Genomic DNA, 55,537 nt, shown 5'->3' on the forward strand with positions numbered 1-55,537 from the left:
GATGTTCGTGGATCAGTGGCGCCAGTAGCCGCGATGATAGTAATATCCAGGACCGCCAACGACGATGGTTGGACCCCAGAAGAAATCATCGTTGCTTTCCATGAAAGCTCGCTGATCCGCGCGTCGGCTAAGATCCTGATTCATCAGGCAATTGGCAAAATTCTGACTGCCTGGCTTGAAGCCATAGCCACTGCATCTGGACTCGTCGGCTGCTCGAATTTGCTCGGCCGTCTGGCAGGAGGAAAGCGCAAGCATGATGGCGAGGAGAGATAGTACGGAAGCTGCGATACGCATGACATGCTATCCTGAATGCGGATTTACAGGCAAAAACTATAGCGCCGCGCGTGGTGGCGCGAAAGGCGTATTCCGCCGCAGGCAGGGTTGCTTACGCCGCTTCCCTCGGCTTTGCCGGCATCCGCTGCAAGAGATCGACGAAGGCATCGGCGAAGCGCAGCAGGTGCTCGGTCTCCCCGTCGGGTTGCAGGAGGCGGATTTCCGCGCCATCTTCGTCCAGCGCGGCAAAGAGGGTGCGCATCGTCGCGTCTCCTTCCGGAATTCGCAGCACCGCCAATCTGCGGCAATCCGGTATCAGCCCTTCAGCCGGCAGATCGAACAGGAAATCGCCCTGTACGGCCGAAGCTGCCTTGCGCACGGCTTCGCAGAAGCCGGGCTCGCCACCGGAAAAACCCTCGAGCGAAAGCTCCAGTTCCAGCAGTTCCAGCGGCAGAAACGGGTCGCTCGCGTCGGCTCCGGTAATCGTTGCTCCCGGCAGCGACTGGGCCGCGACGTCTTGAGAAAGCATCGGTTCCATCTCATCAAGTCCTTTCACAGCCTCGATAAAACGCTAAAGAATGGCCTTTTTTAGGAATTTAAGCAAGTGCTCACGTTTTTGGTCTAGGCGTTACTGGTTTGAGCTTCGACAAAACATTGGACGACGATGCCGTGACATTCGATTTATTTTCGGCATTTCTTGATCTAAACATAAGTCGCTTTCCGGGATTCGGTGCATCCGGCTTCCGATCCGACGCGCCGACGAGCCCTTGATGACCATTCGTTTCGACCGTCCTGTTTCACATGCCGCCCGTGCCGCGCGTTTGATCGCTTCATTTGCATTGGTGCTCTGTGGCGTGACGCTGATCGGCCACCGTTTTGCGCCGCTGGAAACGCCTTATTTCGTCCTGCTGCTACTGATTTCTGCCGGCTGCGCGATCCTGGCGGTGCTACTGGCGCTGGTCGGTTTGGCCCAACTATGGCAGAGCGCTGCCATTGGCGGCGTCTCCGCCGTCAAGGCGGTTGTCTATGCCGCTCTGCCGCTCGCCATTCTAGGCCTCGGCACCGAGCGCTACTGGACGCGCCCGCATATCTACGAGATTTCGACCGACCTCAACGATCCGCCTGACTGGCTGGCGACCCCGGATACGCGGCAACTGTGGCTGCCGCCGCGCCATCTAGTGACGCAGCAGGAACGCGAGGCGCAGTTCGAGGCCTATCCCGCCTTGATCAGCCGTCGTTACGAGGGTGCGTCCGACCGCGTGTTGGAAGCGGTGCGCAAGGTCGCGCATGATCGCCACATCACCATCATCAAGGCTGAAGGCGCCGATGTCGCGGATCCGAACGGCAACGTGAAGCCGAAACGCCGTACACGCCCGCAGACCGCCAATCCGGCGCAGGACGGCAGCGCCGCCGGTGATGTGCCCGCCATTGTTCCCGTGCCGACCCCGCGTCCCTTCCGCGATGGAGTTGCGGAACTCATCCGCCAGAATACCGACGTCATCCTGCAGGGTGAAACGCGAACCCGCATTTTCGGCCTGCCATGCGATATATTGATCCGCATTCGCGAGGAGGCGGAAACGACGCTCGTCGATATTCGCGTCGCCTCCCGCTACGGCCAGGATGATCTCGGCGTCAGCGCCGATCTGGCCGATGACTATTTAAAGGCACTGGATGCGGAACTGCTCGGCATTGCCGGAAGCTGAGTTTCCCAATCTCTCCTTCTCCCCTCGGGCAGAAGGTGGCCCGAAGGGTCGGATGAGGGGGCTTGCCGCTTTGGATGCGGGAATTTCGTGCTCTTGACACCTCCTCACCCTGCCCTCTCCCCGAGGGGAGAGGGGGAACCGTGCCCGCCATCAAACTTCTGAAATCGCCGATAATCACCCGTCTCAGCTCACACAGGACGATAGGCGCCCAGGAGCGCCGGCGGTCCATCGGTTTCCACCTGACCCTTCTCGACCAGGTCTTCCAGATGTGCCAGCACCGAAAGGGCGGCTGCGCCATGCAGGCGCGGGTCCGTATCGCGATAGATGGCTTTCACCATGTCCGGGATCAGCCGGTCACCGGCTTTGATGCGCTCCAGCACGGCGCGCTCGCGCATGCGGCGGTGGGTTCTGAGGCCGCGCATGAAGGAGGCTGGCTCCTTTACCGGACCGCCGTGACCGGGCAGAAACAACCGGTCGTCGCGGGCAAGAAGACGTTCCAGCGAGGTCATATAGTCCGCCATCGAACCATCCGGCGGCGCGACGATCGAGGTCGCCCAGGCCATAACATGGTCGGCCGAAAAGACGATGCCGGTGCCGTCGAGTGCGAAGCAGGCGTGGTTGGCCGTATGGCCCGGCGTCAGCAGCGCCGTCAGCTGCCAGCCGTCTCCGGCGACGCTTTGACCATCGGCAAGCACGATGTCAGGCCGAAACTCCGTGTCGGAGCTTTCGGCAAAAGGATTAACCTCGCCCTGATGGAGCGGGCGCGCAGCACGGTGCGGCCCTTCGCCGACGGTCAGCGCCCCCGTTGCCTCCTTCAATCGCTTGGCCAGCGGCGAGTGATCGCGATGGGTGTGGCTGACGAAGATATGCGTGACCTCGCGCCCCTTCAGCGCCGCCATCAGGGCAGCGAAATGCTCGTCATTCTCCGGACCGGGATCGATGACGGCGACGGAAGGGCCGCCGACGATGTAGCTGTTGGTGCCGTGGAACGTGAAGGCGCTGGGATTGTTGACCGTCATCCGCTCGATACCGGGCGCAATGGGAACGGCCCGGCCATAGGCGGGTTCGAAGGCGAGGTCGAAGTCAGGCGTACTCATGATTGTTTGTATTCGATTTCGATAAAGGACATCGGCTCGGTGCCGGCATTGACGACATTGTGCTCGGCGCCTGCCTCACGCCGATAGGCGGCACCCTTGGCGATATCGACCCGCCTGTCGCCGCCCGGCTCCTCCAGAAGAAACTGGCAATCGGTCATCGGCACCACGACATAGCCGAGGCCATGGACATGATGCCCGGTATCGGCACCCGGCTCGAAATCCCAGCGCGTGATGCGGCAAACCGCGTCATCGAGAAGCACGGTAGGCACAGCCGAAAGGCGGGCGCGAAACTGGCTCATCAAGCCTCCTTATTTCGAATGCAGTGCAACAAGACCTATCATAGCCGCCTGGAAAGCACACAGAAATATGCGTCCGTGCATCACTTAGTCATTGTAGCGCGATGCGACCTTTGCTAATCAGACGCCGGTTTGGCTGGCATGACAGCCATTTCCCATGTTGGGGCGTCGCCAAGCGGTAAGGCACCGGTTTTTGGTACCGGCATTCCCAGGTTCGAATCCTGGCGCCCCAGCCACATCCTATCCTCTTTGTACTGAGACAGTGGTCGCTAGGTGCGCGACTCCAAACGCAACGGGCGACCTTTCAGGCCGCCCGCTTATATTGTCTCGGGATGAAGCTTTTGGCTTCAGTCCGCTTGGTCAGCTTTTGCAGTCTTTTCCGGCGGCGCCAGGAGCTCGGCGCAATAGGACGAACCGCTGACACCCGGCTGGTCGCCGAGAATCTTGACCGAGCGGATTTCGTAGCTCTGGTTGGTGACGATGTCGGCCTTGCAGCTGAGGGAGCGCTTGCCGGCTTTCTTGCCTTCCTTGTTGACGACGGTGACGTTCTTGTAGCCGCCACGCCAAGTGTAGACGCGATTGCCGCCTTCGTCGCGATCGGAGAGCGGCGGTCCGTAAGCCGCGAAGAAGCGGCCTGCAGACTGGCCCTGCCAGCGATCCTGAACGGGGTTCTTCGCAAGCAGCGGCAGGGCTGCTGTCGTTGTTGTCGTCGTGGTGCTGCAACCGGCCAGCGCCAGCAACAGTCCAGCCGCGGTGATCATGCGGATATTCATCGTGTCGTCCTTGAGCTTCTGTCACGCAAAGGTCGCGGAAAAGCCGCGCTGTCCCACGACATTTCCACCTGTCCCGCTTAGGGCTTTAGCGCCAAAGCCGGCAAAAGAAAATTCCTATCATTGTGTACAAACGGGATTTTACTTGATCTGTTGCGTCTTTTGCACGCCGGCATTTTCGGCCGTTGTTTCCTGCCACTTTTCTAGGCAGATGCGGGTGTAATTTTTTCGTCAAAAATCAAAAGGTTTTTGAGATTGGTGCTTGTGCATCAAAAATGGCTGGTCTATAGAAGCGCCGCTGGTCACGGAGTGTAGCGCAGTCTGGTAGCGCACCACGTTCGGGACGTGGGGGTCGAGTGTTCGAATCACTCCACTCCGACCAGCTTAAAATACTGATCCTGTTCCCGAAAAATCCCCCGTTTAAGAATACTGTCTGGCTGGCTTGCGCAAGGCCGGAGTGGTTCCGCCAATATCGTCGCGGCATTTCTATTACGCCGTCCCGCTCCCCGCTGCGGGCCGTATGGAGTTTTGCTACAATTCTTCTGGTGCCCGTCGGCCGTTTCCCCACTCCATCGGCTCACATCCAAACCACGTCTTAGATATGCTTTTGCAAAACCGGCTCTTTTTGTCGCCCGAAGCACCATGTACAAGGAAGAGGGACGTGCATCCGACTCAGGGCGAGAGTTCGGCTGGCAGGTGTTGGAGCGGAGTAACGGAATGGATCTTGTGGACGGGGTGGCCAGATTGGTTGGGGAGACGATCATGGGGTGGCGCCGGCGTAACGATGCTTTGCGCGGTGATGCTGTCGGGAAGAGATCGGGAATCGCAACCTTCTTTGGGGTGCTGGCGTTGAGCGCCGCATTTCTTCTGGGTTCCGGCGGTACTGCCCTGCGCGCCGGCGATTGCGGCAATGTCGCCGGGCCGGGACTGGATTGGAGTGGCTGCAGCAAGGCCAATATCATGCTGCAGAGCAGCGACCTGAAAGGCGCCAATCTGGCCGGCGCGCATTTCGACAGCACTGATCTCAGCGACACCAACCTGACCTCGGCCAATCTCGAAAAGGCTACCCTCGTGCGTGCCTGGCTGAAGAATGCCAAGGCCGATGGCGCCAACTTCGCCAAGATCGAGGCATACCGCTCCGATTTCAGCAACGCTACCGCTAACGGCGCGTCCTTTGCCAATGCCGAATTGCAGCGGGCCGAATTTGCCGGCGCACAGCTGAAGAACGCTGATTTTCAGAAAGCGGAGCTCGGCCGCGCCGATTTCGACAAGGCCGTACTGACGGGGGCGAATTTCTCCTTCGCCAATCTCTCGCGCGCGACCTTGAACGGTGCGGTGATGGACGGATCGACCTCCTTCAGCGGCGCCTTCATGTATCTGACGCGCATCGAGGGTCTCGATCTGTCGAACGCAAGCGGTCTGCAGCAGGCCCAGATCAATCTGGCTTGCGGGGACAATACGACCATATTGCCGTCTTGGCTGAAGGCGCCGTCCAGCTGGCCTTGCCCTCCCGACGATAAGGACTGATAGTCTCTCCAGGACGGAACTTTGAAAGACCAAGTCAATGTTTGCAGAAAAAGCGGTCCAGCACGACAGCAAATCCGAATTCTATCGAGAACTTGCGGATCAGCTGAAGGCCTTGCTTGACGGTGAGCACGATTGGATTGCTAACGCGGCCAATACTTCTGCATTGATCTACCAGATGCTGCCGGACCTCAATTGGGCGGGCTTCTATTTCCTTCAGCGGGAAGACGAGCTTGTGCTGGGGCCGTTCCAGGGCAAGCCAGCCTGCGTCCGCATTGCCGTCGGTCGCGGCGTCTGCGGTACGGCGGTCGAAAGGGCGCAGTCGATCCTCGTCGAGGACGTGCATGCCTTTCCCGGTCACATTGCCTGCGATGCGGCCTCGCGCTCGGAGCTGGTCGTGCCTCTCCTTCGCAATGGAAAGGTCTTCGGCGTCATCGATCTCGACAGCCCGCTTCCCGGCCGCTTTGATGGTGACGATCAGGCCGGCATCGAGGCGCTTGCCGCGATTTATGCTGCCTCAAGCGAAGCGAATAGGTAAAGCGCGGGAAGGGTGAGGCGTCACGCCGTCGTGATCGATATGGCAAATAGATCATGCGATGCCTATATTGGCTCTGCAACCACTCCCTTAGCGCTGATCGAGCTTATTCCGGCCTTCTCCAGTCCTCATTGAGGGCGTCAGGCCAAGCTCGGAAGGCGTGCTAAGGGGCAAGGAGAACAACAATGGGCAAATACAGCAAGACGGCAGAGGCCATCGCCAAGCTTACCCCTGAGCAGTATCGCGTGACGCAGCAGAGCGGCACGGAACGTCCTGGCTCCGGTGAATATCTCTACAACAAGCAGCCGGGCATTTACGTTGACATCGTCTCGGGCGAGCCGCTTTTTGCCTCGGCCGACAAGTTCGATTCCGGCTGCGGCTGGCCGAGCTTTACCAAACCGATCGAACCCGCCAATGTCAGCGAATTGACCGACAAGTCGCATGGCATGATCCGCGTCGAAGTACGCTCGGCCAATGGCGATAGCCACCTGGGCCATGTTTTCCCGGATGGGCCGATCGATCGCGGCGGCCTGCGCTATTGCATCAATTCCGCCTCGCTCCGCTTCGTGCCGCGTGACCGCATGGAGGCAGAGGGCTATGGTGCCTATATCGATCAAGTGGAGGATGTAAGATGACAACGGAACGTGCAGTTCTCGCCGGCGGTTGCTTCTGGGGTATGCAGGATCTCATCCGCCGTTACAATGGCGTCATCTCGACGCGCGTCGGCTACAGCGGCGGCGATGTCCGCAACGCCACCTATCGCAACCATGGCACCCATGCCGAGGCGATCGAGATCATTTTCGATCCGCAGAAGATCAGCTATCGCGATCTGCTGGAGTTCTTCTTCCAGATCCATGATCCCTCCACGCGCAACCGCCAGGGCAACGATGTCGGCTTGAGTTACCGCTCGGCGATCTTCTACACCAGCGAAGAGCAGAAGCATGTTGCGCTGGATACTATCGCTGATGTCGACGCTTCCGGCCTGTGGCCTGGCAAGGTCGTCACCGAGGTCGCACCAGTCGGCGACTTTTGGCAGGCAGAGCCGGAGCACCAGGATTATCTGGAGCGCTATCCGAACGGCTATACCTGCCATTTTGTCCGGCCTGGCTGGAAACTGCCACGCCGGCAGGCCGACGCAGCACAGCGCGCGGCCTCATGATGAAAGGATCGGCCGGTACTGACCGGCTGAACCTCTATCTCGGCACATGGGAGGTGAAGCGGCGAATCCTCGATCGCTTCAACTGCTCAGTGCTCACATTCGAAGGGCAGGCGTTTGTCACGCCTGTCCAGTTCGAGGAGCACGGTGAGACGCGAAGCGATCACGCAACACTGAGAAGTAGCCGCACCTATCGGCTCGATGACGCGTACGACCATCTCGTCGTGCGCTTCCCCAATCTTTCGGAATTCATTCGCATCGGAGACAGTGCCTCTCAGCGCGTCACCCATCATTGCGGTCCCGATCTCTATCGGGGCCATCTGTTCTTTCGCTCGCCGGATGCTTGGGCGGAGGTGTGGCATGTGCGCGGGCCTAGAAAAAACTATCTGAGCCTCGCGCACTACCGGCGCGTTTAACCTGAACCTGTCTCCCGAATGAGAGACGGCGTTAGCGTGCCTGGCGCCGTGCTCGAACGGCCTTTGCCAGGTCTTCCAGCGTACGAACCGAGGTCGGCCAGTCGATACAGCCATCGGTGATACTCTGGCCATAGACCAGCGGCTTGCCCGGCACGAGATCCTGGCGGCCGGCCACCAGATTGCTCTCCATCATCATGCCCTTGATCCGCCGGTCGCCGGCTGCAACCTGCTCGGCGACTGACGTGACGACGAGCGGCTGGTTTTCCGGATTCTTGCTGCTGTTGGCATGGCTGGCATCGATGATGATGCGCGGCTCGAGCCCGACCTTGAGGGATTGTTCCGCCGTTGCCTGCACGCTTGCGGCATCATAATTGGGCTCTTTGCCGCCGCGCAAGATGATATGGCAGTCCTCATTGCCGCGGGTCGAGGCGATCGCAGCAAGACCTTCCTTGGTCACGGCGGGGAAGTGATGCGGCTGTGATGCCGCGACGATCGCGTCGAGCGCGATGCGCACATCGCCATTCGTGCCATTCTTGAAACCGACGGGGCAGGAGAGGCCGGATGCCAGCTGACGATGCACCTGGCTCTCCGTTGTCCTCGCGCCGATCGCCCCCCAGCTCACCAGATCGGAAATATATTGCGGCGTGATCGTATCGAGATATTCGCAGCCTGCCGGCAAGCCGATCTCGTTGACATCGAACAGCAGCTTGCGGGCAATGCGCAGACCTTCTTCGATGCGATAGCTGCCGTCGAGATGCGGGTCGTTGATCAGGCCCTTCCAGCCCACCGTCGTGCGCGGTTTCTCGAAATAGACGCGCATGATGATTTCGAGATCGTCGGCGAAGCGATCCCGCTGTTCTTTCAGTCGCGCCGCGTAATCGAGCGCTGCGGCCGGATCGTGGATGGAGCAGGGGCCGATGACGACGATCAGCCGGTCGTCTTCATCACGCAGAATGTTGTGAACGGCGTTGCGCGCGCCGGTAACGGTCGCCGTCACGGCTTCGTCGCGAGGGATTTCGTCAATGATCCGAGAGGGCGGCGTCAGCGCCGTGATCTCGACAATGCGCAAGTCGTCGGTGGAATTCAACACGGTATCGGTTCCTTTTGGGGTCATACCGTGGCGACAAAAAAGCCGCCAGGTAGACTAGCGGCTGGTTCGGGTCTTTTGCTGTCGTGTCTCTTCTAACTACGCACAGGCCCGCCTCCGCTGAGAGCAGCGGTACGAATAAAATCGCGAGGCATATGCGAAGGTCAAAGACATGGGTCGTCTCTACGATAAAAAATGCCTGATGTCGATGAGGGAGAATGAGAATTGAGAGGGCAGCGTCAAGACGCCTTCATTCGGGAACGAAATGCCCATCTGCCCGCTCCCGCTCCCTTCGCGCTGAAGCCCCCGGTAAGCTAATCCCTAGCCTGCCCGAGAGAAATAACGAACCCCTGGCTCGGAAGGACCGGCCCCACTTCGCTGGAAGTAAGGCCGATCCCCATCCGATCAGGGGTCAAGTCAGATCAGATCTCGTAAACGAGCTATTAGAAGCTGCGCTGGAAGCGAAGAACGCCAGCCCACTGGTCCTGATTGATGGAGTCCCAGTTGGTGTAGGAAACTTCCGGCGTGATCTGGAGGTTCTTGACCGGGTTCCACTTGACGTTTGCCGTCGCTGCGAAGATCTTCGAGTCGGTGTAGGCAACCTGAGCGTTAGCCTGCAGCTTTTCGTTGATCGGAACGGTGACGCCGCCCCAAACAGCCCAGTCGCCCCAGCCGATATTCTTGGCAGGGCCGGCACCGTTGGCGTTTGCGTACTTGTTCAGCTTGTCGCCATCGGTGTTCCAGCCGCCCATCAAGAAGGCCTTGAAGACGCCGAAGTCGGCATCGACGCGAGCCTTGATGGCGCCTTCTTCGACGATCGAGTCGTAACCGCCGACGATCTTGAAGCCGAAGTTGCCAGCCTTGTAACCAGCACCGGCAACAACGTCAGGGATGTAGTGGTTGGTGCTGTCTTCGCCGTTGACGCCCTTAGCGCCCGAACCGGAATTGCTGTCTTCAACCGAGACCACAGCCGTGAAGCCGTTGCCGGCGTCGTAGTTGTAGGTCAACTGGTTGAGTTCGTACGGGCCGTCATTGACCACGTCGTCGTTGATGACGCCGCCAGCGTAACCGATGTACGAGTTGTACTGGGAGTCAGCCTTACCGACGAGGAAACCGCCGAGGCTGATGTTTGCGAACAGCAGCTTCGTGGTGGTCGCGCCGCCATCCTGCCAGTCGAAGCGGATGACCGTGTTGGTCTTCAGCGGACCGTATTCAGTGTCGGTTGCCGTGTCGAGGCTCAGATGAGCACGCGTGTGCCACAGCGTACCGTTATGGCTGTCCGGGTTGTAGGCATCGTACCACTTGCCTTCGGTACGGACATAACCGCCGATCTTGAGGCAGGTTTCCGAGCCCGGGATGAAGAAGTAGCCAGCGCCATATGCGTCGCAGATGCGGACGTATTCGAGCGGTTCCGGCTCGGCAGCAACGATAGCGTCGGCTGCGTGAGCGCCAGAAACTGCTGCCAGGGCAGCAGCGGAGCCGAGAAGAAGGCTCTTGATGTTCATAAAAACTCCAATCCAATATAGATTGGGCATAGGCTATCGCGCTGAAAATCGACGTGCCCTTACCCTATCCCTGTTTAAAACCCCGACTCGGGAGAAACGGGCCCCACCCGCTTCTGGTCGCTATTAAAAGCGATTTCCTGCAAAGTTATATGATATATTTTTCTCGGGATGACTTTTTCGTGAAATTTAAGTTTCAGTTGCAAGAAAGCAACATTCAAGCACAAACATAATAAGAGCAGCATAATATTGGCTGCGTAATAGTCACTTCGAGGTACGATAGAAGGCTGCGTCCTCTTCGAATATTATTTTATGATAACATTATTTGATAATATTGCCGGCGTCCGGATATTCGAGCGCAATTGTCAATTTGACCGCCGGAGCATTACCGCCACGAAGGCATATGCTCGCGATTGATATTGCGTTTCCCGTGCCGGTAGTATCAGGCGGGTCGCTTCGAAGCTGAGGTAAGGATCTTGCTCAGCATTGAGCCGATCATGATGCCCCAAAGCCCGCTGGTCATGCCAACGATAATGTCTAGCGTCGAACCAAAATTCCCGTTCGCCAGGAGATGCGAAACGGAAAGCGCCAGTACGCTACCGATCATCAAAAGGCAGGTGAAAGAGGGGGATTGCGGATAAGCGAGGCGCGCAAGCATGCCTGCGACACAGAGTGCGGCGGCGCGAAAAATGTCGAACGGATTGCCGAATGCGGCCTGCCAATTGAGATGTGCGAGCGTCACGCCGACGAGCGCCGCTATATAGGTCCAGGCAATAATCTTCAAAAACCGGTCTGATATCATGGGGATATGATATAGCAGCGGTGGATATAAACGCCAGCCTGACACTGCTTTGTAGAGCGTTCGCGCATGGATCCGACGCGCACATTTTATGTGGCCTCGAAACATTCTGTTGCAGCGTGGCAGGTTTTTCGGCCTTCGATCGGCCTTCTTGTTATGCCGGGTTGGGGCGGACTGACCGAGTAATTTTCCGGTCAGCCGCCAACATTGCTTAGGCGTTCGATACGCGCATCGTATCCTCTTCCTCTCCCGGTTGTTCGGCATCTTCTGTGACGGCGCTTGCTGACGATCGGCCGAGGAAGGAAAAGACGACGGCTGCCGTCAGTACAGTGATGCCGGTCAGTAGCCAGAGCAGTGTGCTGAAGGCGTCGCCATAGCTCTGGATAAGAGCATCGTGACCGATCGCGGGCACATTCGATGCTGCGGCGGCCAGATTGCCGGTTACGAGCTGCTGTGCAGCCATAGCGGCGTGCTCACCGAGCTCCGACTGGATGAAGGCAGAGAGAACGGCGCTGACGATTGCAAGCGCGACCCCTTCGCCGGCGACGCGGGTAGTGCTGAAGATGCCGGTTGCCATGCCGGCTCGCTCCTTGGGAACAACGCTGACGGCGAGCCCATCCATCAAGCCCCAGGGCAGGCTGATGCCGACGCCGATCGTCAGCAGCGGGCCGATGAGGACAAACGGAGCCGAGCCTGCTGCAAAATGGCTGAGCCAGAAAAGGCCTGCCGCCGAGATGATGAGGCCGGTGCCGCAGATCGTTGCGGGGCTGAACCAGCGGGTGAGAAGTCCTGCAACGATCGGCAGGATGAGCAGCGGTGCCGACAGCGCGACCATCATCCGCCCGGCGGCGATCTCGCTCATGCCTTCGATGCCGACGAACCGCACGGGCAGCAGGATCAGCAAAACGACGAAGGCATAGGCGGGCGCTGCCGCCAGAAGCTGTACGCCGACGAAGCGCGGATAGCGAAAGAGGCTGAGATCCAGCATGGGCCGTTTCACGACGCGCTCGACGATGCCGAAAGCAAGGAAGAACAATGCTGCGCCGGCCAGCAGGGCGAGGACGAGCGGATCGCTCCAGCCGGTTTCCGGCGCGCGCAGCACGCCATAGGTGAAGAGCGTCAAGGCAAGCGTGAAGCTCAGTGCGCCCGGCCAATCCAGCCTCGCCGCGTCGGGATCTTTGGATTCGCGCAGGAAGCAGGCGCCGAGGCCAAGTGCGAACAACGCCAGGGCGACCACGAGAATGAAGATGGACGGCCAGCCGAAGGCATCGATCATCAAGCCGGACGCGATTGGCCCGAAGGCGAGACCGACGCCGAAGCTGGAGCCGACGATGCTGAAAGCACGCATCCGCGCCGTGGCGTCGAACTCCTGCGCCAGCGAGGCCATGCCGCCGGAAAAAGCGGCGGCTGCGCCAAGGCCCTGCAGTGCCCGCAATATGTCGAACCAGACGATGTTGCCGGCTAGCGCCAAGCCGGCTGAGAAGAGCGCGAAGCAGCCGACGCCAGCCAGGAAGATACGCCGTCGGCCAAAGCTGTCTGCCAGCGCGCCGGATGCCATCAGGCAGCTGCCGAAGGTCAGCATAAAGGCGTTGGTGACCCAATTGAGTGCGATCGGGCTGCCGCCGAGCGTGCGGCTGATGGCCGGTAAGGCAACAGCGGGGCCGGTGAATGTCAGCGGCATCGCCGCTGCAGCGCAGCAGACGGCGACAAGGACGAAGAATTTCTCGGTCGGACTTGCGACCTTTGTCTGGGGAGAAGTCATCGGATTACCGTGAGGTTTGAGCAAAGGGGAAGTGGCGGGCAATCCTGGGAGTGGTGCTGGCCAAAGGCCGGTGCCCGCGCGCTTCAAATGACTCAGGCAGGATATATTTGCTGTAATCGGATGATAATTGCGCTAGTTTTCCATATATACCGGAATAAAACTCTCGAATGGAATGCGCGCATGGATCGTTTGAGCGGCCTGACGGCCTTTGTTCGCACTGCGGATCTCGGCAGCTTTGCCGCTGCTGGACGCGTGCTCGGCCTTTCGGCATCCGCCGTCGGCAAGGCGGTTAGCAATCTGGAGCATCAGCTTGGCGTCCGGCTGCTGCAGCGTTCCACACGCAGCATCCGGCTGACGGAGGAGGGGCGTCTCTTTCACGAACGCTGCCGGCGGGTGCTCGACGATCTCGAGGATGCGCAGGCCTCGCTTGCGCAGGCGGTTGCCGTGCCACGCGGGCGTTTGCGCGTCAGTGTGCCGATCGTCAGCTATCACTTCCTCTTGCCCGTCGTGCCGGAATTCGTGGCCCGTTATCCCGAGGTTGAGCTCGACATCGATTTCAACGACCGTATCGTCGATATGATCGAGGAGGGGGTTGATGTTGCGATCCGCAGCGGCGACCTGCCGGATTCCCGGCTGATATCGCGCACCTTGCGTCCGTTTCAGATGTTGCTCTGCGCCGCGCCCAGCTATCTCGAACGCTTCGGTATTCCCGGTTGCCCGCGTGATCTCAACGAGCATCTGGCTGTCAGGTTTCGCTTTCCCAACAGCGGCAAGCTGCAGGATTGGCCGCTGACGATGCCCGAAGGCGAGCCGGATCTGCGCATGCGAACGGCCTTCTCCTGCAACAATATGGAGGCGGTGCGCGGCGCGACCGTTGCCGGCCTCGGCATCGGCTGCATGCCGGATTTCCTCGTGCGCAGTACGCTTGCGGAAGGAAAGCTCAGAACCGTTCTCGATGATTTTATCGACGAACCCGGCCACTTCCATCTGCTTTGGCCGTCCAATCGCCATATGTCGCCCAAGGTTCGGGTTTTTGTCGATTTTCTGAGCGAGCGGTTGTTTGCAAAGAGCTGTGATGTTTTGCCGGCGACGACCGCTGCCTGAGACACAGATCATCGTATCGGCTTGAGGTCCGCTTGCCTGCCAAGCGAGATAATTTCAGAATTGCTCGGGAGGCAGTTGTCGCGGGAGCTGGAGTTTGCGACGGTGTTTGCTCATATGCAGACTTGCCGCACGATCGGTCTGCAATCGCTAACTTTGGAAATCACGATGAGCCACTTCTGGAGCCCTATTGTTCATTCCTTGATCCCCTATGTCGCCGGCGAGCAGCCGGCCACGGGCGGAATAATCAAGCTCAACACCAATGAGAGCCCTTACGGTCCTTCACCGCTTGCCCTGGAGGCGATCTCGAAGGCTACATCCGACACACTGCGGCTCTATCCGGATCCGACGGCGCGGGAGTTGCGTGTTACAATCGCCGAGAGTTTCGGGCTCGACAAGGACGAGGTCTTCGTCGGCAATGGATCGGACGAGGTTTTGGCCCACACGTTCCAGGCGCTGCTGAACCATGATGAGCCCTTGCTTTTCCCCGACATCAGCTACAGCTTCTATCCGACCTATTGCCGCCTCTTCGGCGTGGCGTACCGGCAAGTTCCGGTCGATGCCGAAATGCGGGTCCGCCTCGAGGATTATCGCCAGCCCTGCGGTGCAATCATTCTGCCCAATCCCAATGCGCCGACAGGCATCGGCCTACCTCTGACTGATATTGAAACTCTTCTTAGGGATCATCCCGATCAGGTCGTCGTCATCGACGAGGCCTATGTCGATTTCGGCGGCGAGAGTGCGGTTCCACTTGTCCGGACATATCCGAACCTCTTGGTAATTCAGACCCTGTCGAAGTCGCGCGGGCTCGCCGGCCTGCGTGTCGGCTTCGCTGTCGGGCAACGGCCGCTGATCGAGGCACTGGAAAGGGTCAAGGACAGCTTCAACTCCTATCCTCTCGATCGACTTGCTCAGGCAGGTGCGGTAGCGGCCTGGAAGGATCGGGACTGGTTCGAACGCCATCGCGCCATGATCATCGCCAGCCGGGAACGGCTGGCCGCCGAACTCGGAGATCTGGGCTTTCACGTTCTGCCCTCATCCGCCAATTTTCTGTTCGCGCGGCATCCGAGCAGGCCGGGTGTGGAACTGGCGGCAGAGCTTCGGAGCAGGAACATTCTGGTAAGACGGTTTTCCGCCGAGCGTATCGACGACTTCCTGCGCATCACGATTGGAACGGATGAGGAGTGCGACCGCCTGGTGGCGGCTCTCGGCGAAATATTGCAGTGACACTGGCAGCTCGAAGGATTGCTTCAAGACTGTCAAAAAAGAACGAGTGGCCTCTACCGTGGCCGCAATGGTGCCACTAAGCAGCAAATGAAAAAGGCGGCGGAGCCGAGCCCGCCGCCTTTCTTTTCAGACGCAATAGCGATCAGATGTCGCTTGCGGCATTCGCCCAGATTTCCGCGGCCTGTGCTGCGGTCACCCGACGCACATCCGTTTCATCGCGGCGGCTGGCGAAGAGTTCGCTTGCCATGATCTGCTCGGCGAGATCGGCGGGCAGGGACAGGAGAACGCGCTGGCCATCCTTGTGAATGCCGCCGACATCGGAACGTTTGCCGGTGATCATGCCGCCCGCAACCGTGTTGTTGCTTTCCGGGTCGATCAGGATGAAGGAGCCGGTCGAGCGGTTCTGCTCATAGGGATCGAAGATGGCGCTCTCATCAAAGGTCAGGCGAACCTTGCCGATCGCGTTCATCCACAGCGCCTGCGCCGGAGCCCATGCGCCGGTCTTCAGCTCAAGCTGGGCGATCGGCTGCACCTGCACGCGCTGGCGGCGGCTGCCGCTCTTCAGCCAGTAGCGCTTGCCGGGCTCGATGCCTTCCGGCTGCAGCGCGACGATCTGCGCGTCGAAGGAGAGGCCTGTCTGCGGCTGGCTGTCGATGGCGACGATCATATCGCCGCGCGACACGTCGACCTGGCGGTCGAGAACGAGCGTGATGGCATCGCCGGCGACCGCCGCGTTGCGCACGAGATCGAAGGTAACGATCTTCGAGACATTGGCGACCATGCCCGACGGCAGGATCATGACGCTGTCGCCCGGCTTCACCGAGCCGCCAGCGACCGTGCCCTGATAACCGCGGAAGCTTTCGCCGGGCCGGGAGACGCGCTGCACCGAAAGGCGGAAGCCGACCGTCTGCGCCGAGCGAACGGTCGCCAGTTCCAGCGTCTCGACCAGAGTCGGGCCGGTGTACCAAGGCATGGCAGCCTGGGCGGAATAGACGACATTTTCACCCTTCAGCGCCGACATCGGAATGGCGGTGATCTGCTTGACGCCGAGCGACAGGGCGAATTCGCGGAAGTCGTTGGAAATCTTCTCGAAGCCGGCGCGGTCGTAGTTCGTCAGATCGATCTTGTTGACGGCGAGCACGAACTGCTTGATGCCGAGCAGCGACGCGATCGTCGCATGGCGGCGGGTCTGCTCGAGGATGCCCATGCGCGCATCGACCAGCAGCACGGCGAGATCGGCCGTTGAAGCGCCGGTTGCCATGTTGCGCGTATATTGCTCGTGGCCGGGCGTATCCGCGACGATGAAGGAGCGCTTGTCGGTCGAGAAATAGCGATAGGCGACATCGATGGTGATGCCCTGTTCGCGCTCGGCCTGCAGACCGTCGAGCAGCAGTGCAAAGTCGGGGAGGCCGAGATCGTTCTGCTTGCCGGTGGAATCGCGCTGAAGGGTGGCCGCCTGGTCTTCCTTGACCGCCTTGGTATCCCAGAGGAGACGGCCGATCAGCGTCGATTTGCCGTCATCGACGCTGCCGCAGGTAATCAGGCGAAGCGGGCGCGAGTCGCGAAGGGCTTTGGCCGGTTCGGCGGCAGGCCCGACGGCAGGAATTGTGACGACGTTTGCGTTTACGGTCATCTCAGAAATATCCTTCGCGCTTCTTCTTTTCCATGGAGCCGGACTGGTCGCGATCGATAGCGCGGCCCTGACGTTCGGAAACCGTGGCGATTTCCAGCTCTGCAATGATCTCTTCAAGGGTCGTGGCGGTGGAGCGGATGGCTCCCGTCAGCGGGAAGCAGCCGAGCGTGCGGAAACGGATGAGTTCCTCGCGCTTGGTCTCGCCCGGCAGCAGCTCGAGCCGCGGATCGGCCGCCATGATCATCATGCCGTCACGCTCGACGATTGGGCGCTTCGCCGCGAAATAAAGCGGCACGATCGGAATTTCCTCGGCCTGGATGTAGCGCCAGATATCGACTTCCGTCCAATTGGAGAGCGGGAAGACGCGAACGCTTTCGCCCTTGCGGATCTGGCCGTTGTAGACGTTCCACAGTTCCGGGCGCTGGTTGCGCGGATCCCAGCGATGGTCCGGCGTGCGGAAGGAATAGATGCGCTCCTTGGCGCGCGAGGCTTCCTCGTCGCGGCGGGCGCCGCCGAAAGCGGCGTCGAACTGGCCGGCATCGAGCGCATGACGCAGCGCTTCCGTCTTCATGATATCGGTGTAGCGGGCCGAGCCATAGGTGAAGGGGGTGATGTTCTCCGCCTTGCCACGCGGATTGATGTGCTCGATCAGGTCGAGATCATACTTCTTCACGATCTCGTCGCGGAAGGTGATCATCTCGGCGAATTTCCAGCCGGTGTTCACGTGCAGCAGCGGGAAGGGGACGCGGCCGGGATAGAAGGCCTTGCGTGCCAGATGCAGCAGCACTGACGAGTCCTTGCCGATCGAATAGAGCATCACGGGACGCTCGAATTCGGCGGCGACCTCGCGGAAAATATGGATCGCCTCGTTTTCCAGCGCTTTCAGATGCGGATCGAGCGGCGGCTTGACGCTTTGCGGATTGGAGATTTCCGTATCCGGACGGCTATCGGGCATTGATGACTCCAGAACTTTCAAATGTCCCGACCGGAATTTGGTCGGAAAGAATAGATGCGTTGGTTCCCAGTTGATCGGCGGCGTAGGGGACGCGCTTGGGATCGATGCCGGGATCCGGCGGGTGGTTCATTGTGTTGCGGCAGCGCCTTCTTCGTGGACATGCAGGCCGCATTCGCGCTTTTCGTCGTTTTCCCACCACCAGCGGCCGGCGCGTTCAGGCTCGCCGGGCTTGATGGCGCGGGTGCAGGGCTCGCAGCCGATCGAGGGATAGCCTCGTGCATGCAGCGGGTTTACCGGCACGCTGTTGTTGGCGACGTAAGCGCGGATCACATCGATATCCCAATCGGCAAGCGGATTGATCTTGATCAGGTTGCGCTCAGGATCGAATTCGGCGAAGGGCGTATCGGCGCGGTTGGCGGACTGGCCGCGGCGCAGGCCGGTGATCCAGATGCTGGCGCCCGAAAGTACCCTTGCAAGCGGCTTCAGCTTGCGCACGCCACAACAGGCATGCCTGGCTTCGACGCTCTCATAGAAACCGTTCAGACCGTATTTTTCCGCATAGGCGTCGATATCGGCCTGTTCCGGCTCGTAGCGGACGATCTTGATATCATATTGGCTTTCCGTCTCGTCGATCAGAGCGAGCGTTTCCGGGAAGAGGCGACCGGTCTGCAGGGTCGCCACCTCGATCGGCAGGCGGTGATTGCCGATCTCCGCCGTGATCACCTGATCCTCGATCCCGAGCGACGTCGTGAACACGGCACGGCCACCGAGGCCGGCCACGAGAGATAGACGGCCGGCAAGATCGAGTGATGCAAGCTGGCTGTTGAGCGTCGCGGCATCTTCAATAAGGGTAATGGCAGTCATGGGGGATCCTGTCCTAATGTTGCCGGGAGTATCGCAGTTCGCAACGGCAGCGGACAGAAAAATAGATTTCGAAACGGAGCGGCTGGAGAGTAAATATCTCCATGAAGCAGCGCCGATAAGGAAAAGCGACCGCCTCGGCTCCTAACCAAGGCGATTTGCCACCGATGGCGGCCCTTCGGAAGCACTTGATATGGCTCGCCATGTTTAAGTGCTTGCTTTAATGTCTATAGAAATAGTAGAGTTACACATAGCTTGTCAAATGGAAATCGGAAGTGATGCCCAAAATGATGCGTTGCGGCGGATTTTGTGCTAAACCATGGGCATAGCGATGAAGAATGATAACAAGTCTGGGTTGCTAACGTTTCCTGGCCGTGCGCCAAGGGTGTGAGTGCTTCGAAATTGCCTCGGGGACGAGGGCTGAGGAGTTCTGTAGCGGACCGGCCGAATCGCTCGACCGGACGTATCGCATGTGTGTGTGAAGCGGTTCGAAATGATTACTCAGAAAGCAAAATACGCGCTGCGGGCGCTGTCTGCCTTGGCCCAATCCGAGGCGGGCGAGCCGATGATGATTTCCGACATCGCCGCCCAGCAGAAGATCCCGAAGAAATTCCTGGAACAGATCCTTCTCGACCTGAAGCATCAGGGTATCGTCATCAGCCGCCGCGGCAAGCAGGGCGGCTACCTCCTGCGCAAGCCGGCAAACGAAATCACTTTCGGCGAAATCCTGCGGGTCATCGACGGGCCGCTGGCGCCGCTGCCCTGTCTGTCACTGACAGCCTATCGTCGCTGCGACGATTGCGACGGCGAGCAGACCTGCGAAATCCGCCACGTCTTTGCTCGGGTGGCGGACGCGACCCGAAAGGTGTTGTTCTCGACGACCATCGCCGATGCTATCGCTCAGCCGGAGGATGCGGAAGTTGCCAGGCTGATGGCCTAACTGATCAGGTCCAAGGGAGCTAACGGGTCTTCCTCGCAGCGCTTCGACAATCAGTGGGCGGCGTGTTCCTCGCCGCTTTCCTTGTCCATGGCGCGCCGGGCGCGGATTGCTGCGGCGATGAAGACGCGGGACAGCCCATGATACAAGGGCTCGCGCGAGAGCAGCCGCGACGTCACATAGCCGATCATCGATACAGCCATGATCGGGATGACGGCCTGATGATCGCCGGTCATTTCGAGGATGATGACGAAGGCGGTCATCGGTGCCTGAACCACGCCCGCGAAATAGCCGGCCATGCCGAGGATAGCCGCAAGTGCGATGCTGCCGCCGATCAGCGTGCCGACCGTGCTGCCGAAGCCGGCGCCGACGGCAAGCGAAGGCGCGAAGATACCGCCGGGAATGCCTGATATCATCGACAGGAAGCTTGCCAGTAGCTTCTCGACGAAGAAGAGCAGGGGCAGGGCATGTCCTTCCACTGCGCCGCGGGCTTGCTCGTAACCGGTGCCGAAGGTTTGGCCGCCGGAGAGCACGCCGATGGCAGCCACGACGAGACCGCAGAGGCCGGCAAGGATCAGCATGCGTTTCAACGGCTGAGGCTGCGCCCAGCGGCGGATGCGGATGCCGGCATAGAGCGCCAATCCGCTGAAAGTGGCGCCGAGCGCGCCGCCGCCCACGCCGCAGATCAGCATGACGATCCAGTCCCGAAACATCGTCGGCGCGGCGTCGGCCGTGCCGAAATAATTGTAGCTGCCGGAAAGGCCGAGTGCTGCAAGGCCGGAAAGAATGACGGCGGTCAGGACCAGGCCGTTGGCGCGGGATTCATAGGTGCGGCTCATCTCCTCGATTGCGAAAACGATACCGGCAAGCGGTGTGTTGAAAGCGGCGGCGATGCCGGCGGCGGAGCCGGCGAGGATAAGCCCTTTCGCCTGTGCCATGCCGCCGAAGCGGGCAACCGCCAGCATGAAGGACGCGCCGACCTGCACCGTCGGCCCCTCGCGACCGATCGAGGCGCCGCTTAAGAGCCCTAATATGGTCAGCACGATCTTGCCGAAGGCGAGCCGCAGCGACAGCAGCTTCGTGCGATCCTCTTCATGATGCAGGTGCCGCGCGGCGATCGCCTGCGGAATGCCGCTCCCCTGCGAATTGGGAAACAGCGTCGCAGCCAGATACGCCGACAGAACGAAACCGAGTGGCGTCAAAAGCAGCGGCAGAAGCCACATCCACTCTCCCGATTGCGTCACGCCGGTAAAAGCCCGCTGCGCCAGATCGGCGAGCTTGGCGAAGCCGACGCTGATAACGCCGATCGCCAGAGCGCCCGTCCAGAACACCAGACGTGGCCGCCAAAGATTGAAGGAGCCCCAGATGACACGGGAACGGCGGAGCAGCTTGGACTTGCGGTAGATAGGGGGCATGGAACGTGTGACCGTTATACTGGCCCGCATGCCCTTTGGAGGCATTTTTCCGGGCCGCTCACCTCGTGGGGAGAATTGCGATGTCGATCTTTCTTGCAGAATTTCCTTTTGCGGCCAAGGCTTAATCCACGTGTTGACCGTTTCGAGCGATCGAATAGAATGTATCGCAATTGCAATGCGAAGGAGTCGGTGAATGAAATCCGCTTCCATTCCTCCCTTGAGGGTCGATCCCGCCTTACGCGCCGCTGCTGAAAGCGTGCTGCGAGAAGGTGAGACCTTGTCCGCATTTGTGGAAAGTTCGCTGCGTGCGCAGATTGAACACCGCCGAACGAAGTCTGAATTCATTGCTCGCGGTCTTGCTGCGCGAGAGGATGCGAAAAAGACCGGCATGTATCACAGCGCTGACGACGTACTTGGCATGCTGAAGGGCAAGCTTGAAGCCGCCAAAGCTTCCAAGCACAAATGACATTTGCCGTACGCTACTCCCAAGGCGCGCTCGAAGATCTCGAACGGCTGTATGATTATCTGCTTTTGAGAGATATCGAGCTTGCGGAAAAAGCCTATCACGCCATCGTCAAGGCAACGGAATTTCTGGAGAATTTTCCATTCAGTTGCCGCAAGGTGTTGACTGACAACGCATTTCTCCGCGAACTCGTCATCGCTTTCGGCTCTTCCGGTTATGTCGCTTTATTCGAGATCGAAGACAGCGAGACGATAACGATATTGGCGATCAGGCATCAGCGCGAAGAAGACTATCACTGATACCTGCCCACCTTACCGATCGCTCGTCTCCCACCGCGGATTGACCCAGGGCTCCTGGTTCGAACGCGCCAGCCGCGGCTTGCCGAGAATGTGGTCGGCCGCCTTCTCACCGGTCATGATCGAAGGCCCGTTCAGATTGCCGTAGGTGACGTGCGGGAAGATCGAGCTGTCGGCGACGCGCAGGCCGTCAATGCCGATGACGCGGGTATCGGGATCGACCACCGCCATTGGATCATCCTTCGAGCCCATCTTGCAGGTGCCGCAGGGATGATAGGCGCTTTCCAGGTGCTCGCGGAGGAAGGCGTCGATCTGATCGTCGGTCTGAATATTCGCCCCCGGCTGGATTTCCGTGCCCCGGTACTCGTCGAAGACCTTCTGCCCGAAGATCTCGCGGGTGAGGCGAACGCAGTGGCGGAATTTTTCCCAGTCTTCCGGATGGCTCATATAGTTGAAGCGGATCACCGGATCGGCCTTCGGGTCGGAGGAGCGCAGCGTGACGTTCCCACGCGATTTCGACAGGTTGTAGCCGACATGCACCTGGAAGCCGTGGCTCTTGGCCGCCGCCTTGCCGTCATAGCTGATGGCGACAGGCAGGAAGTGGTACTGGATATCCGGCTGCTTGACGCCGGGTGCCGAGCGCAGGAAGGCGCAGGCTTCGAACTGGTTCGAGGTGCCAAGGCCTTTCTTGAAGAACAACCACTGCGCACCGGCAATCCCCTGCATATACCAGGGTAGCCAGGAATAGAGTGACACCGGCTTCAGGCTGGTCTGCTGGAAATAGAATTCCATATGGTCCTGCAAATTGGCGCCGACGCCCGGCCGGTCGACTTTCACCTCGATGCCCATCTCTTGCAGATGCTGCCCAGGCCCGATGCCGGACAGCATCAGCAGCTTCGGCGAATTGAACGAGGAGGCGGAGATGATGACCTCGCGGTTCGCGCGGATCATCTCGATCTTGCCATTGCGCTCGACTTCGACGCCGGTCGCGCGGCCGTTTTCTATGACGATCTTGCGGGCAAAGCAGCGGATGAGATTGACGTTCGACCGCTTCAGGGCAGGTTTGAGATAGGCTGTCGCCGCAGACCAGCGCCGGCCCATCCAGGTCGTCTGCTCCATCAGGCCGAAGCCTTCCTGCTTGCTGCCATTATAATCCTCCGTCGCCTCGAAACCCGCCTGCTTGCCGGCTTCGATGAAGGCGTGGAAGAGCGGGTTGCGGGCATCGCCCCGGCGCACATGCAGCGGGCCATCCTTGCCGCGCCAGCCCTCTTCGCCGCCATGCGAATGCTCCATCCGCTTGAAGTAGGGCAGCACATCGGCATAGGCCCAACCTTGGGCGCCCAGCTCTTCCCAGCGATTGAAGTCTTCCGCATGACCGCGCACATAGACCATGCCGTTAATCGAGGACGAGCCGCCGATCACCTTGCCGCGCGGGGCGGTGATGCGGCGGTTGTTGAGTTGCGGCTCAGGCTCGGAGAGATAGCCCCAATTGTAGCGGTCCATGCTCATCGGCCAGGCAAGTGCTGCCGGCATCTGGATGAACGGCCCGAAATCACTGCCGCCGAATTCCAGGACGATGACCGAATGTTTGCCATCCTCTGACAGGCGATAAGCCATGGCGGAGCCAGCCGAGCCCGAGCCGACGATGACGAAATCTGCTTGCATGACCATGTGCTCCAAGTGGTAAGGGGCGTAAATCGAGGCGGTTCTGCACCCTCCCCTTGAGGGGGAGGGTCGGCCGCAGGCCGGGGTGGGGTGATTGCTGCTACACGCGCTGCGGCTGGTCACCCCACCCGCCGCTAAGCGGCGACTCCTCAAAGGGGGAGGTGGATCAATAAGGCGCCTGTACCGGCCCCATGCCGACATAGACGGTCTTCAATTCCGAATAATGCTCCAGCGCCGCCAGCGAATTCTCGCGGCCGAAGCCGGATTGCTTGGAGCCGCCGAAGGGAATTTCGACTGGGCAAAGATTGTAGGTGTTGATCCAGAGCGTGCCGGCCTCCAGCTGATCGACCACGCGGTGGGCGCGGGTGAGATCGGCGGTGAAGACGCCGCCGGAGAGGCCGAATTCGGTCGCATTGGCGCGGGCGATCACCTCGGCCTCGTCATCGAAGTCGAGCACGCACATGACCGGTCCGAAAATCTCCTCGCGGGCGATCGTCATGTCGTCGGTGACGTCGGCAAAAACGGTCGGCTGGATGTAATAGCCTTCACCGGAGACATTGTTCGGGATGCCGCCGCCGGTCAGCAGTGTTGCGCCCTCAGTCTTGCCCTTTTCGATGTAAGAAAGCACCTTTTCGCGCTGCGCCCAGGACACCATCGGGCCGATCTGCGTTGCCTCGTCCATCGGATCGCCGATAAGCATGGCTTCGGTGCGAGCCTTCAGGCGCTCCAGGAATTCGGACTTGATCTTGCGGTTGACGAAAACGCGGGTGCCGTTGGAGCAGACCTGGCCCGTCGAATAGAAGTTGCCGAGCATCGCGCCGCCGATGGCGCTGTCGATATCGGCATCGTCGAAGACGATCAGCGGCGACTTGCCGCCGAGCTCCATGGTGACATGCTTGAGATTGCTGGCGGCCGAAGCCGCCACCTTGCGGCCGGTCGGCACCGAGCCCGTCAGCGATACCTTCGCCACGTCGGGATGGTTGATGAGCAGCGGCCCTGTTTCGCGGTCTCCCTGGATGACATTGTAGAGGCCCTTCGGCAGACCGGCCTCGATGAGGATTTCAGCGATCTTGAGAGCGCCGAGCGGCGTGTTTTCCGATGGCTTGAACACCATGGCGTTGCCGGCGACGAGGGCCGGCGCACCCTTCCAGCAGGCGATCTGCTGCGGGTAGTTCCATGCGCCGATGCCGGCGCAGACGCCGAGCGGCACGCGCTTGGTATAGGCGAAATCGCCGCCGAGCGGGATATAGGAGCCGTTGAGACCGGCCGCCGCGATGCCGCCGAAGAATTCGAAGCTGTCTGCGCCCGAAGTCGGGTCGGCGACAATGGTTTCCTGGATCGGCTTGCCGGTATCCAGCGTCTCCAGTTCGGAAAGCTCGCGATTACGCTCGCGCATGATCTCGGCTGCTCGCTTCAGGATGCGACCGCGCGCCGTCGGGCTCATGGCTGCCCATTCGGGCTGCGCCCGCTTTGCGGCCGCGATCGCCTTTTCGACGATGGCAGGCGTTGCCGCGTGCAGGCGGGCGATCACCTCGCCGGTCGCCGGATAGATGCTTTCGATAAGAGTGCCGTCGGTGTCCTCGACATATTCCCCGTCGATGAAATGCGAGGCTTTCGGTTGTGCGCGCATTATAGAACCCTCAGTTCTTCATAGGACACCATGACATGCTCTTGAAAAGCAGGTCGTTCGGTGAGGTTTTCATAGTATCGCTCAAGCCGTGGATGGGCAGGGCGCTGGATATCGATGTCGAAATAGCGATAGAGAACGTGCCCGAACTGGATGTCGGCCAACGTCAGATTATCGCCCGTAAGGAAGCGATGCCGTCCGAACTGCGACTCGGCGATGTCAAGCTTCGCACCGAGTGCTGCAACAGCCGCAACGATCGCCTTCTCGTCCTTGAGAGCAGGGGCCGTGCGCACCACGCGCCAGAAGATCGGGCCGGTGAAACCCTGGGCAATGTTGATCTTGGCCCACTCAGCCCATTTGTCGATCTGAGCGCGATGGCGCGCATCCTTCGGCCAGAAGGCATCATCGCCAAATTGTGTGGCGAGGTAACGCAGGATGGCGCCCGTTTCCCAGAGCGGCTCGTCATCACCGTCGCGCAGCACCGGTACGGTGCCGTTCGGGTTCATCGCCAAGAATTCAGGCGTGTCGTTGATACCATAGGTAAAGCCCGCATCGACGCGCTCATAGGCAAGACCGAGCTCGCCGATACACCACATCAGCGCCTGTACATTCGATGACGATTTGCGGCCCCAGACGGTCAGCATGGTCTTCAGCCTTTCAACGCGTTGAGATGGGTCGTCAGATAGCCTTCGGTCAGCGCGATCGACGCTTCGGTGCTGATCGGCGCCGATTTGAGGCTCTGACGAATATAGAGCCCGTCGATCATTGCAGCTGCACCCTCGGCGATGCGCCCTGCGTCGCTGGCTGGGCACAGGGCCTTGAGGTTGGCGACGAGGTTCGAATGCAGCCGTCTCGCGTAGATGACGAGAAAGCGCCGCGTCTCTTCCGAACGCTGCGCCTCGGCATAGAAGGCGAGCCATGCCGCGATCGTTTCCGGCGCAAACTGGTCGGCCTGGAAACTGACGCGGATGACGGCGGAAAGCTTTTCGCGGGGTGTCGTGGCGGCCCGAAGCGCCGTCACGACGCTGTCGCGCAGCCGCTGTAGATGGACGCGCACGGTTTCGATCAGCAGCTGTTCCTTGCTGCCGAAATAATGATGCGCAAGGGCGGGGGAAACGCCGGCCTGCTTGGCGATTTCGGACATGGTGACGGTCAGCGAGCCGTGATCGCCGATCACGCGCATTGCAGCATCCACCAGCGCCTTTCGGCGCACCGGTTGCATTCCGACTTTCGGCATTGCGTCAATCTCCAAGACTGAAGATGAGTGTATTTTTGATTGACTGATCAATCAATAAAAAAATCACGTGACCAGCCCTCCCTCAGGAAAAATCCGCAACCTCTTTCCGCAAAGCATTTCTGTGCCATAATTCCGAAGAGGAGGAGGTGCAGTCATGGTCGATATTCTTGATGAAGTTCCCCCATCCGCGATGCGCGACAAATGGGGATGGTTCCTCGGGCTCGGGATCTTGCTGCTGATCTGCGGCGGCATTGCCCTTGGCAATCTGTTCATCGCCACCGTCGCTTCGGTCTATTATGTCGGCATGCTGATGCTGATCGGCGGCATCGTGCATCTGGCCCATGCCTTTCAGGTAAGGGGCTGGGAGCACATTTTGTTTTGGGTTCTCAGCGGCCTGCTCTATACGGTTGCCGGCGTGCTTGCCTTCGCCAATCCACTATTGGCGTCGGAAGCCTTGACGCTATTCCTCGCCATCGCACTGCTCATTGCCGGCACGTTTCGCGTCTGGGTGGGCCGCAAGTTGAAGCCGGAGCGTGGTTGGGTCTGGATTGTCATCAGCGGCCTTGCAACCGCCGCCGCTGGCATTGCCATTGCAGTTGGCTGGCCGGTCAACAGCCTCTGGATTCTTGGCCTTTTCCTGGCCTTTGACCTGATTTTCCAAGGATGGACGCTGGTGGCCTTCGGCCTTGTGCTTAGGCGGTAGGGCACCACCCGAAAGGGGTAACGGACTGCTACTTTTTGACAAGGAGCGTGAGCGGCGTTACTCTTACCGCCTCTGCCATGTCGGGCAGACCGGCGTTGCGTTGATGTAACGACAGTATCTTCATCCGAAATGCGTGTGTCGACAGACATGCGTGAAGAAACTGGTCAAAGCCGCGGAACATGCTTCCAGACAAATTTCCGCGTAACGACGTCAAGGGAGGAATATCATGCCGATGGTAACGGTTTCCATCTCTCCGCTTCAGGCTGCGGGCATCCGGGCAGCGGTCGATACCGGCACTTATGCCTCGAGCAGCGAAGTCGTGCGGGAAGCCCTGCGCATGTGGGATGCAGCCCGCAGGCGCGGCGACATTTGCGATGTGCCTCATGCCGCCAACGATGGCGGGGAGACGGCAAAGAGCGGCCGCTGCGTTGCCGATATGTTTGCCGACTACGAGGCGGAGCAGCACTCGAGCAATCAGCACTGAACCTCCTCATCACGGCAGCCTCTTGGCTGCCGTATGCCGGGTCTGCGGCCCGACAAATGGTTAATATTGCTTTACCATTCATGAAACTTTCACATAGGGGAAAGGTTTCGTTGACGCTTTATGACGCATCCTCGGCCGAAAATGCGGTAAACCCAAAGTTTTACTCAAATAAATTAGATTAGAATCCGCAAGTGGAGATGGGCATGTCCCTGACTGCCGCAGCCGAACCGGGCGTCTTGCGCCGATACGCCAGCGATCAGATCGTTACTCTCGCCAAACTCGTGATCGAAAATGCATTTCAGCCGATCGTGGAGGCCGGCACGGGCGCCGTTTTCGGCTATGAATCCCTCATGCGCGGCCAGGAGCGCATTGGTTTCGACAGCCCGGTCGATATCCTCGACGAGGCCGAGCGCAACGGCCAGCTTCTTGGGCTCGAGCAGATGGTCAGCAGCCGCGCGCTTGCGAAGTTTGCCACTCTCCCTAATATGGTTGCCGCTACGCTTTTCCTCAACCTGGATGTCCGGTTGATCCCGCAGGGCGCCGCCTTGGTCGATGGCCTGCTGCAGCATATGAGAAAGGCCGGCATCGCCCCTTCCTTTGTTTGCTTCGAATTCTCGGAACGTTTCGACAATACCCTCGTGCCGGAGTTTTCGACGCTGGTTGCCAAGATGCGCGATGCCGGTTTCAAGCTCGCCATCGACGACTTCGGCGTCGGCCACGGCGAAATGAAACTGCTGTCCGATTATCCGGTCGACTATCTGAAGATCGACCGGCATTTCATCGTCGATATCGATCGCAGCGCCCGCAAGCGCCATATCCTTCGAAATCTCGTCAACATCGCCCATGTCCTCGGTACGCGCGTCATCGCCGAAGGCATAGAGACCGAGGCGGAATTCCTGACCTGCCGCGAATTCGGCGTCGATCTCGTCCAGGGCTGGTTCATTGCCCGCCCGACCGTACTGATCAACGAGTTGAAGCCGAGCTTTCCGCATTTGCAGGATCTCGGCAAGACGGCGCGCAACAGCCAGTCGCTCGATGAAATCCTAATCCGCAAGCAGATTGAAGTGCTGCCGACCATCCGCGAGAGCGACAGCATCGACAGCGTCTTCGAGCTCTTTCGCCGCAATCCGCGCCGAGCTTATTTCCCGGTCGTGAATGCCAATGACGAGCCGCGCGGGATCATCCACGAATACCAGCTGAAGGAATATATCTATCAGCCCTTCGGCCGCGACCTTTTGAAGAACAAGGTTTATAAACGGTCGATCTCGCATTTCATTGAAATGGCGCCGATCGTCGGCCTTGATTCCGATGCCGAGACGCTGATGACGATCTTCGCCAATATGGAAAGCAGCGATTGCCTGATCGTCACCGAAGGCACGCATTATGCGGGCATCGTCTCCGCTGCCTCTCTCATCAAGGTCATCAACGAAAAGCAGCTGAAGATTGCCCAGGACCAGAACCCCTTGACCGGCCTTCCCGGCAACAGGGCGATCCATGATTTCATGCAGAGCGCCGGCCGCGATGGTGATGAAGTCAGGCATTTCTGCTATTGCGACTTCGATAATTTCAAGCCGTTCAACGATGCCTATGGTTTCCATCTCGGCGACCATGCCATTTCGCTATTTGCCGCATTGATGCGCCGCTATTTCTTTGCCGAGCGCCATTTCCTCGGTCATGTCGGCGGCGACGATTTCTTCATCGGTGTCACCGGCTGGAGCATGCAGGAGCTGCGCGAAGTTCTGGACCGGCTGCTTGCCGATTTCCATGCTGACGTGCTCGATCTTTACTCGGCCGAAGATCGTGCCGCAGGCCGCATTCGCGGCCACGACCGCGCCGGCGCCGAGGCCGAGTTCCCGCTGATGCGCTGCTCGATCGGTATCCTGCAGCTGGCGGAGGGACTGGTGATCGACAATATCAATCGCGTCAGCACCTCCATCGCCGGGATCAAGACCAAGGCGAAGGAAAGCACTGCCGGCGTCGCATTCCTCGGTCTGGCCGAGACGAATTGACGCCTTTCCGCCGTGCCATCTTTTCAAGCGCGCTGCGCTAAACTATCTCCACTGCTTTGCTGGGAGAGGAGATTGCGCCATGCCCTTGCCGTCTGAAATGCGTTTCGTGGATTTGCCATCCTTTGGCGGACCTGAAGTCATGACCATCGCCCGAAAGCCCCTTCCGGTGTTGAAGCCAGGCGAGATCCTGGTCCGCGTCGAGGCTGCCGGCGTCAACCGGCCGGATGTGGCGCAACGGCAGGGGATCTATCCGCCGCCGAAGGAAGCAAGCCCGATCCTCGGTCTCGAAATATCCGGCGAGGTCGTCGATGTCGCGCCTGGCGTGACCGAATTTGCCATCGGCAACAAGGTCTGCGGCCTAGCCAATGGCGGCGGCTATGCCGAATATTGCGTGCTTCCCTCCGGCCAGGCGCTGCGCTTCCCGAACGGTTATGACGCCGTCCGCGCGGCCGCCGTCCCCGAGACCTTCTTCACCGTATGGGCCAATCTCTTCCAGATGGCGGGGCTGACCGAAGGCGAAAGCGTATTGATCCACGGCGGCTCCAGCGGCATCGGCACGACGGCGATCCAGCTTGCCCACGCTTTCGGTGCGACGGTCTATGCGACCGCCGGGTCGAAGGAAAAATGCGAGGCCTGCGAGAAGCTCGGCGCCAAGCGGGCGATCAATTATAAAGAGGAAGATTTCGCCGAGGTCATCAAGGCCGAGACGGAACATGGCGTCGATATCATTCTCGACATGATCGGCGCCGCCTATCTGGAGAAGAACCTCGCCTCGCTTGCCCGTGACGGCTGCCTTTCCATCATTGCCTTCCTTGGCGGCGCGGTGGCGGAGAAGGCCAACCTTGCGCCGATCATGGTCAAGCGCCTGACGGTGACCGGATCGACTATGCGTCCACGCACGGCTGAGGAAAAGCGAGCCATTCGCGACGACCTTCTTTCCCAGGTCTGGCCGCTGCTCGACCAGGGCACCGTCGCCCCGGTCATTTATCGGACCTTCTCTTTCGACGATGTGGTCGAGGCGCATCGGTTGATGGAGACCAGCGACCACATCGGCAAGATCATGCTGAAGCTGGCTTGATCGTCAGCGACAGGGCGACGGCGATGAGGCCAGGTATCGCCATCAGCGCATAGAGCCACATTGCTGCAGAGAGGCCGCCGCTGATACCGCCAGGATATGTCAGGCCCGCTCCATTGACGATGACGCCTGCGAGCGCTGCACCGAATGCGCCGCCCAGCGACTGCGTCATAGAGATCGCGGCCGAGGCCTTGTCCTGTTCGGTCCTGCGGGCGATGCCGATGATCCTGGTCACAAGATGCGCCCAGCCGAGACCGACGCCGAATCCCATCAGGAACATCGTGATGACGGCGGGCGCAAATCTGGCGACGGTATCAAAAGGCGTGTTCGTTGCCAGGAAGGGGATCAGTGATGCGGTCGCGGCCGTTTCCAAAATGCAGCCGCTGATGATGGCAATGGCGGCCTGCCTACCGGAAAAAGAGGCGCTGAAGAAGGCCGCTATGGTCCAGCCCAATGCGACGAGCGCAACGAGATAACCGGAGACGAGCGGCGTGACGCCATGCAGGGTTTGCAGGAAGTAGGGGATATAGATGTCGCTCGTCAACACGAGCATCATCGTGAATATCGTCAGATAGAGCCGCGCGATGGGGTTGCTGAGCATGACGGCGCCATAGGGCAGAAGGCGCACTTCGCTCTTGCGCTCTATCAGCACCATCGTTGCGACGAGTACGATCGAAGCTGCGATCAGCATCGTCTTGTAGGATCCATGTTCGATCGTCCCGGCGATGCTGACGAATAGAACTGCGGCAAGCAAAAGTATGATCTGGATGAGCGGCGTTCTGGTGTCGATCCGATCGTCCGCGACGTCGGGCAGCAGCCAGCGCCCCGAGAGCGCCATGAGAACAGCCACCGGCACAAGGATGAGAAAGGCCTCCCGCCAGGCGCTCCCTGCGGCGAAGAGGCCGCCAAGCGTCGGCCCGAGTACGGTCGCTACACCCCAGATGGCAGCGTAGAGCGTAGAGGCCCTGCGCCACAGAGGTTCAGGATAGATGAAACGAATGAAAGCGTAGGCGAGGCCGGACAGCATGCCTGAGCCGTACCCCTGAACGGCGCGACCGATCAGCAGCACAGGCATGGTCGGCGCGATGGCGCAAGCGAGGCTGCCGACGCCGAAGATGAGCGCCGCGGCAACATAGACGGCACGCAAGCCTATTCCCTTCGGCCGGGTCGCAACAGTGATCGAGCCGAGAACGCCTGCGGCGACGAAAAGCGTCGTCATCCAGGAGAACAATTCGAGGCCGCCGATGTCGCGGACGATCGAGGGGGCAATCGTGGCGGTGATGTAGGATTCGACGGCATAAAGCGTGACCCCGCCGCCAAGCATCAGAGTCGCAGGCAGAAGTCTTGGCGAGAACAGCGTGAAGATGGAGGCTGATTTGACGGGAGCGGTGTTTTCGATGCTGGACATCGGGCGATCCTCGGTATTTTCCCTAGCGGTTGATTATTTTCCAAGTTATAATTTGGAAAATTACATCCTTGTCGGATTAAAACAAGAGAAAACTTGGAAAATGCGCCAGTCACCCGCTAATCGAATTCTGATCCTGTTGAAAACCGACGGGCCGCAACTGGCAGCCGCCGTCGGTGATGTGCTCGGCATATCGTCGGAGGCGGCACGCCAGCAGCTGACGAAGATGGCTGAGGAGGGGTTGGTCGAGCCGGTGGCGGAGGCTGCCGCCGGCAGAGGCAGGCCGCGCCAGTTCTGGCATCTGACGGCGGCCGGCAACAGGCAATTTCCCGATGGCCATGCCGATCTGACCGCCACCCTGCTTGCGACCATGGTCAGCCAATTGGGGCAGGGTGCCGTCGATACGGTCATCTCGGCACGTGAAACAGAGACGCTTCGGCGCTATCGAAGCGAAATCGACCTTTCAGCCGATCTGCCGTCGCGCGTCGCAAACCTCGCCGCCATCCGCACGCGGGAAGGCTATATGGCCGATCACTGGCAGGATAAGGATGGCTCGCTGGTGCTGGTGGAGAACCATTGCCCCATTTGTGCTGCCGCATCTGCCTGCGCCGGCTTCTGCCGATCTGAGCTGGAGACTTTCCGCATGGTGCTTGGTGCTGATGTCGAACGGGAGGAGCATATCCTGCTCGGTGCCCGGCGTTGCGCCTACAGGATCCGAGACACAGCCTGAGAGATCCCTTTTTGATGTTGCCCGCCGGCATCGGCGATTGGCAATTCCGGGGGCGGCGGCTATTACTGGCCGTCTAGCAAATCAAAGGCTGCGTCTCCTCATGTCCAATCCCGTCTGCGTCGAAGTCACCCGTGGCAATCTGGTTGAGAGCCGCCATCGCGGTTCCGTCGTTGTGGTCGATGGCGATGGGAAGCTGGTTTTCTCGCTCGGCGATATCGAAAGCGGCGTCTTTCCACGCTCGGCCTGCAAGGCGATGCAGGCCCTGCCGTTGGTCGAAAGCGGTGCCGCGGATGCCTATGGTTTCGGTCATAAGGAATTGGCGCTCGCCTGCTCATCCCACAATGGCGAGGATGAGCATGTGGCGCTCGCCGCCTCCATGCTGGCGCGCGCCGGCCGCGATGTCGGCACGCTCGAATGCGGCGCACATTGGTCTTTCGATCAGAAGACATTGATTCATCAGGTCCGCGCCATCGACAAGCCGACGGCGCTGCACAACAATTGTTCCGGCAAGCATGCCGGCTTCGTCTGCGCCTGCTGCCATCAGGACATCGATCCCAAGGGCTATGTCGGTTATGACCACCCGCTGCAGCAGCAGATCCGCGAGACGATGCAGAGCCTGACCGGCGCTGTTCTGGCGCACGACAATTGCGGCACGGACGGCTGCTCGATCCCGACCTATGCCGTGCCGCTCAAGGGGCTGGCGCATGGTTTTGCCAGGATGGCGACCGGCGCCGGTCTGGAGCCGCTGCGCGCCAAGGCATCACGCCGGCTGTTCGAGGCCTGCATGGCCGAGCCCTTCTACGTCGCCGGCACCGACCGCGCCTGCACCAAGCTGATGCAGATCGCTCCCGGCCGCATCTTCGCCAAGACCGGCGCCGAGGGCGTGTTTTGCGCCGCCATCCCCGAGCAGGGTATTGCCATCGCGATCAAATGCGACGACGGCACCACTCGCGCGGCGGAAGTCATGGTGGCCGCAACATTGGCCCGCTTCTTCGAGAAGGACGGCCCTGTCCATGCCGGCCTGATGGCGATGGCCGACCGATCCTTTAAGAACTGGAACGGCATCCAGGTCGGTAATATCAGACCGGCAGCGGCGTTGGGGGCATAGCTTACTCCTCGCCTCAGCCGCTCGTTTTACGAGCCGGTACATGGTGCCGGACGACCTTGTATTCCTGCCAGATAAGAACCATGACCACGAGGTCGAAGATGGTGAGGATGATGAGCCCGATACCGTGCGTGTCGGTGAAGCGGTAAAGCTGGTAGGCGATGAAAAGCCCCAAGGCGGCAAGCGATGCCGGATAGGCCCACATCTTGCCCCGGAGCAGGCCGATGACCAGCAGCACCTTAACCAGCCCATGGCTCAAGAGGTAATAGGCATAGAAATTCTTCGTACCGACCGAGAAATCCTGCGCCCACGTGAGCAGATGGGTCGCGATAAAGTCATGCGGGTCGTTGAGCAGCTCGGGCTGCGTGATCCGGTTCGCCAGCCGAAGGATCGACTCGGTGCTGACGAGCGCCAGCACTATGCCGCCGAGGCATTCGATCACGGCATGCGCGCCCTTCAACAGGACGCTGATTTCAAAAAGCTGGTGAATGCGGCGTTCGTTCATGGGTGATCGTAACCTGTGGCGTATATGGAGGTAGGCCCGATCGGCGATGGCGGCAAGGTGGACAGATGCAGCGTTGGCCTCAGGCCAGGAAGATCGGCATCTCGGCATGCCGGTAGGGCGCCAGGCTTTCCTCCGGAACATCCGATGATACGATCAGACCGGAAACGCCGTGCAAGGGCAGGATCTGGCATGGCGAGGCAGCGTCGAGCTTCTCGGTCGTCGATAATACGTAGGTTTCCGCCGAGCATTGCGCGATATGCCGCTTGATGGCCGCTTCCTCGAAATCGCCGGTCGAAAAGCCGCGGGCGGGATGGATGGCGGTGACGCCCAGAAAGAAAATGTCGGCCCTTATCGATGCGACGGCCGCCATGGCGACGGCACCCGTCGCGACCATCGAATGCTTGTAGAGCTTGCCGCCGATCAGGATTACTTCGGCCAGTCGATGATGCTCCAGCTCGCCTGCGATCGTCGGGCTGTGGGTGACGATGGTGACGGGGAGATCCTTCGGGAGCTGGCGGGCGATCTCGGCATTGGTGGTGCCGCCATCGAGAAACACGGTCTGGCCCGGCTGGATCATGGTGACCGCATGCGCACCGAGCCGGCGCTTCTCATCGGATGAGACCGTCTGTCGCGCAGTAAAATCGGGCAGCTCCGGTGACAGCGGCAGTGCGCCGCCATGCACCCGCTTCAGCAATCTTTCCGTCGCCATTTCCCGCAGATCCCTACGGATCGTATCTTCGGATAGCCCGAGATCATCGGCCAATGCCTTGGCGATTACCTGGCCGTCGCGGCGCAATCTGTCGAGGATGAGGGTTTTCCGTTGGCTGGTCAGCATGCCGATCTCTGCACGATATATCACGAATAATCGTGAATTTATCAGAATCGATTCGACATTCAAGAAAATATGCGCATATTCGTGCAAATTCCTGCAGCAAGCAGGAGCTAAAAACGGAGACAAGACATGTTGATCCTGATCGCGGGGCCTTATCGCTCCGGCACTGGTGATGATCCGAAGAAGATGGCTGAAAACCTCAAACGCCTTGAGGAGCCGTCCTACGCACTGTTCAAGGCTGGGCATCTGCCGATGATCGGCGAATGGGTTGCCCTGCCGGTCTGGCACGCCGCCGGCGGCAAGAGCATCGGCGACGATCTCTATGAGGAGATTTTCCACCCAACGGCCGGCCGCCTGTTGCAGCTTTGCGAGGGCGTTTTGAGATTGCCCGGTGATTCCAAGGGCGCCGACAATGATGTCCGTATTGCCGGCGAGCGCGGCATTCCCGTCTGGTACAGGCTGGAAGACGTGCCCGGCTGCGCCTGAGATCGACCGCCCATCCCCATTGAGCCAGCCAATGGGGATGGGCATACCGGCCCGACCGATCAAAACCTTTTGTAGCGCCCATCAGCGTCAGCCACTTCCGTATCGGCCGGGTTCGCTCTAGCTTCCTCACGGACTTCAATCGAGGAACGGAACATGCTGACATTCTATTTCGCGCCCGGAAGCTGCGCGCTCGCCAGTCTCATCGCTCTGGAAGAATCTGGTCTCGCCTACGAGCGCCGTCGCCTCAACCTTGCCAATGGCGATCAGCGTCAGCCGGATTATTTGGCCATCAATCCCAAAGGTCGCGTTCCGGCCCTGGTGACCGATCGCGGCGTCCTCACCGAGAATATCGCGATCATGGCCTACATCGCCCAGATCGTGCCGGCCGCGAAGCTGGCACCGCTCGACGACCCCTTCGAATTCGCGCAGATGCAATCCTTCAACAGCTACATCGTCTCCACCGTTCATGTGAACCATTCGCACAAGGGGCGCGGCTACCGCTGGACCGACGATGCGGCGGCCATCGAGACGATGAAGGCCAAGGTGCCGCAGACCATGACCGAAAGCTTCGCGCTGATCGAAGACAAGATGCTGAAGGGTCCCTGGGTAATGGGAGAGCAATATACCGTCGCAGACGGCTACCTCTTCACCATGGAGAAGTGGCTGCCGGGAGACGGTGTCGATATCAAGCAGTTCCCCAAGGTCAACGCGCATTATCACCGCATGCTCGAGCGCCCGGCCGTTCAGAAGGCGCTTGCCATCGAACAGGCCTGATCGATCAGCTGAATGTTGCCAGAAGTTTTTTCGGGGCGCGGTATCGCCACGCCTCGATCAGGCGCAGCTCCAGTTCCTCGTCGCCGATTGCTTTGATCCGCAGCGGCAGGGAGGGCCAGCCGACGTAGTGATCCGTCTGGTAGTAGATCTCCGGCGCCATTTCCATCAGCTGCTCCTTCCGGTCGATCGGCAGCGACAGCACGATGGTCTCGTTGTTCTTGACGGTCACGAACGCCTTGCCACCGACTTTGAAGGCCGGCAGGCCGTAATGCAGGCCAGGTTCGACCTCGGGCAGCCGGGCTTGCGCCACCAGCCGCTGCAGTCGCTCCGCTATGGCGTCCATGCCTACGTTCGATGTCATGCGCGTTTGAGTGCAATAATTATCTCTCTCACGCGCATTCTTCCGGCTGAATGGTCCGCTTGTCCATAGGCCGCCCCAGATTTTCCGGCATCAGCGGCAGATCGGCCAGTTCTTCCAGCGACATGGCCGCAAGCATGGGATGCTGCAACGGATCGCTGTCCGGTTTGCGATCCTCTTCGAGAAGATGACTGAAGAAAAGCTTCAAGATCGACATGGTATGCCTCCTTGGATGCTCGCATCGATGCAACCATGAGGGCATCAGCTGAGCAAGCGGCGACGGTCTTCAATTTCATGGTGCGATAATCGCGCGAGCATGCGCTCAATGCAATTGAGAATGCGGAGATACTGATATAGATATTCTATAATGAGAAACCTCAACAACGTTCATCTGAATGGCTTGCGCGCCCTTGAGGCGGTCGGGCGGCTCGGTTCGCTGCAGGCGGCCGCCGACGAACTCGGTGTAACGGTCGGTGCGGTCAGCCAACAGGTCATCAAGGCGGAGGCGCAGCTCGGTCGGTCGCTGTTCGAGCGAACTCCAAAAGGCATGATGGCCATGGCATCGGGGCTGGCGATATTGACGAGGCTTAACGAGGGCTTCCAAGCGCTTACGGCCGCAGTCGCCCTTGCGCAGCACGAGGATGAGAATATCCTTACGATTTCGGTCGCGCCGGTCTTTGCGGCCCGCTGGCTGGTCTATCGGCTGGACCGCTTCGCCAGCCGCCACCCGGATATCCGTTTACGCATCGATGCCACCACGCGCCTGATCAATCCGGCGACATCGGATGTAGATATCGGCATCCGGGTCGGCAGCGGGCAATGGTCCGGCGTCAAGTCTGAGCTGCTTTTGGCGCAGGAAGTGTTCCCGGTCGTCACGCCGCAGATCGCCGCCACGCTCCGGGAGCCCGCCGATCTTCTGAAAGTCCCTGCCGTCATCGATGGACATGCGATGTTCGGCTGGGAGGTCTGGCTGCGCAAGGTGGGACTATCGGGCCATTGCATGGAAGAGCGGCACATCTTCAACGACGCGTCGCTCTGTCTGGATGCGGCCATAGCAGGGCAGGGGGTGATGCTCGCCTGGCAGACGCTGGCTGGCTATGCTCTGCAGCAGAAATGCCTCGTCGATCCCTTCGGTATCCGCGTAAAGACGGGCTTCGGCCATTATTTCGTCACCGCCCCCGGCGTGCGGGAGCCGAAGAAGGTGACCGCCTTCAAGGCCTGGATTCGCGAGGAGATGGAAGAGAGCATGCGTCTCTTCCGATAGGGTCTATCAGACCGGCTCGTGACCGCGGGTCGCCTGCATGGCCTTATAGGCATCGCGTGCCTGGCAGCGGTCGATCCAGGCCTTCATCTTCGGACGCGCATCGAACAATTCCTGTTCTGTCTGGGCATAGCGCATCACTTCCGCGAGGTTCAAGTCAGCGGCCGTGAAGCGATGGCCGACGAGATAATCCTGACTTTGCAGATGCTTTTCCAGCACATCGAGCGGCTTCTTCAGCGAGCGGCAGGCAACGGCGATCCCGGCCTTGCCGGCCTCGCTGTTTTCCTGGGCATTGTCATAGATGCGAACGAGCGCAACACTGTAGGGCTCGACTTCGGTTGCCGCCCACATGGTCCACATCGACATCTGCCCTTCTTCCTCCACCGTCTTGCCGGCCAGAGGACCGCCATACTTGCGCGCGAGGTAAAGATTGATGGCGAGCGATTCATGCAGGACGAGGTCGCCGTCCTTGATGCAGGGGATCATGCCCATCGGATTGACTGTCAGAAACTCTGGCGACATCGTGTTGATTGGCGCATCGGCAGCCAGCGGATTGGCAAGCCGGCTGGCCTGGATGACGGGCACGGATTTGAACTCGACGCCGAGCTCCCCAGCCATCCAATAGTTGCGCGAAGCGCGCGAGCGATAGACACCGTAGATCGTCAGCATATATGTCTCCTAGATTCGAGTGAGCGCGACCTTAGGGAGTGAGTCGCATGCATAAAACCCCTTGTGGCTGATATCTCCGATGAAAGCTCGTGATGGATGCTCGTATGCGACGGGTCTAAGCACGAAAATATCTGTCAGCAGCCCAAATTCTTTACAAATCATGCGGCCGACGCCCAGCCTTCGTTCGGAAATTAGCGCGGGTGCATGTTAGAATTCCGCCATGATTTTCGTTGGAAGCGGTAGGAGGTTTCCGGCGAGAAGAAAGCGCAATTGGTGACTGCGATCTCGGGAGGAGAGCAGATGCTTGCGACCAGTGTATCGCTAGACGACAAATATACCGCAGAGGAAGGCCGCGTCTTCATGACCGGCTTGCAGACGCTGGTGCGGCTGCCCATGACGCAGATGCGCCGCGACCGCGCTGCCGGCCTCAATACGGCGGCCTTCATTTCAGGTTATCGCGGCTCGCCGCTCGGCGGCTACGACCAGCAGCTCTTGAAAGCCAAGACTTACCTAGACGCATATGACGTCACCTTCCAGCCCGGGATCAACGAGGATCTTGCTGCGACGGCCGTATGGGGCTCGCAGCAGGTCGGCCTTTCCCCCGGCGCCCGTAAGGATGGCGTACTTGGCATCTGGTATGGCAAGGGCCCTGGTGTCGATCGCTCCGGCGACGTGCTGAAGCACGCAAACGCTGCGGGCACCTCCAAATATGGCGGCGTCCTCTGTATTGCTGGCGACGATCATTCTGCCAAATCCTCCACCATGCCGCACCAGACCGACCATGATTTCATGTCTGCAGTCATCCCAGTCATCTATCCCTCGTCCATCCACGAATTCCTCGAATACGGCCTCCTCGGCATCGCCATGTCGCGCTATTCCGGCTGCTGGGTCGGCATGAAGTTCATCGCCGACACAATCGAGACGACGGCGGCTGTCGATCTGGCAGGCGAGAGGCGGCAATTCGTGCTGCCGACCGATTTCGAAATGCCGCCCGGTGGGTTGAATTTGCGCTGGCCCGATCCGCCGCTGATACAGGACGATCGTCTGCAGACCTACAAGGCCTATGCGGCCATCGCCTTTGCCCGTGCCAATCGCGTCGACGAAATCACCCACGATGTGCCGAACGCTCGTCTGGGTATCATCTCGTCCGGCAAGGCCTATGAGGATGTGCTGCAGGCACTGCGCGAGCTGGAGATCGGCCCACAGGAAATGGCAGCGATCGGCCTGCGTATCTTGAAAGTGCGCATGCCCTGGCCGCTGGAGCCCGAGGCTGTCAGGCATTTCTCCGAAGGGCTGGACGAGGTTCTCGTCGTCGAGGAGCGACGCGAGATCATCGAGAACCAGATCAAGCAGCAGCTCTTCAACTGGCGGGCCGATGTCCGTCCGCGAATCGTCGGCAAGTTCGACGAACACGACAAGCCCTATCTCAGCCTCTCGGCGGCATTGACTGTCGGCGCCGTCGCCAGAGCAATTGCGGGGCGTATCGTCAAGCTCGATCTCGATCAGGGCCTGCATGACCGCATCGCCGCCAAGCTCGCCTATCTCGCCGAGCGCGGCCAGATCAGCCGCAGCCATGTGGCGCCGCTAAACCGCACACCCTTCTTCTGCTCCGGCTGTCCGCACAATACGTCCACCCGCGTTCCTGAAGGCAGCCGCGCCATTGCCGGCATCGGGTGCCACTATATGGTCACCTGGATGGACCGCAACACCGAGACTTTCACCCAGATGGGCGGCGAAGGCGTGCCATGGACGGCGATCGCCCGGTATACCGACGAAAAGCATATGTTCGTCAATCTCGGTGACGGCACCTATTTCCACTCCGGCATTCTCGCCATCCGCCAGTCCGTCGCCTCCAAGGTCAACGTCACCTACAAGCTGCTCTACAACGATGCCGTCGCCATGACCGGCGGCCAGCCGATCGACGGTTACCTGACGCCGCAGCTGGTGACGAAGCAGCTGCATGACGAAGGCGTCAAGCCGATCTACCTGCTGTCTGATAATCCCAATGCCTATCGTGCTTCCGAGCTTGCGCCAGGCGTCAAGGTGCTGCATCGCGACCATATCGATCAGGTGATGCTGACGCTGCGCGAGACCGAAGGCTGTTCGGCGATCGTCTACGTTCAGACCTGCGCCGCGGAGAAGCGCCGTCGCCGCAGCCGCGGGCTGATGGAAGACCCGGCCAAGCGCGTCTTCATCAATCCGGCCGTCTGCGAGGGCTGCGGTGATTGCTCGGTGCAATCCAACTGCATCTCGGTCGAACCGCTGGAAACGGAATTCGGCCGCAAGCGCCAGATCAATCAGTCGAGCTGCAACAAGGATTTCTCCTGCGTCAAAGGCTTCTGCCCGTCCTTCGTGACCGTTCATGGCGGCAAGCGCCGCAAGCGAAAGGCGCTTGATCATGCCGATGTCGATGTCCCAATGCCCGAAATCCCCGTCATCGGCGATCGTCCGTGGAATATCGCGATTGCCGGCGTCGGCGGCACGGGCATCCTGACCATCGGCGCGATCCTCGGCATGGCCGCGCATCTCGACGGCAAGGTGCCGATGATCCTCGACATGGCTGGCCTTGCCCAGAAGGGCGGCGCCGTCATGAGCCACCTGCGCATCGGCCACAATCAGGCCGATGTCACCTCCTCGCGTATCGTCAATGGCGGCGCGGATCTCCTGTTATCAGCGGACGAGGTGGTGGGTGCCTCCAAGGATGCGATCACGCTCTGCTCGCCGACGCGCACCACGGCCATCGTCAACACCGGGCTGATGCCGGTCGCCGATTTCGTTCGCAACCGCGATTTCGATTTCAAGACCGGTTCGATCCAGCACGCGATCGCAAAGACCGTCAGCGACAAGTCCATTTTCCTCGACTTCGGCCACGTCGCGACGGAGGTGACCGGCGATGCCATGTCGACCAATATCCTGCTGACCGGCTTTGCCTGGCAGCGCGGCCTTTTGCCTCTCTCTTTGGAAGCGATCGAAAGGGCGATTGAGCTCAACGGTGTCGCCGTCAAGGCGAGCCTTTCCGCCTTCCAGTGGGGACGGCTTCTGGCGCACGACCCGCAGGCCGTACATGCCATGATGGCTGAACCCCGGACGGGTAAGACGCTGACGGAGATGAGCCTCGATGAACTCATCAAACACCGCAAGGCGCATCTGACCGCCTATCAGAATGCGGCGCTTGCCGAACGCTATGCTGCCTTCGTGGCCCACGCCAATGCTCTGGCTGCAAGAGAGCGGCTTTCGGATAAGGTGCCTTTTGCCGTTGCCGTCACCTATGCACGCGTTCTCGCCTACAAGGATGAATACGAAGTCGCGCGTCTTCTGACCGATCCGGCCTTCGAAACGCATCTGCGCGAGGAGATGGAAGGGGATTTCAAGCTGGCCCTCAATCTCGCGCCGCCCGTGCTTGGCGGTAAGGATCCGAACGGCCGGCCGAAGAAGCGCGAGTTCGGCGCGTGGATTCTGCCATTGCTCCGCGTCCTTACGCCGATGAAGCGCCTGCGCGGCACGCCCTTCGACCCCTTCGGCTATATGGCGGAACGCCGGCTGGAGCGTCGCCTGATCGCTGATTATGAAGGGGTTGCCGAGCGGGTACTTGCCGGGCTGCGCCATGACAACGAGGCCGAGGCCCTTGCCATCCTCTCGCTGTTTGATGAGATAAGAGGCTTCGGACCGGTCAAGGAGGAGGCAGCCCGCAAGATCATGGTGAGAATTGCTGACAAGCTGAAGGCCTATGAGGCGCCTGTGAATACGCAGGGCAAGCAGCCCATGCCTGCCGACGCCGCATGATGGCGATGGCCGAAACTTGAAGCGGGCATAAAGAGGTATAGGTTCGTAAGGATCGCGCGTTCGGGAATATCGGGAGGAGAAGCCGGATGTTTGCAGGGGGATTGAACTTCGCGCTGGGAGAAGACATCGACGCATTGCGCGAGCAGGTGCGCCGTTTTGCCAATAACCGCATCGCGCCGTTTGCCGATGAGATCGACCGCAACAACAGTTTCCCAATGCATCTCTGGAAGGAGATGGGCGACCTCGGCTTGCTGGGGATCACCGTCGATGAAGCCTATGGCGGGGCTGGCCTCGGCTATCTCGCCCATACGGTGGCGATGGAGGAAATCAGCCGCGCTTCCGCCTCCGTTGGCCTGAGCTACGGTGCCCATTCCAATCTCTGCGTCAACCAAATCTACCGCAACGGCACGACCGCGCAGAAGGAGCGCTATCTGCCGAAGCTGATTTCGGGCGAGCATGTGGGGGCTCTCGCTATGTCGGAACCGAGCGCGGGCTCCGATGTCGTCTCCATGAAGCTGCAAGCGGAGAAACGCGGTCATCGCTATGTGCTGAACGGCAGCAAGATGTGGATCACCAACGGTCCGGATGCCGACGTTCTCGTCGTCTACGCCAAGACCTCGCCGGATGCCGGCCCGCGGGGGATCACCGCCTTCCTGGTCGAGAAAGGCTTCCCCGGCTTCTCCGTCGGCCAGAAGCTCGACAAGCTCGGCATGCGCGGCTCGAACACCTCGGAGCTGATCTTCCTCGATTGTGAAGTGCCGGAGGAGAATGTTCTGGGGCAGGTCGACGGCGGCGTGCGTGTGCTGATGTCCGGCCTCGATTACGAGCGCGTCGTCCTCTCCGGCGGCCCCGTCGGCATCATGGCGGCCTGCATGGATGTGGTGCTGCCCTACATGCATGAGCGCAAGCAGTTCGGCCAGTCGATCGGCGAGTTCCAGCTCATGCAGGGCAAGCTTGCCGACATGTATGTCACCATGAATGCCGCCCGTGCCTATGTCTATGCGGTGGCGGCCGCCTGCGATCGCGGCGAGACGACGCGCAAGGATGCAGCCGGCTGCATCCTCTATTCCGCCGAGAAGGCGACAGCACTGGCGCTCGAATGCATCCAGGCCCTCGGCGGCAATGGCTATACCAATGACTATCCCGCCGGACGGCTGCTGCGCGACGCCAAGCTCTACGAGATCGGTGCCGGCACGTCCGAAATCCGGCGCATGCTGATCGGTCGCGAGTTGTTCGGCGAAACGGCCTGACTGCGAAATTCCATTCCCATCAACCGGTGAAGCGCATGACCGTCCTGAAATCAGAGATATCGACGCATTCGGATCGCTTCCGGGAAAATCGCGCCGCCATGTTGGAGGCGATCGGCATTGCCGAGGCTGCGGCGTCGCAGGCGGCAGAAGGCGGCGGCGTGCAGGCACGTGAGCGCCATCTCAGCCGCGGCAAGATGCTGCCGCGCGATCGCGTTGCCGGCTTGATCGATCCCGCCACGCCGTTTCTGGAAATCGGCATAACTGCCGCGCACGGTCTCTATAGCGGCGACGCGCCGGGCGCCGGTCTCATCGCCGGTATCGGCCGCGTTTCCGGCCGCGATTGCATGATCGTCTGCAATGACGCCACGGTCAAAGGCGGCACTTACTATCCGATCACGGTGAAGAAGCATCTCCGCGCGCAGGAGATCGCCGCCGAAAATAATCTCCCTTGCATCTATCTCGTCGATTCAGGCGGCGCCAACCTGCCGAACCAGGACGAGGTGTTTCCGGACCGCGATCACTTCGGCCGCATCTTCTACAATCAGGCCAATATGTCGGCCGCCGGCATCCCGCAGATCGCCGTCGTCATGGGCTCCTGCACGGCAGGCGGCGCCTATGTGCCGGCCATGTCGGATGAAACCATCATCGTCGAGAAGCAGGGGACGATCTTTCTCGCCGGTCCGCCGCTCGTCAAGGCGGCGACGGGGGAGGTGGTCTCAGCCGAGGATCTCGGCGGCGGCGATGTTCACACGCGCCTCTCCGGTGTTGCCGATCATCTGGCACGCGACGATGCTCATGCACTTGCGCTCACCCGCCAGGCGGTCTCCAATCTCAATCGCCACAAGCCCGAGAGCGTCGAGCTTCGTACGCCCGAGGCACCGCTCTACGATCCTGAAGAAATTCTCGGCATCGTCCCCTCGGATCTGCGCACGCCCTATGACGTGCGCGAGGTTATCGCCCGCATGGTGGACGGTTCCCGTCTCGATGAATTCAAGGCGCGCTACGGCACGACGCTGGTCTGCGGCTTTGCCCATATCCATGGTATCCCTGTCGGGATCATCGCCAACAATGGCGTCCTCTTCTCGGAGTCGGCGCTGAAGGGCGCGCATTTCGTCGAGCTCTGCTCGCAACGCAAGATCCCGCTGGTCTTCCTGCAGAACATCACCGGCTTCATGGTCGGCCGCAAATACGAGACGGAGGGCATCGCCAAGAACGGCGCCAAGCTGGTGACGGCTGTCGCCACGACCAAGGTCCCGAAGATCACCATGCTGATCGGCGGCTCCTTCGGTGCGGGCAACTACGGCATGGCAGGTCGCGCCTACTCGCCGCGTTTCCTCTGGACCTGGCCCAACAGCCGCATATCGGTCATGGGCGGGGAGCAGGCGGCGGGTGTGCTTGCCACCGTGCGCGGCGAGGCGCTGGCGCGTGCCGGCAAGCCCTGGGCGCCGGAAGAAGAGGCCGCCTTCAAGGCGCCGACGCTAAAGATGTTCGAAACCCAGAGCCACCCGCTCTACGCCTCGGCCCGCCTTTGGGACGATGGCATCATCGATCCGCGTAAGAGCCGCGACGTGCTGGCTCTGTCGCTTTCAGCAGCACTCAACGCACCGATCGAAGACACACGCTTCGGTCTGTTCAGGATGTGAGGAGACGGAGATGAAACGCGATGCCATCAATGCCAAGAATGCGCCGCAGCCCCGCGGCGGCTATGCCCAAGCTGTAAAGCTGGAGAATTTCGAGCGACTACTTTTTATCAGCGGACAGATACCGACCGATGTCGATGATGCCTTGCCGGAGGGATTTAAGGCGCAGGCCCGTCAGGTCTGGCACAACATCGACGCCCAGCTGAAGGCGGCCGGCATGACGAAGGACGATATCGTCAAGGTCACCACCTTTCTCGCCGATCGACATCATACGATTGAGAACCGCGAGATTCGCAGCGAATATCTCGGCTCGCTCGCGCCGGCCATGACTGTGGTGATCGCCGGTATTTTCGATACGGCCTGGCTGCTCGAAGTCGAAGTCATTGCCGCGCAATAGGGTCTGCCGATGTTTTCGAAGATACTGATCGCCAATCGCGGCGAAATCGCCTGCCGCGTCATCCGCACGGCGAGGCACCTCGGCATCCGCACGGTCGCCGTCTATTCCGACGCCGATCGGGATGCGCTGCACGTGGCGCTAGCAGACGAGGCTGTCCATATCGGCCCCGCGGCGGCGATCGAAAGTTATCTTTCGAAAGAGAAGATCATTGCGGCGGCTCAACGCACTCAAGCGGAGGCCATTCATCCAGGCTACGGCTTTCTTTCGGAAAATGCCGATTTCGCCGAGGCGGTCGAGGGTGCCGGTCTCGTCTTCATCGGCCCATCGCCGAGCTCGATCCGGGCCATGGGCCTCAAGGATGCGGCCAAAGCGCTGATGGAGCGGGCGGGCGTGCCTGTCGTGCCCGGCTATCACGGCGATGGGCAGGAGGCCGGCTTCCTTGCCGATCAGGCGGCCGCAATCGGCTTTCCCGTTCTCATCAAGGCGCGGGCAGGCGGCGGCGGCAAGGGCATGCGCCGCGTCGACCGTCCGGAGGATTTCGAGGCTTCGCTGGAGGCGGCGAAGCGCGAGGCGAAATCCGCTTTCGGCGACGATGCGGTGCTCATCGAAAAATATCTCGTTAGACCGCGCCACATCGAGATCCAGGTCTTCGGCGACAGTCATGGCAATGCCGTGCATCTTTTCGAGCGCGATTGCTCGCTGCAGCGCCGGCACCAGAAGGTGATCGAGGAGGCACCGGCCCCCGGTATGACAGAGGAGATGCGCGCCGCCATGGGTGAAGCGGCTGTTCGCGCCGCCCGCGCCATCGATTATCGCGGCGCCGGCACGGTTGAATTCATCGTCGATGTCTCCGACGGGCTGTCGCCGGATCGTTTCTTCTTCATGGAAATGAACACACGCCTGCAGGTCGAGCATCCCGTCACCGAGACGATCGCCTGCGTCGATCTGGTGGAATGGCAATTGCGCGTCGCGAGCGGCGAGCCGCTGCCGAAGGCTCAGGATGAGCTCACCATAAACGGCTGGGCCTTCGAAGCGCGTATCTATGCGGAGGATCCGGCGCGCGGCTTCCTGCCGGCAACCGGCACGCTCTCTCGCTTACGCTTTCCCGAAGGCGATGTCCGCATCGATGCGGGCGTGCGCGAGGGCGATACCATCACCCCGCATTACGATCCGCTGATCGCCAAGCTGACGGTGCATGCGCCGGATCGGGCAGCCGCCCTGGCGAAGCTCACGCGAGGCCTGGAGCAGACGCAGGTCGCCGGAACCACGACCAACCTCGATTTCCTCATTCGCCTCAGCCGTCAATCGGATTTCGCCACCGGCCATCCGGACACTGGATTGATCGACCGTGACGTGGAGGCGCTGACTTCGGCGCGGCAGCCCGACGATGCGGCTCTTGCCATTGCCGCCATTGTTGAGGCGGGTGGGTTCGCGCAAGCCGCTGGCAATGACCCGTGGCTGTCGCTCGGCCCTTGGCAGCTCTGGGGCGAGGCGAGCCGGCCCGTCACGGTGCATTTTGCCGGCGGTCATCAGACTTGCCGCGTGACTGCAAGGGGTCGGTCGCTGTTCGGCGTCGCCTTTGATGATCGCACCATTTCCCTCCGCATGCTCGCGGGTGAGGGCCGTTCTCGTCACGTTGAGATCGACGGCCGTCAATCTCAACTGGATGTCTTCGAGATATCGTCAGGTGTGACTTTGTTCCTTGATGGGCAGACGCATCATTTCCATCGCCTCGATCTTCTCGACGGTGGAGAAGAGGCGGCCAGCGGCGGTGACCGCGTCATCGCGCCGATGCCGGGTCTCGTCAAGATCGTCCGCGTGCGCGAAGGCGACTCGGTGACCAAAGGCCAGGCCCTGATCGTCATGGAGGCCATGAAGATGGAGCTGACTCTGACGGCCGCCCGCGACGGCATCGTCGAAAGTCTGCATGTCGGCGAGGGCGATCAGACCAGCGAAAGCGCCGTGCTTCTGTCGCTTCGACCGGAGGATGTGCCATGATCAACAAGCCTTCCAATCATGTCACCATCGTCGAGATGGCGCCGCGCGACGGCCTGCAGAATGAAAAGCAGCTGGTCGATACCGCGCGGAAGATCGAGCTGGTAAACCGGCTTTCCGATTGCGGTTTTGAGCGCATCGAAGTGACGAGCTTCGTCAGTCCGAAATGGGTGCCGCAACTGGCCGATGCCGCCGATGTCATGGCCGGCATAGAGCGGCGTTCCGGCATCCGCTATGCAGCGCTGGCGCCCAACATGCAGGGCTTCGAAGCCGCCCTCGCCGCCGGCGCCGATGAGGTCGCGATCTTTGCGTCCGCTTCCGAAACCTTCTCCATGCGCAACATCAACTGCTCGATCGCCGAGAGCATTGAGCGCTTCCGGCCGGTTGCCGCTGCCAGCCGGGATCGCGGTGTCCCGTTGCGCGGCTATGTCAGCTGCGTCGTCGAATGCCCCTATGAGGGTGCCATACCGCCGCAAAATGTCGTCAGCGTTGCCTGGCAGCTTCGTGCCCTTGGCTGCTATGAAATCAGCCTTGGCGACACGATTGGCAAAGGTGCGCCTGGGGCTGTCGACCGGATGCTTGCCGCAGTGCTGGGCGAACTGCCCGCCATGGTTCTGGCAGGGCATTTTCACGATACGTCGGGGCGCGCACTGGAGAATATCGCCGTCGCTCTGGAGCGCGGCCTGCGCGTCTTCGATGCTTCGACCGGCGGCCTCGGTGGTTGCCCCTTTGCCCCCGGTGCCAAGGGCAATGTCGATACCGTGGCGGTCTGCGACTATCTGGAGACGCAGGGATACGAAACCGGTCTTGATAAAGACAAGCTTGCGGCGGCCGCCGCCTTCGCCCGCAGCCTCGGGAGTGCCGCATGATATCGCAAACGATCCGCATCACCACCGACGAGCGCGGTGTCGCCTATCTGACGCTGATGCGCGCCGAAAAGCACAATGCCCTGTCGGCCGAGATGATCGATGATCTCACGGCTGCAACGAATGAGCTTGCTCACGACAAAGCGGTGCGTGTCGTCGTGGTCACCGGCGAAGGTGCCAGCTTCTGCGCCGGCGGCGATCTCGGCTGGATGCGCACCCAGTTCGACGCCACGCGGGACGGACGCATGGTGGAAGCGCGGCGGCTGGCCATGTTGTTCAAGGCGTTGAACGAGCTCCCCAAGCCGCTGATCGCCCGCGTTCACGGCAATGCCTTCGGCGGCGGCATCGGAATCCTCAGCGTCTGCGACATGGTGATCGCGGCATCGACAGCCCGCTTCGGTCTGACGGAAGTACGCCTCGGCATCATTCCCGCCACCATCAGCCCCTATGTCGTCGCCCGGATCGGCGAGACGAATGCCCGCCCGCTCTTCCTCTCCGGCAAGATCATCGATGCCTGGCAGGCACATGCAACAGGTCTTCTGTCACGAGTCGTGGCGGAGGAGGCGTTGGACGAGGCCGTGGAGGCGGAGGTCCGCCATTTTCTAGCGGCGTCACCGCAGGCTGCCGCTCGTGCCAAGGCCTTGGCGCGCTCTGTCGGCAGGCCGGTTACCGATAGCATGATCGATCACGTCGTCGAGCAACTGGCGGATGCCTGGGAGACCGACGAGGCGAAGGAAGGCATTAATGCCTTCTTCGAAAAACGGCAGCCGAACTGGCGAACGGGTTAAACGAGCTTGTTGTTTTCGATGGTCAATTGTGGGAACTGCGCGCTTCCCTTGGTGAGGTCGTCCGATGCAGGCTTGTCCCAGCGAAAGCCCATGATCGCAGCTTGTTGCATCTCCTGGAAGAGATTGCCCGCAATCACCGCCGAGCCGGCACCATCCGCAACCGAGACGACGCAGCCGATGCCGGCATGTCTGACGATATTGCCTGTCGCGACGATATTGCGGAGATATTGCCCCCAGCCGAGCCGCATGCCCCAGAGCGGCGCATTCTCGATGACGTTGTCGGCAACAAGCGTATCGGCTTCCGCCGATATACCGATGCCAAAGCCGCCATCCTGCGCGTAGGGCGCTGTCAGCGAAAGATTGCGGATGACATTGCCCGTTACCGAGGCGAGCCTTCCGCCCTTGTCGAAATTGGTGACCGAGATGCCGTTCGTTGCGCCATCGACAAGGTTGTTGTTGATCGTGGCGCCGACGAATTCGAATTCGCAGTAGATGGCCGTTTCGCCCGAACGCAGACATTGATTGTTCGAGATCTGCACATTCGAGGCCGAATTGGCGCGGATGGCGGTAAAGGCGCAATCGGTGATCTGATTGCCAGAAACCGTGACGCCATCGGCGCGGAAGACGTTGATGCCATTACCGTTCTGGCCGGTGCCGCCGCCATTGGCGCGAATGCGGGCAATGCGATTGTTGATGACGCTGCTGCTATCCTCGGCCTTGTCCCAACGATGGATCAGAATACCGCCATTGCCGCAATCCTCGACGCGATTGCCTGCTACCGTCAATCCGGTTGACTGGACGGAATAGATGCCGGCTTCTGCCGCGCCGGAGATGCGGTTGCGCTCGATCCGGCCGCCGCAACGTTCGAGCTGCAGAGCATGCTTGCGGCTGCCGGTAACTTCGCAATTGTCGATCAGCACCTCGTCGACGCCGGTAAATTGCAGAAGGCTGCTAGCATAATCGGCAAGCCAGCGATTGCCGCCATCGAGCACGAGGCCGGAAAGCTCGATACGCCTGGCTTTATCCGCATTCATCAGATGGCCGTCGCCGCTATAGATGAGCCGCGAGGCGCCGGGAACGCCGGTAATGCGGGTATTATCCGGCAGCGTCAGGTTAGAGATATTGTATGTGCCCGGCGGCAGGAAGAGCGGCATGTTGGCCCGTGCCGCATTGTCGATCATCGCTTGCAGCTTGCCACTCTTGAAATCGCTCGCGCCCGGCGTCGTCTTCAGCGCAACGGCATCGATCGGTCCGCGTAGCTCGGTACCGGCCATCTTGGCCAGCGGCGCGGCGAAAACGCGCGGCGCAAGCAGGCCGGTCGCTGCCGAGGCGGCGAGGGAAGCGACGAAGGTGCGGCGTTGGATCATTGCGAGCTCCTGGAACGGCTCTTACGAAGCAGAAATCGTGCCAACCCTGCCTGTGCCGTTTTGACACAAAGGTCGCCATTCAAACGCTTTCGATCGGCCAAGAGTCTCGACCTCTTACTATTTCATTTACCAGTCCGGTACAGGCGATAACCCGCACCTAATCCATTTGCGCTAGGGGCGACTCGCCGCGCATGTTACCTCTCCAGCATGCGGATCGCGGCCTTTCAACGTCTGGCACTTTTCGATGCCGTCGAGCAGGCGGCTGAGGTTTTGGCGCGCGATCTCGCCTGGGCGGAAGCTGAAGGCATTGATCTCGCCCTCTTTCCAGAATGCTATCTGCAGGGGCACAGCTACAACGAAGCCGTCGCCAGACGCCGCGCGCTTTCGTTGAACGATCCCGGTTTGAACGCGCTTGTCGCCCGGTTTGCAGGGGGGGAAACGACAGCCGTCGTCGGTTTTTTCGAGCGGAGGGACGATGGGGTCTACAACAGTGCTCTAGTCGTCAAATCTGGTCGGATCACCGGGGTCTATGCCAAGGCACATCCGCTAGAGAAGGGTTGCATGCCCGGAACGGATTTTCCGATCTGGGAGGAGGGGAGTTGGCGCTTCGGCATCAATATCTGCGCCGATCTCCGATATCCCTACACCGCGCGCCGCGTGGCCAAAAAGGGGGCAGGCCTCATCTGCAATCCCGTCAATCTCATGCTTCGGCCCCATAAAGCCGAGATGTGGCACAAGCCGGGGATCTCGGGGCTGCAGATCTGCGCCAGGCATACGGGCTGCTGGGTCATGGCGTCGGATGTCGTGGGCAGCAATGACGACGGCTGGGTGAGCTACGGCAGCACTGCTATCGTCGATCCGAACGGCGTCGTCGTCGCCAAGGCCAAGCCCTATTGCGAGGATGTTCTCGTCTTCGATCTGCCGGATCGGCAACCCGAACGACGATGCGCTCAAAAAGCTGCCGTCATCGCTACCTAATCGTGCAAATCGCGCTATCCTCTTTACTCATGAAACCCGATCAACTGCTTTATCCGGCGCCCGAGGGCTTGTTCTGCCCGATCGGCGGCTTCCATATCGACCCCGTGCAACCGGTCGAGCGGGCTCTTGTTACGCATGGTCATTCCGATCATGCCCGCTCCGGCCACGCCCATGTGCTCGCCACGCGCCAGACGCTCGATATCATGCGCATCCGCTACGGCGATGATTTTGCCGGCTCGGAGCAGGCGGTTGCCTTCGGCGAGGAAGTGACGATCAATGGCGTAAAGGTGCAGTTCTATCCGGCCGGCCATGTGCTCGGCTCGGCGCAGATCGCCGTGGAGAAGGATGGGCTGCGCATCGTGGTCTCGGGGGATTACAAGCGTCGGCCAGACCCGACCTGTGAACCCTATGTGCCGGTCCCGTGTGATGTCTTCATCACCGAGGCGACCTTCGGCCTGCCGGTTTTTCATCATCCCGATCCGATGGCTGAGACGCGCAAGCTCCTGGGTTCGCTTCGCCAGTTTCCGGAACGAACGCATCTGATCGGCGCCTATGCGCTCGGCAAGGCGCAGCGCGTCATCCGCCTGCTGCGCGATGCCGGCTATGATAAGCCGATCTATATTCACGGCGCATTGGAAACACTCTGCGATTATTATGTGAGCCAGGGCATCGCGCTCGGCGAACTCAAGCCGGCCACCATCGAAAGCCGCGATCAGTCGATCTTCCACGGCGCCGTCGTCGTCGGCCCGCCCTCCGCGTTTCAGGATCGCTGGGCGCGGCGCTTTCACGATCCTCTGCCGGCTTTCGCTTCCGGCTGGATGATGGTGCGCCAGCGTGCCAAGCAGCTCGGCGTCGAGCTGCCGCTGGTCATATCGGATCATTGCGACTGGCCCGAACTGACCGAGACGATCTCCGATTTGAAGCCGAGCGAGGTCTGGGTCACCCACGGCCGCGAAGAGGCGCTGGTACGCTGGTGCGAGCTGCACGGCATCGCCGCCAAGCCGCTGCATCTCATCGGCTATGAAGACGAGGGCGATTGATGAAAGCCTTTGCCGACCTTCTTGACCGCCTGGTGCTGACGCCGAGCCGCAACGGCAAGCTGAAGCTGCTGACCGATTATTTTCGCGATACGCCCGATCCCGACCGTGGCTATGGTCTAGCCACCATTGCCGGCACCCTCGAGGTGCGCAACGTCAAGCCCGCCATGCTGCGCGAGCTTGTTCTCGAGCGTATGGACGAGGTGCTGTTCCGCTACTCCTACGATTATGTCGGTGATCTCGCTGAGACGATCTCGCTGGTATGGGACAAGGAGAGTGACATCGAGCGCCCTGCCGGCGAGCAGCCGAAGCTTGGCGAAGTCGTCCGCAACATGAATGCACTTGGCAGGACGGAGGTGCGTAGCTTCGTCCGCGATCTGCTTGATCGGCTGGATACTTCGGGCCGTTTCGCATTCTTAAAGCTCGCGACGGGTGCGATGCGCATCGGCGTCTCGGCTCGGCTTGCCAAGCAGGCGCTGGCTGAGATGAGTGGCAAGGATGTAACGGAAATCGAGACGTTGTGGCATGGCCTGCAACCGCCCTATGAAAGCCTGTTCCACTGGCTTGAGGGCAAGGGCGAGAAGCCGATTTTGGCGACGCCGGCGATCTTCCATTCCGTCATGCTTGCCAACCCTGTCGAACCGGGCGATCTTGAGGGCCTCGACCCCAGTGATTTCGCCGCCGAATGGAAATGGGATGGCATCCGCGTCCAGCTTTCACGCTCGGGCGCCACGAGCAAGCTCTATTCTCGCTCCGGCGACGATATTTCAGGCGCCTTCCCGGATATCGTCGATATGATGAACTTCGAAGGCGTGATGGATGGCGAGCTGCTGGTCGGCGGCACGGTGCGTTCCAACAACCCGACGCGCAGCTTTTCCGATCTGCAGCAGCGCCTCAACCGCAAGACCGTGACTTCGAAAATGCTGGACGAGTTTCCGGCCTTCATCCGCGCCTATGATCTCCTCTTTGACGGTGCGGAGGATGTCCGCGCCCGCGGTTTCCTCGATCGGCGCGAGCGATTGACGGAGATTATCGAAGCAGCACCGCACGACCGTTTCGATCTGTCGCCGCTCGTTGATTTCTCCTCCTGGGAGGAGCTCGACCGGTTGCGCTCCTCGCCGCCCGATCCGGTGATCGAAGGTGTGATGATCAAGCGCAGGGACAGCGCCTATCTCGCGGGCCGCGCCAAAGGGCCATGGTTCAAGTGGAAGCGCGATCCTTATAATGTCGATGCCGTGCTGATGTATGCACAGCGGGGCCATGGCAAGCGCTCCAGCTACTATTCCGATTTCACCTTCGGCGTCTGGGCGATGACGCCCGAGGGCGAGCAGCTGGTTCCGGTCGGCAAGGCCTATTTCGGCTTTACCGATGCCGAGCTGGAAGTGCTCGACAAGTTCGTGCGCAACAACACGGTCGATCGTTTCGGCCCGGTGCGTGCCGTGCGTGCCGATCGCGATTTCGGTTTCGTCCTCGAGGTCGCCTTCGAAGGCATCAATCGTTCCACCCGCCATAAATCCGGCGTTGCCATGCGCTTTCCCCGCATTGCAAGGCTACGGCCCGACAAGCCACCCTACGAGGCCGACAGGCTGGAAACTTTGATCGCGATGATTGACGCCAAGGCTCCGGTTGTCGATGAATAGGCGAGGGCGATTCCTCACCACAAAGTGAGTTGGCCTTGCCTTTCAACCCGTGCAGATTTGTGCTGCGCCGGGACATTTAGACAGAGCTCATGACCATGTCTGACGACAACGCATTTCGTCCCAATCGCCGCGGCGTTCTTGCCGGCATCGCCGTCACGCTTTTTGCGCCCGCAATCGTCAGGGCGGCTGATGACAGCACCACAGGCAGCAAGCCCGCCGAGACAAAGGCGATCGCCCGGAGCGATGAAAAGGCCGAGGATGCCCCGCCGCTGCTTTCGGGTGACTATGCCAAGGAACGCCATCTGTTTCGAACCGATCTCCTGAGCAAGGGGCCGGCCCCCGATATCTACGAGAGGCTCATTACGCCATCGACGGCCGAACGGCTTTTCTATCGCAGCGGCGTTGGCGAGGAACTGGAGCTCGTTGCCTGGGTTTCCCGCTATACGCGCTCGGAGAAGCCGAAGCCGGCCGTATTGTTCCTGCATGGCGGCAACGCCATCGGCCAGGGGCATTGGCAGCTGATGAAGCCTTATGTCGAGGCTGGCTACGTCGTCATGATACCCTCCATGCGTGGAGAAAACGGCCAGAAGGGCAATTTTTCGGGTTTTTACGACGAAGTTGCCGATGTGCTGGCCGCTTCCAACCGGCTGCGGCATCTGCCGGGTGTCGATCCACACCGCATGTTCCTGGCCGGGCACAGCATCGGCGGCACGCTCGCCATGCTGGCAGCAATGTCGACCCATCGCTTCCGGGCGGTCGCGCCCATATCAGGCAATCCGGATGCCTACGCCTTCTTCGGCCGCTATCCGCAGGATATCCGCTTCAACACCGGGAACCCGCGTGAATACCAGATGCGCTCGCCGCTCTGCTATGCGCACAGTTTCAAAAGCCCTGTAAAGCTGTTCCACGGGACCGAAGAGGCGCATTTTGATTCGCGCTTGGCATTGCTTTCGAAGCGAGCGACGGCCGCAGGCGTGAAGATGGACATGGCAACGGTGCCGGGCAGCCATAATTCGGCACTGCCCGGTGAAATCGCTCAGAGTATCGAATTCTTCAAGAGCGT

55 protein-coding genes and 2 tRNA genes (1 of these 57 running past the window's edge) are annotated in these 55,537 nt (G+C 60.5%); 33 read left to right on the top strand and 24 right to left on the bottom strand.

From position 1 onward, the window contains the following. Positions 1–12 precede the first annotated feature (12 nt). Positions 13–294: a hypothetical protein gene (locus FHT85_RS09940; RefSeq protein ID WP_112335530.1), complete on the bottom strand. Its 282-nt coding sequence runs from the start codon at positions 292–294 to the stop codon at positions 13–15. A gap of 91 nt (positions 295–385) precedes the next feature. Continuing rightward, positions 386–802, bottom strand: coding sequence for a hypothetical protein (locus FHT85_RS09945; protein WP_112412481.1), 417 nt, complete (start codon positions 800–802; stop codon positions 386–388). 241 nt (positions 803–1,043) lie between these two features. Between FHT85_RS09945 and FHT85_RS09950 the strand changes: the two genes are divergently transcribed. After that, positions 1,044–1,976, top strand: a complete 933-nt coding sequence (locus FHT85_RS09950) for a DUF1499 domain-containing protein (RefSeq protein ID WP_112412414.1) — start codon at positions 1,044–1,046, stop codon at positions 1,974–1,976. A 188-nt stretch (positions 1,977–2,164) separates the two neighbouring features. Here FHT85_RS09950 and FHT85_RS09955 read toward each other — a convergent pair whose 3' ends face one another. Further along, complete coding sequence (locus FHT85_RS09955; protein ID WP_112412413.1) at positions 2,165–3,073, bottom strand: MBL fold metallo-hydrolase; 909 nt, start codon at positions 3,071–3,073, stop codon at positions 2,165–2,167. Further along, entirely contained in the window at positions 3,070–3,372 is a 303-nt protein-coding gene (locus FHT85_RS09960; RefSeq protein WP_112412412.1) for a cupin domain-containing protein, read from the bottom strand. The genes FHT85_RS09955 and FHT85_RS09960 overlap by 4 nt, the downstream gene beginning before the upstream one ends. A 158-nt stretch (positions 3,373–3,530) precedes the next feature. Here FHT85_RS09960 and FHT85_RS09965 point away from each other — a divergent pair. Continuing rightward, positions 3,531–3,605 (top strand) — tRNA-Gln (locus FHT85_RS09965). 111 nt (positions 3,606–3,716) lie between these two features. Here FHT85_RS09965 and FHT85_RS09970 read toward each other — a convergent pair. Next, positions 3,717–4,142 (bottom strand): hypothetical protein, encoded by a 426-nt coding sequence (locus FHT85_RS09970; RefSeq protein ID WP_112412411.1) that lies wholly within the window; start codon positions 4,140–4,142, stop codon positions 3,717–3,719. 302 nt (positions 4,143–4,444) lie between these two features. Between FHT85_RS09970 and FHT85_RS09975 the strand changes: the two genes are divergently transcribed. From FHT85_RS09975 to FHT85_RS10000, 6 genes are all read left to right on the top strand, one after another. After that, positions 4,445–4,521, top strand: a tRNA-Pro gene (locus FHT85_RS09975). A 335-nt stretch (positions 4,522–4,856) separates the two neighbouring features. Continuing rightward, positions 4,857–5,666, top strand: a complete 810-nt coding sequence (locus FHT85_RS09980) for a pentapeptide repeat-containing protein (RefSeq protein WP_246779939.1) — start codon at positions 4,857–4,859, stop codon at positions 5,664–5,666. A 37-nt stretch (positions 5,667–5,703) separates the two neighbouring features. Further along, entirely contained in the window at positions 5,704–6,201 is a 498-nt protein-coding gene (locus tag FHT85_RS09985) for a GAF domain-containing protein (protein ID WP_112335535.1), read from the top strand. Positions 6,202–6,383: 182 nt separating this feature from the next. Next, complete coding sequence (gene msrB / locus FHT85_RS09990) at positions 6,384–6,833, top strand: peptide-methionine (R)-S-oxide reductase MsrB (RefSeq protein ID WP_112412409.1); 450 nt, start codon at positions 6,384–6,386, stop codon at positions 6,831–6,833. Continuing rightward, positions 6,830–7,357 (top strand): peptide-methionine (S)-S-oxide reductase MsrA, encoded by a 528-nt coding sequence (msrA, locus tag FHT85_RS09995; protein WP_112412408.1) that lies wholly within the window; start codon positions 6,830–6,832, stop codon positions 7,355–7,357. Before msrB ends, msrA begins: the two co-directional genes overlap by 4 nt. Then, entirely contained in the window at positions 7,354–7,770 is a 417-nt protein-coding gene (locus tag FHT85_RS10000; RefSeq protein ID WP_112412407.1) for a DUF6314 family protein, read from the top strand. The genes msrA and FHT85_RS10000 overlap by 4 nt, the downstream gene beginning before the upstream one ends. A gap of 31 nt (positions 7,771–7,801) precedes the next feature. On the opposite strand, the gene FHT85_RS10005 is transcribed toward FHT85_RS10000, so the two are convergent. The 4 genes from FHT85_RS10005 to FHT85_RS10020 all read right to left on the bottom strand — a co-directional run bounded on the left by FHT85_RS10005 (position 7,802) and on the right by FHT85_RS10020 (position 12,920). Continuing rightward, positions 7,802–8,884 (bottom strand): 3-deoxy-7-phosphoheptulonate synthase, encoded by a 1,083-nt coding sequence (locus FHT85_RS10005; protein ID WP_183774070.1) that lies wholly within the window; start codon positions 8,882–8,884, stop codon positions 7,802–7,804. A 416-nt stretch (positions 8,885–9,300) separates the two neighbouring features. Continuing rightward, entirely contained in the window at positions 9,301–10,362 is a 1,062-nt protein-coding gene (locus tag FHT85_RS10010) for a porin (protein ID WP_112335540.1), read from the bottom strand. A gap of 439 nt (positions 10,363–10,801) precedes the next feature. Continuing rightward, entirely contained in the window at positions 10,802–11,143 is a 342-nt protein-coding gene (locus FHT85_RS10015; protein ID WP_112412480.1) for a hypothetical protein, read from the bottom strand. A 226-nt stretch (positions 11,144–11,369) separates the two neighbouring features. Then, positions 11,370–12,920 carry an MFS transporter gene (locus FHT85_RS10020; protein WP_112412405.1) on the bottom strand — a complete coding sequence of 517 codons (1,551 nt, stop codon included), beginning with the start codon at positions 12,918–12,920 and terminating at the stop codon, positions 11,370–11,372. A gap of 180 nt (positions 12,921–13,100) precedes the next feature. Between FHT85_RS10020 and FHT85_RS10025 the strand changes: the two genes are divergently transcribed. Both FHT85_RS10025 and hisC read left to right on the top strand, forming a co-directional pair. Then, positions 13,101–14,024 carry a LysR family transcriptional regulator gene (locus tag FHT85_RS10025; RefSeq protein WP_112412404.1) on the top strand — a complete coding sequence of 308 codons (924 nt, stop codon included), beginning with the start codon at positions 13,101–13,103 and terminating at the stop codon, positions 14,022–14,024. 165 nt (positions 14,025–14,189) lie between these two features. Next, on the top strand, positions 14,190–15,248 hold the full coding sequence (gene hisC / locus FHT85_RS10030; RefSeq protein WP_112412403.1) for a histidinol-phosphate transaminase: 1,059 nt from the start codon (positions 14,190–14,192) through the stop codon (positions 15,246–15,248). Between the two features lie 142 nt (positions 15,249–15,390). On the opposite strand, the gene cysN is transcribed toward hisC, so the two are convergent. From cysN to FHT85_RS10045, 3 genes are all read right to left on the bottom strand, one after another. Further along, on the bottom strand, positions 15,391–16,881 hold the full coding sequence (cysN, locus tag FHT85_RS10035) for a sulfate adenylyltransferase subunit CysN (protein ID WP_112412402.1): 1,491 nt from the start codon (positions 16,879–16,881) through the stop codon (positions 15,391–15,393). A 1-nt stretch (position 16,882) separates the two neighbouring features. Next, complete coding sequence (cysD, locus tag FHT85_RS10040; RefSeq protein ID WP_112412401.1) at positions 16,883–17,836, bottom strand: sulfate adenylyltransferase subunit CysD; 954 nt, start codon at positions 17,834–17,836, stop codon at positions 16,883–16,885. A gap of 126 nt (positions 17,837–17,962) precedes the next feature. After that, positions 17,963–18,700, bottom strand: coding sequence for a phosphoadenylyl-sulfate reductase (locus FHT85_RS10045; protein WP_183774073.1), 738 nt, complete (start codon positions 18,698–18,700; stop codon positions 17,963–17,965). 490 nt (positions 18,701–19,190) lie between these two features. On the opposite strand from FHT85_RS10045, the gene FHT85_RS10050 reads away from it, so the two are divergent. Continuing rightward, positions 19,191–19,637: an RrF2 family transcriptional regulator gene (locus FHT85_RS10050; RefSeq protein WP_015339121.1), complete on the top strand. Its 447-nt coding sequence runs from the start codon at positions 19,191–19,193 to the stop codon at positions 19,635–19,637. Between the two features lie 50 nt (positions 19,638–19,687). On the opposite strand, the gene FHT85_RS10055 is transcribed toward FHT85_RS10050, so the two are convergent. Continuing rightward, positions 19,688–21,049: a chloride channel protein gene (locus FHT85_RS10055; protein ID WP_112412479.1), complete on the bottom strand. Its 1,362-nt coding sequence runs from the start codon at positions 21,047–21,049 to the stop codon at positions 19,688–19,690. Between the two features lie 193 nt (positions 21,050–21,242). Between FHT85_RS10055 and FHT85_RS10060 the strand changes: the two genes are divergently transcribed. Both FHT85_RS10060 and FHT85_RS10065 read left to right on the top strand, forming a co-directional pair. Further along, a complete protein-coding gene (locus tag FHT85_RS10060) occupies positions 21,243–21,515 on the top strand; it encodes a YlcI/YnfO family protein (RefSeq protein ID WP_112398260.1) in 273 nt (90 codons plus the stop codon). Continuing rightward, on the top strand, positions 21,512–21,811 hold the full coding sequence (locus FHT85_RS10065; RefSeq protein WP_112398259.1) for a type II toxin-antitoxin system RelE/ParE family toxin: 300 nt from the start codon (positions 21,512–21,514) through the stop codon (positions 21,809–21,811). The genes FHT85_RS10060 and FHT85_RS10065 overlap by 4 nt, the downstream gene beginning before the upstream one ends. 12 nt (positions 21,812–21,823) lie before the next feature. Here FHT85_RS10065 and betA read toward each other — a convergent pair whose 3' ends face one another. The 4 genes from betA to betI all read right to left on the bottom strand — a co-directional run bounded on the left by betA (position 21,824) and on the right by betI (position 26,337). Further along, a complete protein-coding gene (betA, locus tag FHT85_RS10070; protein ID WP_112398284.1) occupies positions 21,824–23,473 on the bottom strand; it encodes a choline dehydrogenase in 1,650 nt (549 codons plus the stop codon). A gap of 166 nt (positions 23,474–23,639) precedes the next feature. Further along, positions 23,640–25,103, bottom strand: a complete 1,464-nt coding sequence (gene betB, locus FHT85_RS10075) for a betaine-aldehyde dehydrogenase (RefSeq protein WP_112412400.1) — start codon at positions 25,101–25,103, stop codon at positions 23,640–23,642. Continuing rightward, positions 25,103–25,744: a glutathione S-transferase family protein gene (locus FHT85_RS10080; protein WP_112412399.1), complete on the bottom strand. Its 642-nt coding sequence runs from the start codon at positions 25,742–25,744 to the stop codon at positions 25,103–25,105. The genes betB and FHT85_RS10080 overlap by 1 nt, the downstream gene beginning before the upstream one ends. 5 nt (positions 25,745–25,749) lie before the next feature. Beyond that, complete coding sequence (gene betI, locus FHT85_RS10085; protein ID WP_112412398.1) at positions 25,750–26,337, bottom strand: transcriptional regulator BetI; 588 nt, start codon at positions 26,335–26,337, stop codon at positions 25,750–25,752. A gap of 154 nt (positions 26,338–26,491) precedes the next feature. Between betI and FHT85_RS10090 the strand changes: the two genes are divergently transcribed. From FHT85_RS10090 to FHT85_RS10105, 4 genes are all read left to right on the top strand, one after another. Beyond that, complete coding sequence (locus FHT85_RS10090; protein WP_112335553.1) at positions 26,492–27,040, top strand: HdeD family acid-resistance protein; 549 nt, start codon at positions 26,492–26,494, stop codon at positions 27,038–27,040. 226 nt (positions 27,041–27,266) lie between these two features. Further along, entirely contained in the window at positions 27,267–27,524 is a 258-nt protein-coding gene (locus FHT85_RS10095; RefSeq protein WP_112398257.1) for a type II toxin-antitoxin system ParD family antitoxin, read from the top strand. Positions 27,525–27,727: 203 nt separating this feature from the next. Continuing rightward, entirely contained in the window at positions 27,728–29,533 is a 1,806-nt protein-coding gene (locus tag FHT85_RS10100) for a GGDEF domain-containing protein (RefSeq protein WP_112412397.1), read from the top strand. Positions 29,534–29,612: 79 nt separating this feature from the next. Further along, entirely contained in the window at positions 29,613–30,611 is a 999-nt protein-coding gene (locus FHT85_RS10105) for an NAD(P)H-quinone oxidoreductase (RefSeq protein WP_112412396.1), read from the top strand. On the opposite strand, the gene FHT85_RS10110 is transcribed toward FHT85_RS10105, so the two are convergent. Next, the gene (locus FHT85_RS10110) at positions 30,592–32,016 is read right to left on the bottom strand and encodes an MFS transporter (RefSeq protein WP_112412395.1); all 1,425 of its coding nucleotides are present in this window, start codon (positions 32,014–32,016) and stop codon (positions 30,592–30,594) included. The two genes, FHT85_RS10105 and FHT85_RS10110, sit on opposite strands and share 20 nt — an antisense overlap. A gap of 100 nt (positions 32,017–32,116) precedes the next feature. Between FHT85_RS10110 and FHT85_RS10115 the strand changes: the two genes are divergently transcribed. After that, positions 32,117–32,743, top strand: a complete 627-nt coding sequence (locus FHT85_RS10115; RefSeq protein ID WP_112412394.1) for a helix-turn-helix transcriptional regulator — start codon at positions 32,117–32,119, stop codon at positions 32,741–32,743. A gap of 100 nt (positions 32,744–32,843) precedes the next feature. Beyond that, the gene (locus tag FHT85_RS10120) at positions 32,844–33,851 is read left to right on the top strand and encodes an asparaginase (protein WP_112412393.1); all 1,008 of its coding nucleotides are present in this window, start codon (positions 32,844–32,846) and stop codon (positions 33,849–33,851) included. A gap of 13 nt (positions 33,852–33,864) precedes the next feature. Here FHT85_RS10120 and FHT85_RS10125 read toward each other — a convergent pair whose 3' ends face one another. Continuing rightward, entirely contained in the window at positions 33,865–34,353 is a 489-nt protein-coding gene (locus tag FHT85_RS10125; protein WP_112335560.1) for a DUF2127 domain-containing protein, read from the bottom strand. A gap of 79 nt (positions 34,354–34,432) precedes the next feature. Next, the gene (locus FHT85_RS10130; RefSeq protein ID WP_112412478.1) at positions 34,433–35,188 is read right to left on the bottom strand and encodes a DeoR/GlpR family DNA-binding transcription regulator; all 756 of its coding nucleotides are present in this window, start codon (positions 35,186–35,188) and stop codon (positions 34,433–34,435) included. A gap of 126 nt (positions 35,189–35,314) precedes the next feature. Here FHT85_RS10130 and FHT85_RS10135 point away from each other — a divergent pair, with 126 nt between their 5' ends. Then, a complete protein-coding gene (locus FHT85_RS10135) occupies positions 35,315–35,671 on the top strand; it encodes a DUF4406 domain-containing protein (RefSeq protein WP_112412392.1) in 357 nt (118 codons plus the stop codon). A 153-nt stretch (positions 35,672–35,824) separates the two neighbouring features. Beyond that, a complete protein-coding gene (locus FHT85_RS10140; protein ID WP_112412391.1) occupies positions 35,825–36,445 on the top strand; it encodes a glutathione S-transferase family protein in 621 nt (206 codons plus the stop codon). 4 nt (positions 36,446–36,449) lie between these two features. Here the strand turns inward: FHT85_RS10140 and FHT85_RS10145 are convergent, their stop codons facing one another. After that, a complete protein-coding gene (locus FHT85_RS10145; RefSeq protein WP_112412390.1) occupies positions 36,450–36,806 on the bottom strand; it encodes an MmcQ/YjbR family DNA-binding protein in 357 nt (118 codons plus the stop codon). 28 nt (positions 36,807–36,834) lie between these two features. Beyond that, complete coding sequence (locus FHT85_RS10150) at positions 36,835–37,020, bottom strand: hypothetical protein (protein ID WP_112335563.1); 186 nt, start codon at positions 37,018–37,020, stop codon at positions 36,835–36,837. A 150-nt stretch (positions 37,021–37,170) separates the two neighbouring features. Here FHT85_RS10150 and FHT85_RS10155 point away from each other — a divergent pair, with 150 nt between their 5' ends. After that, positions 37,171–38,067, top strand: a complete 897-nt coding sequence (locus FHT85_RS10155; protein ID WP_112412389.1) for a LysR substrate-binding domain-containing protein — start codon at positions 37,171–37,173, stop codon at positions 38,065–38,067. Positions 38,068–38,073: 6 nt separating this feature from the next. On the opposite strand, the gene FHT85_RS10160 is transcribed toward FHT85_RS10155, so the two are convergent. Then, positions 38,074–38,733 (bottom strand): glutathione S-transferase family protein, encoded by a 660-nt coding sequence (locus FHT85_RS10160; protein WP_112412388.1) that lies wholly within the window; start codon positions 38,731–38,733, stop codon positions 38,074–38,076. 273 nt (positions 38,734–39,006) lie between these two features. Between FHT85_RS10160 and FHT85_RS10165 the strand changes: the two genes are divergently transcribed. The 7 genes from FHT85_RS10165 (at position 39,007) to FHT85_RS10195 (ending at position 49,452) form a co-directional block, all read left to right on the top strand. Further along, positions 39,007–42,516 carry an indolepyruvate ferredoxin oxidoreductase family protein gene (locus tag FHT85_RS10165; protein ID WP_312861337.1) on the top strand — a complete coding sequence of 1,170 codons (3,510 nt, stop codon included), beginning with the start codon at positions 39,007–39,009 and terminating at the stop codon, positions 42,514–42,516. Between the two features lie 86 nt (positions 42,517–42,602). Further along, positions 42,603–43,766 (top strand): isovaleryl-CoA dehydrogenase, encoded by a 1,164-nt coding sequence (locus FHT85_RS10170; RefSeq protein ID WP_112398244.1) that lies wholly within the window; start codon positions 42,603–42,605, stop codon positions 43,764–43,766. Between the two features lie 35 nt (positions 43,767–43,801). Further along, complete coding sequence (locus FHT85_RS10175) at positions 43,802–45,409, top strand: carboxyl transferase domain-containing protein (RefSeq protein ID WP_112412386.1); 1,608 nt, start codon at positions 43,802–43,804, stop codon at positions 45,407–45,409. Between the two features lie 10 nt (positions 45,410–45,419). Then, complete coding sequence (locus FHT85_RS10180; protein ID WP_112335569.1) at positions 45,420–45,803, top strand: RidA family protein; 384 nt, start codon at positions 45,420–45,422, stop codon at positions 45,801–45,803. A gap of 9 nt (positions 45,804–45,812) precedes the next feature. After that, the gene (locus FHT85_RS10185) at positions 45,813–47,801 is read left to right on the top strand and encodes an acetyl/propionyl/methylcrotonyl-CoA carboxylase subunit alpha (protein WP_112412385.1); all 1,989 of its coding nucleotides are present in this window, start codon (positions 45,813–45,815) and stop codon (positions 47,799–47,801) included. Then, on the top strand, positions 47,798–48,667 hold the full coding sequence (locus tag FHT85_RS10190) for a hydroxymethylglutaryl-CoA lyase (RefSeq protein ID WP_112412384.1): 870 nt from the start codon (positions 47,798–47,800) through the stop codon (positions 48,665–48,667). The genes FHT85_RS10185 and FHT85_RS10190 overlap by 4 nt, the downstream gene beginning before the upstream one ends. Next, positions 48,664–49,452: a crotonase/enoyl-CoA hydratase family protein gene (locus tag FHT85_RS10195; protein WP_112412383.1), complete on the top strand. Its 789-nt coding sequence runs from the start codon at positions 48,664–48,666 to the stop codon at positions 49,450–49,452. The genes FHT85_RS10190 and FHT85_RS10195 overlap by 4 nt, the downstream gene beginning before the upstream one ends. Here the strand turns inward: FHT85_RS10195 and FHT85_RS10200 are convergent. Further along, positions 49,449–50,819 carry a TIGR03808 family TAT-translocated repetitive protein gene (locus FHT85_RS10200; RefSeq protein ID WP_112412382.1) on the bottom strand — a complete coding sequence of 457 codons (1,371 nt, stop codon included), beginning with the start codon at positions 50,817–50,819 and terminating at the stop codon, positions 49,449–49,451. The two genes, FHT85_RS10195 and FHT85_RS10200, sit on opposite strands and share 4 nt — an antisense overlap. 207 nt (positions 50,820–51,026) lie before the next feature. Here FHT85_RS10200 and FHT85_RS10205 point away from each other — a divergent pair, with 207 nt between their 5' ends. From FHT85_RS10205 to FHT85_RS10220, 4 genes are all read left to right on the top strand, one after another. Further along, on the top strand, positions 51,027–51,797 hold the full coding sequence (locus FHT85_RS10205) for a carbon-nitrogen hydrolase family protein (protein WP_112412381.1): 771 nt from the start codon (positions 51,027–51,029) through the stop codon (positions 51,795–51,797). A gap of 29 nt (positions 51,798–51,826) precedes the next feature. Then, positions 51,827–52,837: a ligase-associated DNA damage response exonuclease gene (locus FHT85_RS10210; RefSeq protein ID WP_112412380.1), complete on the top strand. Its 1,011-nt coding sequence runs from the start codon at positions 51,827–51,829 to the stop codon at positions 52,835–52,837. Continuing rightward, a complete protein-coding gene (locus FHT85_RS10215) occupies positions 52,837–54,474 on the top strand; it encodes a cisplatin damage response ATP-dependent DNA ligase (RefSeq protein ID WP_112412379.1) in 1,638 nt (545 codons plus the stop codon). Before FHT85_RS10210 ends, FHT85_RS10215 begins: the two co-directional genes overlap by 1 nt. 89 nt (positions 54,475–54,563) lie before the next feature. Beyond that, positions 54,564–55,537: the 5' portion of an alpha/beta hydrolase family protein gene (locus tag FHT85_RS10220; RefSeq protein ID WP_112412378.1), read on the top strand. The gene runs 10 nt beyond the window's last position; 974 of the gene's 984 nt are visible here — the first part of the coding sequence; it begins with the start codon at positions 54,564–54,566; its stop codon lies beyond the right edge, outside the window.

The organism is Rhizobium sp. BK312 (assembly GCF_014193605.1).
Lineage (GTDB): Bacteria > Pseudomonadota > Alphaproteobacteria > Rhizobiales > Rhizobiaceae > Rhizobium.

Coding starts and splice junctions, on each gene's coding strand:
- FHT85_RS10100 (WP_112412397.1), top strand. CDS start 27,728: ATGTCCCTGACTGCCGCAGCCGAACCGGGCGTCTTGCGCCGATACGCC.
- FHT85_RS09955 (WP_112412413.1), bottom strand. CDS start 3,073: ATGAGTACGCCTGACTTCGACCTCGCCTTCGAACCCGCCTATGGCCGG.
- FHT85_RS10190 (WP_112412384.1), top strand. CDS start 47,798: ATGATCAACAAGCCTTCCAATCATGTCACCATCGTCGAGATGGCGCCG.
- msrB (WP_112412409.1), top strand. CDS start 6,384: ATGGGCAAATACAGCAAGACGGCAGAGGCCATCGCCAAGCTTACCCCT.
- FHT85_RS10110 (WP_112412395.1), bottom strand. CDS start 32,016: ATGTCCAGCATCGAAAACACCGCTCCCGTCAAATCAGCCTCCATCTTC.
- FHT85_RS09960 (WP_112412412.1), bottom strand. CDS start 3,372: ATGAGCCAGTTTCGCGCCCGCCTTTCGGCTGTGCCTACCGTGCTTCTC.
- FHT85_RS10135 (WP_112412392.1), top strand. CDS start 35,315: ATGTTGATCCTGATCGCGGGGCCTTATCGCTCCGGCACTGGTGATGAT.
- FHT85_RS10115 (WP_112412394.1), top strand. CDS start 32,117: ATGCGCCAGTCACCCGCTAATCGAATTCTGATCCTGTTGAAAACCGAC.
- FHT85_RS09950 (WP_112412414.1), top strand. CDS start 1,044: ATGACCATTCGTTTCGACCGTCCTGTTTCACATGCCGCCCGTGCCGCG.
- FHT85_RS10090 (WP_112335553.1), top strand. CDS start 26,492: ATGGTCGATATTCTTGATGAAGTTCCCCCATCCGCGATGCGCGACAAA.
- FHT85_RS10160 (WP_112412388.1), bottom strand. CDS start 38,733: ATGCTGACGATCTACGGTGTCTATCGCTCGCGCGCTTCGCGCAACTAT.
- FHT85_RS09945 (WP_112412481.1), bottom strand. CDS start 802: ATGCTTTCTCAAGACGTCGCGGCCCAGTCGCTGCCGGGAGCAACGATT.
- FHT85_RS10175 (WP_112412386.1), top strand. CDS start 43,802: ATGACCGTCCTGAAATCAGAGATATCGACGCATTCGGATCGCTTCCGG.
- FHT85_RS10000 (WP_112412407.1), top strand. CDS start 7,354: ATGATGAAAGGATCGGCCGGTACTGACCGGCTGAACCTCTATCTCGGC.
- FHT85_RS10205 (WP_112412381.1), top strand. CDS start 51,027: ATGCGGATCGCGGCCTTTCAACGTCTGGCACTTTTCGATGCCGTCGAG.
- FHT85_RS10210 (WP_112412380.1), top strand. CDS start 51,827: ATGAAACCCGATCAACTGCTTTATCCGGCGCCCGAGGGCTTGTTCTGC.
- FHT85_RS09980 (WP_246779939.1), top strand. CDS start 4,857: ATGGATCTTGTGGACGGGGTGGCCAGATTGGTTGGGGAGACGATCATG.
- FHT85_RS10025 (WP_112412404.1), top strand. CDS start 13,101: ATGGATCGTTTGAGCGGCCTGACGGCCTTTGTTCGCACTGCGGATCTC.
- FHT85_RS10020 (WP_112412405.1), bottom strand. CDS start 12,920: ATGACTTCTCCCCAGACAAAGGTCGCAAGTCCGACCGAGAAATTCTTC.
- FHT85_RS10050 (WP_015339121.1), top strand. CDS start 19,191: ATGATTACTCAGAAAGCAAAATACGCGCTGCGGGCGCTGTCTGCCTTG.
- FHT85_RS09970 (WP_112412411.1), bottom strand. CDS start 4,142: ATGAATATCCGCATGATCACCGCGGCTGGACTGTTGCTGGCGCTGGCC.
- FHT85_RS10215 (WP_112412379.1), top strand. CDS start 52,837: ATGAAAGCCTTTGCCGACCTTCTTGACCGCCTGGTGCTGACGCCGAGC.
- FHT85_RS10185 (WP_112412385.1), top strand. CDS start 45,813: ATGTTTTCGAAGATACTGATCGCCAATCGCGGCGAAATCGCCTGCCGC.
- FHT85_RS10125 (WP_112335560.1), bottom strand. CDS start 34,353: ATGAACGAACGCCGCATTCACCAGCTTTTTGAAATCAGCGTCCTGTTG.
- FHT85_RS10095 (WP_112398257.1), top strand. CDS start 27,267: ATGCCGATGGTAACGGTTTCCATCTCTCCGCTTCAGGCTGCGGGCATC.
- FHT85_RS10130 (WP_112412478.1), bottom strand. CDS start 35,188: ATGCTGACCAGCCAACGGAAAACCCTCATCCTCGACAGATTGCGCCGC.
- FHT85_RS10120 (WP_112412393.1), top strand. CDS start 32,844: ATGTCCAATCCCGTCTGCGTCGAAGTCACCCGTGGCAATCTGGTTGAG.
- FHT85_RS09985 (WP_112335535.1), top strand. CDS start 5,704: ATGTTTGCAGAAAAAGCGGTCCAGCACGACAGCAAATCCGAATTCTAT.
- FHT85_RS10140 (WP_112412391.1), top strand. CDS start 35,825: ATGCTGACATTCTATTTCGCGCCCGGAAGCTGCGCGCTCGCCAGTCTC.
- FHT85_RS10045 (WP_183774073.1), bottom strand. CDS start 18,700: ATGACTGCCATTACCCTTATTGAAGATGCCGCGACGCTCAACAGCCAG.
- betA (WP_112398284.1), bottom strand. CDS start 23,473: ATGCAAGCAGATTTCGTCATCGTCGGCTCGGGCTCGGCTGGCTCCGCC.
- FHT85_RS10195 (WP_112412383.1), top strand. CDS start 48,664: ATGATATCGCAAACGATCCGCATCACCACCGACGAGCGCGGTGTCGCC.
- FHT85_RS10060 (WP_112398260.1), top strand. CDS start 21,243: ATGAAATCCGCTTCCATTCCTCCCTTGAGGGTCGATCCCGCCTTACGC.
- betI (WP_112412398.1), bottom strand. CDS start 26,337: ATGCCGAAAGTCGGAATGCAACCGGTGCGCCGAAAGGCGCTGGTGGAT.
- FHT85_RS10150 (WP_112335563.1), bottom strand. CDS start 37,020: ATGTCGATCTTGAAGCTTTTCTTCAGTCATCTTCTCGAAGAGGATCGC.
- hisC (WP_112412403.1), top strand. CDS start 14,190: ATGAGCCACTTCTGGAGCCCTATTGTTCATTCCTTGATCCCCTATGTC.
- FHT85_RS10080 (WP_112412399.1), bottom strand. CDS start 25,744: ATGCTGACCGTCTGGGGCCGCAAATCGTCATCGAATGTACAGGCGCTG.
- FHT85_RS10180 (WP_112335569.1), top strand. CDS start 45,420: ATGAAACGCGATGCCATCAATGCCAAGAATGCGCCGCAGCCCCGCGGC.
- FHT85_RS10170 (WP_112398244.1), top strand. CDS start 42,603: ATGTTTGCAGGGGGATTGAACTTCGCGCTGGGAGAAGACATCGACGCA.
- cysN (WP_112412402.1), bottom strand. CDS start 16,881: ATGACCGTAAACGCAAACGTCGTCACAATTCCTGCCGTCGGGCCTGCC.
- FHT85_RS10010 (WP_112335540.1), bottom strand. CDS start 10,362: ATGAACATCAAGAGCCTTCTTCTCGGCTCCGCTGCTGCCCTGGCAGCA.
- FHT85_RS09940 (WP_112335530.1), bottom strand. CDS start 294: ATGCGTATCGCAGCTTCCGTACTATCTCTCCTCGCCATCATGCTTGCG.
- FHT85_RS10065 (WP_112398259.1), top strand. CDS start 21,512: ATGACATTTGCCGTACGCTACTCCCAAGGCGCGCTCGAAGATCTCGAA.
- FHT85_RS10145 (WP_112412390.1), bottom strand. CDS start 36,806: ATGACATCGAACGTAGGCATGGACGCCATAGCGGAGCGACTGCAGCGG.
- FHT85_RS10005 (WP_183774070.1), bottom strand. CDS start 8,884: ATGACCCCAAAAGGAACCGATACCGTGTTGAATTCCACCGACGACTTG.
- FHT85_RS10055 (WP_112412479.1), bottom strand. CDS start 21,049: ATGCCCCCTATCTACCGCAAGTCCAAGCTGCTCCGCCGTTCCCGTGTC.
- FHT85_RS10105 (WP_112412396.1), top strand. CDS start 29,613: ATGCCCTTGCCGTCTGAAATGCGTTTCGTGGATTTGCCATCCTTTGGC.
- FHT85_RS10155 (WP_112412389.1), top strand. CDS start 37,171: ATGAGAAACCTCAACAACGTTCATCTGAATGGCTTGCGCGCCCTTGAG.
- betB (WP_112412400.1), bottom strand. CDS start 25,103: ATGCGCGCACAACCGAAAGCCTCGCATTTCATCGACGGGGAATATGTC.
- msrA (WP_112412408.1), top strand. CDS start 6,830: ATGACAACGGAACGTGCAGTTCTCGCCGGCGGTTGCTTCTGGGGTATG.
- FHT85_RS10200 (WP_112412382.1), bottom strand. CDS start 50,819: ATGATCCAACGCCGCACCTTCGTCGCTTCCCTCGCCGCCTCGGCAGCG.
- cysD (WP_112412401.1), bottom strand. CDS start 17,836: ATGCCCGATAGCCGTCCGGATACGGAAATCTCCAATCCGCAAAGCGTC.